The 55,291-nt window shown below is 72.4% G+C and carries 52 protein-coding genes; 25 read left to right on the plus strand and 27 right to left on the minus strand.

Going from position 1 to position 55,291, the window contains the following annotated elements; translation table 11 throughout:
* Positions 1-45: 45 nt before the first annotated feature.
* Complete coding sequence (gene pdxY / locus ACTJK8_RS10490) at positions 46-894, minus strand: pyridoxal kinase PdxY (protein ID WP_440761896.1); 849 nt, start codon at positions 892-894, stop codon at positions 46-48.
* A gap of 136 nt (positions 895-1,030) precedes the next feature.
* On the opposite strand from pdxY, the gene ACTJK8_RS10495 reads away from it, so the two are divergent.
* The 4 genes from ACTJK8_RS10495 to ACTJK8_RS10510 all read left to right on the plus strand — a co-directional run bounded on the left by ACTJK8_RS10495 (position 1,031) and on the right by ACTJK8_RS10510 (position 4,681).
* On the plus strand, positions 1,031-1,552 hold the full coding sequence (locus tag ACTJK8_RS10495; RefSeq protein WP_012318145.1) for a DedA family protein: 522 nt from the start codon (positions 1,031-1,033) through the stop codon (positions 1,550-1,552).
* Between the two features lie 16 nt (positions 1,553-1,568).
* Complete coding sequence (locus tag ACTJK8_RS10500) at positions 1,569-2,345, plus strand: cobalamin-binding protein (protein WP_440761897.1); 777 nt, start codon at positions 1,569-1,571, stop codon at positions 2,343-2,345.
* A 116-nt stretch (positions 2,346-2,461) separates the two neighbouring features.
* Positions 2,462-2,974 carry an MmcB family DNA repair protein gene (locus ACTJK8_RS10505; RefSeq protein ID WP_012318143.1) on the plus strand — a complete coding sequence of 171 codons (513 nt, stop codon included), beginning with the start codon at positions 2,462-2,464 and terminating at the stop codon, positions 2,972-2,974.
* Between the two features lie 102 nt (positions 2,975-3,076).
* Positions 3,077-4,681, plus strand: a complete 1,605-nt coding sequence (locus ACTJK8_RS10510; protein WP_440761898.1) for a Na+/H+ antiporter — start codon at positions 3,077-3,079, stop codon at positions 4,679-4,681.
* Between the two features lie 35 nt (positions 4,682-4,716).
* Here the strand turns inward: ACTJK8_RS10510 and ACTJK8_RS10515 are convergent, their stop codons facing one another.
* Positions 4,717-4,995, minus strand: a complete 279-nt coding sequence (locus ACTJK8_RS10515) for a hypothetical protein (protein ID WP_043073309.1) — start codon at positions 4,993-4,995, stop codon at positions 4,717-4,719.
* Between the two features lie 149 nt (positions 4,996-5,144).
* Positions 5,145-5,594: a GNAT family N-acetyltransferase gene (locus ACTJK8_RS10520; RefSeq protein WP_012318140.1), complete on the minus strand. Its 450-nt coding sequence runs from the start codon at positions 5,592-5,594 to the stop codon at positions 5,145-5,147.
* Between the two features lie 199 nt (positions 5,595-5,793).
* Between ACTJK8_RS10520 and ACTJK8_RS10525 the strand changes: the two genes are divergently transcribed.
* The 3 genes from ACTJK8_RS10525 (at position 5,794) to glyS (ending at position 9,369) form a co-directional block, all read left to right on the plus strand.
* Complete coding sequence (locus tag ACTJK8_RS10525) at positions 5,794-6,705, plus strand: glycine--tRNA ligase subunit alpha (RefSeq protein ID WP_012318139.1); 912 nt, start codon at positions 5,794-5,796, stop codon at positions 6,703-6,705.
* A gap of 68 nt (positions 6,706-6,773) precedes the next feature.
* Entirely contained in the window at positions 6,774-7,217 is a 444-nt protein-coding gene (locus tag ACTJK8_RS10530) for a hypothetical protein (RefSeq protein ID WP_024830717.1), read from the plus strand.
* Positions 7,218-7,269: 52 nt separating this feature from the next.
* Positions 7,270-9,369 (plus strand): glycine--tRNA ligase subunit beta, encoded by a 2,100-nt coding sequence (gene glyS, locus ACTJK8_RS10535; protein ID WP_440761899.1) that lies wholly within the window; start codon positions 7,270-7,272, stop codon positions 9,367-9,369.
* Positions 9,370-9,448: 79 nt separating this feature from the next.
* Here the strand turns inward: glyS and otnC are convergent, their stop codons facing one another.
* Positions 9,449-10,129, minus strand: coding sequence for a 3-oxo-tetronate 4-phosphate decarboxylase (gene otnC / locus ACTJK8_RS10540; RefSeq protein WP_043073305.1), 681 nt, complete (start codon positions 10,127-10,129; stop codon positions 9,449-9,451).
* Positions 10,126-11,133 (minus strand): LacI family DNA-binding transcriptional regulator, encoded by a 1,008-nt coding sequence (locus ACTJK8_RS10545; RefSeq protein WP_440761900.1) that lies wholly within the window; start codon positions 11,131-11,133, stop codon positions 10,126-10,128. Before ACTJK8_RS10545 ends, otnC begins: the two co-directional genes overlap by 4 nt.
* A 307-nt stretch (positions 11,134-11,440) precedes the next feature.
* Between ACTJK8_RS10545 and ACTJK8_RS10550 the strand changes: the two genes are divergently transcribed.
* The 5 genes from ACTJK8_RS10550 (at position 11,441) to denD (ending at position 16,865) form a co-directional block, all read left to right on the plus strand.
* Positions 11,441-12,763 (plus strand): MFS transporter, encoded by a 1,323-nt coding sequence (locus tag ACTJK8_RS10550; protein WP_012318134.1) that lies wholly within the window; start codon positions 11,441-11,443, stop codon positions 12,761-12,763.
* A gap of 106 nt (positions 12,764-12,869) precedes the next feature.
* Positions 12,870-13,778, plus strand: coding sequence for an L-threonate dehydrogenase (ltnD, locus tag ACTJK8_RS10555; RefSeq protein WP_012318133.1), 909 nt, complete (start codon positions 12,870-12,872; stop codon positions 13,776-13,778).
* Positions 13,779-13,807: 29 nt separating this feature from the next.
* Positions 13,808-14,590, plus strand: coding sequence for a 2-oxo-tetronate isomerase (otnI, locus tag ACTJK8_RS10560; RefSeq protein WP_440761901.1), 783 nt, complete (start codon positions 13,808-13,810; stop codon positions 14,588-14,590).
* Entirely contained in the window at positions 14,587-15,861 is a 1,275-nt protein-coding gene (gene otnK / locus ACTJK8_RS10565) for a 3-oxo-tetronate kinase (RefSeq protein WP_012318131.1), read from the plus strand. The genes otnI and otnK overlap by 4 nt, the downstream gene beginning before the upstream one ends.
* 26 nt (positions 15,862-15,887) lie before the next feature.
* Positions 15,888-16,865: a D-erythronate dehydrogenase gene (gene denD / locus ACTJK8_RS10570; RefSeq protein ID WP_012318130.1), complete on the plus strand. Its 978-nt coding sequence runs from the start codon at positions 15,888-15,890 to the stop codon at positions 16,863-16,865.
* Positions 16,866-16,868: 3 nt separating this feature from the next.
* Here the strand turns inward: denD and ACTJK8_RS10575 are convergent, their stop codons facing one another.
* Together ACTJK8_RS10575 and ACTJK8_RS10580 are read right to left on the minus strand one after the other, a co-directional pair.
* A complete protein-coding gene (locus tag ACTJK8_RS10575; protein WP_440761902.1) occupies positions 16,869-17,270 on the minus strand; it encodes a type II toxin-antitoxin system VapC family toxin in 402 nt (133 codons plus the stop codon).
* Complete coding sequence (locus ACTJK8_RS10580; RefSeq protein ID WP_043073300.1) at positions 17,270-17,506, minus strand: type II toxin-antitoxin system VapB family antitoxin; 237 nt, start codon at positions 17,504-17,506, stop codon at positions 17,270-17,272. The genes ACTJK8_RS10575 and ACTJK8_RS10580 overlap by 1 nt, the downstream gene beginning before the upstream one ends.
* Positions 17,507-17,589: 83 nt before the next feature.
* Here ACTJK8_RS10580 and recQ point away from each other — a divergent pair, with 83 nt between their 5' ends.
* The 5 genes from recQ (at position 17,590) to grxD (ending at position 22,970) form a co-directional block, all read left to right on the plus strand.
* Positions 17,590-19,431, plus strand: a complete 1,842-nt coding sequence (gene recQ / locus ACTJK8_RS10585) for a DNA helicase RecQ (protein ID WP_070998757.1) — start codon at positions 17,590-17,592, stop codon at positions 19,429-19,431.
* A 154-nt stretch (positions 19,432-19,585) separates the two neighbouring features.
* A complete protein-coding gene (purL, locus tag ACTJK8_RS10590) occupies positions 19,586-21,811 on the plus strand; it encodes a phosphoribosylformylglycinamidine synthase subunit PurL (protein WP_440761903.1) in 2,226 nt (741 codons plus the stop codon).
* 26 nt (positions 21,812-21,837) lie between these two features.
* Positions 21,838-22,074: a BolA family protein gene (locus ACTJK8_RS10595; RefSeq protein ID WP_007568343.1), complete on the plus strand. Its 237-nt coding sequence runs from the start codon at positions 21,838-21,840 to the stop codon at positions 22,072-22,074.
* A 23-nt stretch (positions 22,075-22,097) separates the two neighbouring features.
* A complete protein-coding gene (locus tag ACTJK8_RS10600) occupies positions 22,098-22,592 on the plus strand; it encodes a DUF29 domain-containing protein (RefSeq protein ID WP_012318125.1) in 495 nt (164 codons plus the stop codon).
* A 39-nt stretch (positions 22,593-22,631) separates the two neighbouring features.
* Positions 22,632-22,970 (plus strand): Grx4 family monothiol glutaredoxin, encoded by a 339-nt coding sequence (grxD, locus tag ACTJK8_RS10605; protein ID WP_012318124.1) that lies wholly within the window; start codon positions 22,632-22,634, stop codon positions 22,968-22,970.
* Positions 22,971-23,049: 79 nt separating this feature from the next.
* On the opposite strand, the gene ACTJK8_RS10610 is transcribed toward grxD, so the two are convergent.
* Entirely contained in the window at positions 23,050-23,706 is a 657-nt protein-coding gene (locus tag ACTJK8_RS10610; RefSeq protein ID WP_440761904.1) for a class I SAM-dependent methyltransferase, read from the minus strand.
* A gap of 98 nt (positions 23,707-23,804) precedes the next feature.
* Here ACTJK8_RS10610 and rlmN point away from each other — a divergent pair, with 98 nt between their 5' ends.
* Positions 23,805-25,079: a 23S rRNA (adenine(2503)-C(2))-methyltransferase RlmN gene (gene rlmN / locus ACTJK8_RS10615; RefSeq protein ID WP_070998752.1), complete on the plus strand. Its 1,275-nt coding sequence runs from the start codon at positions 23,805-23,807 to the stop codon at positions 25,077-25,079.
* A gap of 82 nt (positions 25,080-25,161) precedes the next feature.
* Here the strand turns inward: rlmN and ACTJK8_RS10620 are convergent, their stop codons facing one another.
* From ACTJK8_RS10620 to ACTJK8_RS10635, 4 genes are all read right to left on the minus strand, one after another.
* A complete protein-coding gene (locus ACTJK8_RS10620) occupies positions 25,162-26,286 on the minus strand; it encodes a mechanosensitive ion channel family protein (RefSeq protein WP_063111033.1) in 1,125 nt (374 codons plus the stop codon).
* 292 nt (positions 26,287-26,578) lie between these two features.
* Positions 26,579-31,879 (minus strand): alpha-2-macroglobulin family protein, encoded by a 5,301-nt coding sequence (locus ACTJK8_RS10625; protein WP_440761905.1) that lies wholly within the window; start codon positions 31,877-31,879, stop codon positions 26,579-26,581.
* Between the two features lie 129 nt (positions 31,880-32,008).
* On the minus strand, positions 32,009-32,308 hold the full coding sequence (locus ACTJK8_RS10630) for an antibiotic biosynthesis monooxygenase family protein (protein ID WP_010685588.1): 300 nt from the start codon (positions 32,306-32,308) through the stop codon (positions 32,009-32,011).
* Positions 32,309-32,324: 16 nt separating this feature from the next.
* Complete coding sequence (locus ACTJK8_RS10635; protein ID WP_440761931.1) at positions 32,325-33,185, minus strand: Kdo hydroxylase family protein; 861 nt, start codon at positions 33,183-33,185, stop codon at positions 32,325-32,327.
* Positions 33,186-33,391: 206 nt separating this feature from the next.
* On the opposite strand from ACTJK8_RS10635, the gene ACTJK8_RS10640 reads away from it, so the two are divergent.
* Positions 33,392-33,841, plus strand: a complete 450-nt coding sequence (locus ACTJK8_RS10640) for an RNA polymerase subunit sigma-70 (RefSeq protein WP_440761906.1) — start codon at positions 33,392-33,394, stop codon at positions 33,839-33,841.
* A 143-nt stretch (positions 33,842-33,984) separates the two neighbouring features.
* Here ACTJK8_RS10640 and ACTJK8_RS10645 read toward each other — a convergent pair whose 3' ends face one another.
* Both ACTJK8_RS10645 and ACTJK8_RS10650 read right to left on the minus strand, forming a co-directional pair.
* Entirely contained in the window at positions 33,985-34,983 is a 999-nt protein-coding gene (locus tag ACTJK8_RS10645; RefSeq protein ID WP_043073317.1) for a GNAT family N-acetyltransferase, read from the minus strand.
* 171 nt (positions 34,984-35,154) lie between these two features.
* Positions 35,155-35,637 carry an Hsp20 family protein gene (locus ACTJK8_RS10650; RefSeq protein WP_012318116.1) on the minus strand — a complete coding sequence of 161 codons (483 nt, stop codon included), beginning with the start codon at positions 35,635-35,637 and terminating at the stop codon, positions 35,155-35,157.
* A 217-nt stretch (positions 35,638-35,854) separates the two neighbouring features.
* On the opposite strand from ACTJK8_RS10650, the gene ACTJK8_RS10655 reads away from it, so the two are divergent.
* A complete protein-coding gene (locus ACTJK8_RS10655) occupies positions 35,855-36,889 on the plus strand; it encodes an alpha/beta fold hydrolase (protein ID WP_024830778.1) in 1,035 nt (344 codons plus the stop codon).
* 4 nt (positions 36,890-36,893) lie between these two features.
* Here the strand turns inward: ACTJK8_RS10655 and ACTJK8_RS10660 are convergent, their stop codons facing one another.
* On the minus strand, positions 36,894-37,418 hold the full coding sequence (locus ACTJK8_RS10660) for a SixA phosphatase family protein (protein ID WP_440761907.1): 525 nt from the start codon (positions 37,416-37,418) through the stop codon (positions 36,894-36,896).
* Positions 37,419-37,631: 213 nt separating this feature from the next.
* Between ACTJK8_RS10660 and ACTJK8_RS10665 the strand changes: the two genes are divergently transcribed.
* A complete protein-coding gene (locus tag ACTJK8_RS10665) occupies positions 37,632-38,555 on the plus strand; it encodes a class I fructose-bisphosphate aldolase (RefSeq protein WP_024830779.1) in 924 nt (307 codons plus the stop codon).
* A gap of 13 nt (positions 38,556-38,568) precedes the next feature.
* Here ACTJK8_RS10665 and ACTJK8_RS10670 read toward each other — a convergent pair whose 3' ends face one another.
* The 4 genes from ACTJK8_RS10670 to ACTJK8_RS10685 all read right to left on the minus strand — a co-directional run bounded on the left by ACTJK8_RS10670 (position 38,569) and on the right by ACTJK8_RS10685 (position 44,473).
* Positions 38,569-39,489, minus strand: a complete 921-nt coding sequence (locus tag ACTJK8_RS10670; protein WP_070998749.1) for an NAD-dependent epimerase/dehydratase family protein — start codon at positions 39,487-39,489, stop codon at positions 38,569-38,571.
* Positions 39,490-39,505: 16 nt separating this feature from the next.
* The gene (locus tag ACTJK8_RS10675) at positions 39,506-40,567 is read right to left on the minus strand and encodes an MraY family glycosyltransferase (protein WP_440761908.1); all 1,062 of its coding nucleotides are present in this window, start codon (positions 40,565-40,567) and stop codon (positions 39,506-39,508) included.
* 67 nt (positions 40,568-40,634) lie between these two features.
* A complete protein-coding gene (locus ACTJK8_RS10680) occupies positions 40,635-42,320 on the minus strand; it encodes a methyl-accepting chemotaxis protein (RefSeq protein ID WP_440761909.1) in 1,686 nt (561 codons plus the stop codon).
* Positions 42,321-42,430: 110 nt separating this feature from the next.
* Entirely contained in the window at positions 42,431-44,473 is a 2,043-nt protein-coding gene (locus ACTJK8_RS10685; RefSeq protein ID WP_440761910.1) for a protein meaA, read from the minus strand.
* 612 nt (positions 44,474-45,085) lie between these two features.
* Between ACTJK8_RS10685 and ccrA the strand changes: the two genes are divergently transcribed.
* Entirely contained in the window at positions 45,086-46,372 is a 1,287-nt protein-coding gene (ccrA, locus tag ACTJK8_RS10690) for a crotonyl-CoA carboxylase/reductase (protein WP_012318106.1), read from the plus strand.
* A gap of 170 nt (positions 46,373-46,542) precedes the next feature.
* The gene (locus ACTJK8_RS10695; RefSeq protein WP_440761911.1) at positions 46,543-46,842 is read left to right on the plus strand and encodes an alkylphosphonate utilization protein; all 300 of its coding nucleotides are present in this window, start codon (positions 46,543-46,545) and stop codon (positions 46,840-46,842) included.
* A gap of 52 nt (positions 46,843-46,894) precedes the next feature.
* On the opposite strand, the gene ACTJK8_RS10700 is transcribed toward ACTJK8_RS10695, so the two are convergent.
* Positions 46,895-47,071, minus strand: a complete 177-nt coding sequence (locus ACTJK8_RS10700) for a hypothetical protein (protein ID WP_012318104.1) — start codon at positions 47,069-47,071, stop codon at positions 46,895-46,897.
* 193 nt (positions 47,072-47,264) lie between these two features.
* Here ACTJK8_RS10700 and ACTJK8_RS10705 point away from each other — a divergent pair, with 193 nt between their 5' ends.
* On the plus strand, positions 47,265-48,737 hold the full coding sequence (locus ACTJK8_RS10705) for a serine protease (protein ID WP_440761912.1): 1,473 nt from the start codon (positions 47,265-47,267) through the stop codon (positions 48,735-48,737).
* Positions 48,738-48,839: 102 nt separating this feature from the next.
* On the opposite strand, the gene ACTJK8_RS10710 is transcribed toward ACTJK8_RS10705, so the two are convergent.
* From ACTJK8_RS10710 to ACTJK8_RS10740, 7 genes are all read right to left on the minus strand, one after another.
* Complete coding sequence (locus ACTJK8_RS10710) at positions 48,840-48,995, minus strand: hypothetical protein (RefSeq protein ID WP_007563230.1); 156 nt, start codon at positions 48,993-48,995, stop codon at positions 48,840-48,842.
* Between the two features lie 121 nt (positions 48,996-49,116).
* Entirely contained in the window at positions 49,117-50,166 is a 1,050-nt protein-coding gene (locus ACTJK8_RS10715) for a cysteine synthase A (RefSeq protein WP_440761913.1), read from the minus strand.
* A 39-nt stretch (positions 50,167-50,205) separates the two neighbouring features.
* Positions 50,206-51,189, minus strand: coding sequence for a sulfate/molybdate ABC transporter ATP-binding protein (locus tag ACTJK8_RS10720; RefSeq protein WP_012318101.1), 984 nt, complete (start codon positions 51,187-51,189; stop codon positions 50,206-50,208).
* A gap of 58 nt (positions 51,190-51,247) precedes the next feature.
* Positions 51,248-52,129, minus strand: coding sequence for a sulfate ABC transporter permease subunit CysW (gene cysW, locus ACTJK8_RS10725; protein ID WP_012318100.1), 882 nt, complete (start codon positions 52,127-52,129; stop codon positions 51,248-51,250).
* Entirely contained in the window at positions 52,122-52,976 is an 855-nt protein-coding gene (cysT, locus tag ACTJK8_RS10730) for a sulfate ABC transporter permease subunit CysT (RefSeq protein ID WP_012318099.1), read from the minus strand. Before cysT ends, cysW begins: the two co-directional genes overlap by 8 nt.
* A gap of 11 nt (positions 52,977-52,987) precedes the next feature.
* Positions 52,988-53,998, minus strand: a complete 1,011-nt coding sequence (locus tag ACTJK8_RS10735) for a sulfate ABC transporter substrate-binding protein (RefSeq protein WP_012318098.1) — start codon at positions 53,996-53,998, stop codon at positions 52,988-52,990.
* 422 nt (positions 53,999-54,420) lie between these two features.
* On the minus strand, positions 54,421-54,606 hold the full coding sequence (locus ACTJK8_RS10740) for a hypothetical protein (protein WP_012318097.1): 186 nt from the start codon (positions 54,604-54,606) through the stop codon (positions 54,421-54,423).
* 193 nt (positions 54,607-54,799) lie between these two features.
* Here ACTJK8_RS10740 and ACTJK8_RS10745 point away from each other — a divergent pair, with 193 nt between their 5' ends.
* On the plus strand, positions 54,800-55,141 hold the full coding sequence (locus tag ACTJK8_RS10745) for a hypothetical protein (RefSeq protein WP_012318096.1): 342 nt from the start codon (positions 54,800-54,802) through the stop codon (positions 55,139-55,141).
* Positions 55,142-55,291 lie beyond the last annotated feature (150 nt).

Raw genomic sequence — 55,291 nt, forward strand, 5'->3', positions numbered from 1 at the left:
TGCTGCTCTCTGCGGACTTGGACGGAGCGGTTTGCCGGGGGCGCCTCAGACCGCCTCGACCGGAAACCGCGCGCTTGGGTTCACGTACTCCTCCTGCGCGGCCACCGTCAGGATCTCCCGCGACCCCGCCTCGGCGGTGCGCTTGAGCAGCCCGTAGATCGAGGCGGCCGCCGCGCCGAGCGCCGCCTCGGCCGAGCCGGTCCGGGCGTAGTGCACCAGGAACAGCGCCGCGATGCAGTCGCCGGCCCCGTTCACCGCGATGGCGAGCCGCGGCGTCCGGACCCGGAACACCCGCCCCTCCGCGCCCGCGAGCAGGTCGATGCTGTCGGCCGGCGTGTCGGCGCAGAGCGCCGAGGTGACCAGGACCACCCGCGGCCCGCGCGCCTGGAGCGCCGCGATCGCGGCCCCGGCCTCCGCCAGGGTGCCGCTCGGCAGGCCGGTGAGCAGGCCGAGCTCGAACTGGTTGGGGGTGAGGATGTCGGCGGCCGGGACCGCGCGCTCGCGCAGGAACGCCTCGATGCCGGGCCGCACGTAGACGCCCTCCTCGACGTCGCCGATCACCGGGTCGCAGCAGTAGAGTGCCCGCGGGTTCGCCGCCCGCACGGCGTCCACCGCCTCCAGGATCGCGGCGCCGATCTCGGCCGAGCCCATGTAGCCCGACAGGACCGCGTCGCAGCCGCCCAGGACCCCGCGCTCGCCGATGCCGCGCACCACCTCGCGGATCATCGCCGCGTCGAAGACGGGGCCGCGCCACGCCCCGTAGCCGGTGTGGTTGGAGAACTGCACCGTGTGGACCGGCCAGACCTCGACCCCGAGCCGCTGCATCGGGAACACCGCCGAGGCGTTGCCGACATGGCCGTAGGCGACGTGGGACTGGATCGACAGGACGTTCAACGCGGGACTCGCTCGTTGTCCCGCTACGGTTAGCCGGTTCCCGCGCCGGCCGCACCCCTGTCCCTTGCCGCCCTCCCCCGCGCGCCTCAGATGGGACCGACCCTCCCCCTGCCCCCTGAGCCCCGTTCGGAGCCCCATGGACATCGAAGCCCTGCGCACCTCGACCCTCGCCTTCGTGGAGGCGCACAAGGCCTGGACGCCCCTCATCGCCGGCGGCCTCGCCTTCTGCGAATCGATCGCGATCCTGTCGCTGTTCGTCCCGGCGACCGTGATCCTGGTCGGCATCGGGGCCCTCGTCGGCGGCGCCGACATCCCGTTCTGGCCGGTGGTGATCGCCGCGGCGCTGGGGGCCGCCCTCGGCGACTGGATCTCCTACGAGGCCGGGCGCTGGTTCGGGCCGGGGGCGAAGACCAAGTGGCCGCTGCGGCGCTATCCCGAGCTCATGGCCAAGGCCGAGGCCTTCATCGGCCGCTGGGGCATCGCCGCGGTGGCTCTGGGACGCTTCTTCGGGCCGGCCCGCGCCCTGGTCCCGCTCTTCGCCGGGATCCTCGGCCTGGCGCGGCTGCCGTTCCAGCTGGCCAACGTCGCCTCCGCTCTGGTCTGGGCCTTCGTGCTGCTGGCCCCCGGGGCCGGGCTGCTGACGTGGCTCGACCGATGATCCGGCGCGGCCGCTGATGCGCTGCTTCCCGCCCGAGCGGATCGTCTGCCTCACCGAGGAGACGGTCGAGACCCTGTACCTCCTGGGCGCGGAGGACAGGATCGTCGGCGTCTCGGGCTACGCGGTGCGCCCGCCCCGGGTCCGCCGGGAGAAGCCGCGCGTCTCCGCCTTCACCAGCGCGGACATCCCGAAGATCCTGGCGCTGGCGCCGGACCTCGTCCTGGCCTTCTCGGACCTCCAGGCCGGCATCGTCGCCGACCTCGCCCGCGCGGGCGTGGCGGTCCACCTGTTCAACCAGCGCGACGTGGCGGGCTGCCTCGCGATGGTGCGCACGCTCGGCGCCCTCGTGGGCCTGCCGGAGCGGGCCGAGACCCTGGCGGCGGGCTTCGAGGCGCGGCTGGCCGCGGCCGCCGCGGAGGTGCGGGACCGGCCGCCCCCGCGCGTCTACTTCGAGGAGTGGGACGCGCCGATGATCTCCGGCATCGGCTGGGTCTCGGACCTGATCGGCCTCGCGGGCGGCCGGGACGTCTTTCCGGAGTTGAGCCGCCAGCCGGCCGCGAGGGACCGGATCGTCACCGCCGAGCAGGTGATCGCGGCCGCGCCCGACGTGATCCTCGCCTCGTGGTGCGGCAAGCGGGTCAACGCCGAGCGCATCCGGTCCCGGCCCGGCTGGGCGGCGATCCCGGCGGTGCGCGACGGGCGCATCTACGAGATCAAGTCGCCGCTGATCCTGCAGCCCGGCCCGGCCGCGCTCACCGACGGGTTCGACGCGATCCGGGCCTGCCTCGGGTGATCGCCGCTGGGCGATGCCGTGGGGCGATGCCGCGCCGCAGGTGACGGACCGGGCGCGACTTGGCAGGATGTCCCGATTCGGTACAGACGCACCCGCAGACGCATCCCCCGAGCTCGATGTCCGCCACCCTCGGCCTTCCCGATTCCGCGCCCCCGTCCGTCGAGGCGCTGCTGCCGCCCGACCGGCGGCAATCGCCCACGGCCCTGCGCATCCAGCGCGGCGTGCGCCGGCTGTTCTCCGAGATGGGCTGCGTCACCCTGCCGGAATTCTCCCTCGTCAACGGACGCCGCGCCGACGTGATCGCGCTCTGCGGCGCCGGCAAGCTCACCATCGTGGAGATCAAGTCGAGCGTGGCCGATTTCCGCGCCGACCGGAAATGGCCGGATTACCGCGACTTCTGCGACCGGTTCTTCTTCGCCATCCCCGAGGACGTGCCCGAGTCGCTGATCCCGGAGGAGTGCGGCCTGATCGTCGCCGACGCCTACGGGGCCGGGATCCTGCGGGAGCCGCCGGAGCACCCGCTGAGCGGCGCCCGCCGCAAGGCCGTGACGCTGCGCTTCGCCCACAGCGCCGCGCGCATCCTGCACGCGCTGGCCGACCCGGGGGCCGTGCGGGAAGGGGCGCTGTAGGGCGCGGCCCGCACCGCGACCCTGGGCGGCTCGGTATTCATCCGACCCGGAAACGTCCTAGAACGGCCGCGCTTGCCGGAGTTCCGGCGCCGAGACCGATCGATGACATCCGTCGCCCTGTTCGAGCTGATCCTCGGCCTCCTCGGCGCGGCCCTGCTGCTGTCGCTGGCCGCCGGGCGCCTGGGCTTCCCGCCGGCCGCCGCCCTCGTCGTCGGCGGCATGGCGCTGGCGGTGGCGCCGGGCCTGCCGGCCTTCGATCTCGACCCGGACCTGATCATGGTCCTGTTCCTGCCGCCGCTCCTGCTCGAATCCGCCTACTTCACCGTCTGGCGCGACTTCCGGGCGAGCCTCGGCCCGATCCTGTCGCTGTCCCTCGGCGCGGTCCTGTTCACGACCCTCGCGGTCGGGCTCGTCGCCCACGCGGTGGTGCCGTCCCTGCCCTGGGCCGCCTGCTTCGCCCTCGGCGCCATCGTGTCGCCGCCGGACGCGGTGGCCGCCAAGGCGGTGCTGGCCCGCGTCGCCCTGCCCCGCCGGATGATCACGGTCCTGGAGGGCGAGAGCCTCGTGAACGACGCCTCGGGCCTCGTGCTCTACCGCTTCGCGGTGGCGGCGGCCCTGACCGGCAGCTTCAGCGCCGCCGCGGCACTCGGCAGCTTCGCGTGGCTCGCGGTGGCGGGCGTCGCGGTCGGGATCGCCTGCGGGGTGGCGGTGACGCTCGTGGTGCGGCGGATGCACGACGCCAACGCCATCACGGTGCTGAGCTTCCTCGCCGCCTACGTCGCCTACCTCGCGGCCGAGGAGATCCACGCCTCCGGCGTCCTGGCCGTGGTGGCCTGCGGCCTGATGATGGGCGGCCGGGAGCACGAGACCTTCGACGCGCATGCCCGCCGCCATTCCGTGGCGGTGTGGGAATTCGTCGTGTTCGTTCTGGAGGCCCTGGTCTTCGTGCTGATCGGGCTGGCGCTCCGCGGCGTGCTGGCCCGGACCGGCGGCCAGCCGGGGGCGCTCTCGGCCGAGATGCCGCTGGCCCTCGCGGTCACCGCGACCTGCGTCGTCGCCCGCCTGCTCTGGGTGTTCCCCGCCGTCTACCTGCGGCGGCTCCTGTCGCCGCGGTTCCGCGCGCAGGAGCCCTCCCCGAGTCCGGCCGTGCCGCTGATCGTCGGCTGGGCCGGCATGCGCGGGGTCGTGACCCTGGCGGCCGCCCTGGCCCTGCCGGTGGACTTTCCCGGCCGCGACGCGATCCTGGTGGCGGCCTTCGCGGTGATCCTGTTCACCGTGCTGGTGCAGGGCACGACCCTGGGGCCGCTGATCCGCAGCCTCCGCCTCGACCCCGCGGCGCACCTCCCCGACGGCCATCTCGACGCGCCCATGGCACGCGTGGTCGTGAATGAGGCCGGACTCGCCGCCCTCGAGGGTTTGGTGTTCCCCGAGACCGGGGCGCTGCAGCACCCGCGCCTCGTCGAGGAGTATCGCCGCCGGGTGCGGGCGTCCTCGCGGGACCGCGATGAGCGGACGGCGCTGGAGGCCGAGAAGACCGAGCACTTCGCCGCCGCGCTGCTCGCCGTGCGCTCAGGCCGGTCGGCCCTGATCGACCTGCACCGGCAGGATCGGATCCACAGCTCGGTGCTGCGGCAGCTGGAGACGGAGATCGACCTGGAGGAACTCCATCTCAAGCGTCTCGCCGGGACCGCACCGGCCCACGGATAGGCGAGGTCGGCGCGGCCGCGGCCGTCGACGGGCCGTCAGTGGGCGGCGCAGCCGTCCGCCGGCTGGCCGTAGCCGCTGTAGACGACCCGCACCTTGTGCCGGCAGGTCGGCTCGGCCTTCGGAGCGGCCGCCACGGGGGCGACCTCCACCGGCTCGACCCGCAGGGTCGCGGCCACCGGCTGGTCCTCGGAGGTGGCCAGCGCGCGGCTGGCGCTCATCACGAACGGCGTGGCGGCCAGCGACGAGATGGCGAGCGCGGCGAAGACGGCGATGTTCTTGCGGCCGAAGGTGTTGCGGGTGCGAGCATTGAACATGACGAGTGGTCCGACGTCTTGTGTTCGGCAGCGCTGAGGTGCCGAGATCCCCTGTTGCGCTGATAACTTGGCCGTCAGCTCGGCGGTTCCGGTTTATTGCCCAAAAACCGCCACGCTTGGGTGTCCCGGCGCACGCGGGGCGCCGGCGCTCAGAGGATCCTGCGGTACTGCACGAAGCCCGACTTCTCGGCGATCCGGTCGTAGAGCTGCATCGCGTCCGCGTTGGTCTCGTGCGTCAGCCAGTGGACGCGGGAGCAGCCGGCGGCCTGCGCGGCCGCGTAGACGTGCTCGATCAGCCGGCGGCCGATCCCGAGCCCGCGGGTGCCGTCCGCCACGAACAGGTCCTGGAGGTAGCAGTAGTCGCCGATCGTCCAGGCCGAGCGGTGGCGGATGTGGTGGACGAGGCCGACCGCCTCGGCGCCGCGCCAGGCCAGGGCGCCGTCCACCGGCTCGGCCGGATCGTTGAGGCGCTGCCAGGTCGTGTCCGTGACGGCCTCCGACAGGTCGACCTTGTAGAAGGCTTGGTAGCCCCGCCAGAGCGGCAGCCACGCATCCCGGTCGCCGGGGCCGATCGGGCGAATCGCGACGCTGCTGTCCATGATTGTCTCCGGCTGTCTCCGCGGGTCCGGGGCGATCGGACCATTATCCGGGCCGGGCAGGCAACCCGGGCCGCCGGCGCCGCAGATCCCGGGCGTCGCCTCGCGCCCGATACCCGCCGCCTTGCACCCCCGGCCGCCCGCACCTAAACCGGCCCGCCGGCGGCCCCAGCCGCCGCGCGATCCCGAGCCGCCGAGACCGATGTCCCAGAAAAAATCCTTCCAGGGTCTGATCCTGACGCTTCAGGAATTCTGGGCGGCGCAGGGCTGCGTGATCCTCCAGCCCTACGACATGGAGGTCGGCGCCGGCACGTTCCACCCGGCCACGACCCTGCGGGCGCTCGGCCCGAAGCCCTGGAAGGCGGCCTACGTCCAGCCGTCGCGCCGGCCCAAGGACGGCCGCTACGGCGAGAACCCGAACCGGCTCCAGCACTATTACCAGTTCCAGGTGATCCTGAAGCCGAACCCGCCGAACCTGCAGGAGCTCTACCTCGCGTCGCTCGCCGCCATCGGCGTCGACCTCAAGCTCCACGACATCCGCTTCGTCGAGGACGATTGGGAGAGCCCGACGCTGGGCGCCTGGGGCCTCGGCTGGGAGTGCTGGTGCGACGGGATGGAGGTCAGCCAGTTCACCTATTTCCAGCAGGTCGCGGGCTTCGAGTGCGCGCCGGTGGCGGGCGAGCTGACCTACGGGCTGGAGCGGCTCGCCATGTACGTCCAGGGTGTCGAGAACGTCTACGACCTCGACTTCAACGGCGCCGAGGGGCCGGACCGCATCACCTACGGGGACGTGTTCCTGCAGGCCGAGCAGGAATATTCCCGCCACAACTTCGAGGCGGCCGACACGGCGATGCTGTTCCGCCAGTTCACCGACGCGGAGGCCGCCTGCCGGTCCTACCTCGCGGCGGGCGCGCCGGACGCGGAGGGCGCGCGCCACCGCATGGCGCAGCCGGCCTACGACCAGTGCATCAAGGCGAGCCACGTCTTCAACCTGCTCGACGCGCGCGGCGTGATCTCGGTGACGGAGCGCCAGAGCTACATCCTGCGCGTGCGCGAGCTGGCCAAGGCCTGCGGTGCGGCGTGGCTGAAGACGGCGGCCGGCGGAGCCCCTTGAGCCCTCGCGCGTTGCAACCCCCGCCAACCGGCGCGCCTCGGCGCGTCCGCAGACGCGGGAACCTCGTGATGAAGAAGACGATCCTCGCCCTCAGCCTCCTGGGATTCGGCCTCGCCCCCGCGCTGGCGGCCGATCCCGGTCCCGAGGCCACGGTGAAGAAGCTCTACGCCGAGCCGCACCCGAATCACTCCTCCGTGTACTCGAAGCGCCTGCAGGGCCTATTCGACGCCGACGCGAAGCAGGCCAACGGCGCCACCGGCAACCTCGATTTCGACTACCGCCTGAACGGCGAGCCCCTGAAGCCCGACACGGTGAAGAACCTGACCTTCAAGGAGGCCACCGAGGGCAAGGACCAGGCGAAGGTCACCGTCGAGCGCAAGGGCGGCAACGGCGCCAACGTCATCGTGTACGATCTCGTGCGCGAGGATGGCGGCTGGCGGGTCTCGGACGCCCACGCGATCGGCGACCGCAAGTGGCAGCTCTCGACCATCCTCAAGGGCGAGTCGCGCTGAGCCCCGCGCGCCGACCCTCGACAGGGGTGCGGCGCGGCGATATGGCCGCCGCATGCCCGACCTCCTGCTCGAACTCCGCTCGGAAGAGATCCCCGCCCGCATGCAGCGGCGCGCGGCGGAGGATCTCAAGAAGCTCGTCACCGACGCCCTCGTGGCGCGCGGCTTCCTGTACGAGGGCGCCCGGGCGTTCTCGACGCCCCGCCGCTTGGCGCTGCACATCGCCGGCCTGCCCGCCCGGGGCGAGGCCGTGCGCGAGGAGCGCCGCGGCCCGCGGGTCGGCGCCCCCGAGGCGGCCGTCCAGGGCTTCCTGAAGGGCGCGGGGCTCGCGAGCCTCGATCAGGCCACGACCGTCACCGACCCGAAGAAGGGCGAGTTCTACCTCGCGGTGATCGAGCGGCCCGGCCGCGAGACACTCGACGTCCTGGCCGAGCTCCTGCCCGAGATCGTCAGAAGCTTCCCCTGGCCGAAATCCATGCGCTGGGGCGCGGCCTCGGCCGAGCCGGGATCCTTGCGCTGGGTGCGCCCGCTGCAGTCGATCGTCGCCACCTTCGGGCCGGAGACCGAGACGCCGGAGGTGGTCCCCGTCTCGGTCGGCGGGATCGCGGCCGGCACGGTGACCTACGGCCACCGCTTCCTCGCCCCCGAGGCGATCGAGGTGCGCCGGTTCGACGACTACATCCAGGCGCTGGAGCGCGCGAAGGTCGTCCTCGACGCCGACCGGCGCAAGGACGTGATCCTGCACGACGCCCGCGACCTCGCCTTCGCCCGCGGCCTCGACCTCGTGGAGGACGAGGGCCTGCTGGAGGAGGTGTCGGGCCTCGTGGAGTGGCCGGTGGTGCTGATGGGCTCGTTCGACGAGTCCTTCCTCGACATCCCCGCCGAGGCGATCCGCGCGACCATCCGGGCGAACCAGAAGTGCTTCGTGCTGCGCAAGGGCGGCTCCGAGGACCTGGCGCCGGCCTTCATCCTGGTCTCGAACCTCGTGGCCACCGACGGCGGCCAAGCGATCACCGCCGGCAACGAGCGGGTGGTCCGGGCGCGGCTCTCGGACGCGAAATTCTTCTGGGAGACCGACAAGGCGACCCGCCTGGAAGACCGGCTGCCCAAGCTCGACGCCATCGTCTTCCACGAGAAGCTCGGGACGCAGGGCGAGCGCATCACCCGCATCGCCGCCCTGGCGAAGGACCTCGCGCCGCGCGTGGGCGCCGACCCGGCGCTCGCGGAGCGCGCCGCCCGCCTCGCCAAGGCCGACCTCGTCACCGAGATGGTCGGCGAGTTCCCCGAGCTCCAGGGCCTGATGGGCCGGAAATACGCGGCGCTCCAGGGCGAGCACGACAGCGTCTGCGCCGCCATCGAGGAGCACTACAAGCCGCTCGGCCCCTCCGACCGGGTGCCGACCGATCCGGTCTCGATCGCGGTGGCACTCGCCGACAAGCTCGACACGCTGGCGGGCTTCTGGGCGATCGACGAGAAGCCCACGGGCAGCAAGGACCCGTTCGCCCTGCGCCGGGCGGCGCTGGGCGTGATCCGGCTGATCCTCGACCGCGGCCTGCGCCTGCGCCTGCTGGAGCAGGTCGGCGCGGCGGATTGCGGCCTCGCCGGGCGGGCGGGCGCCGACGCGCGGGACCTCCTCGGCTTCTTCGCGGACCGCCTGAAGGTCTATCTCCGCGACCAGGGCGCCCGCCACGACCTGATCGACGCCGTCTTCGCCCTGCCCGGCCAGGACGACCTGCTCATGGTCGTGCGCCGCGTCGAGGCGCTCGCCGCCTTCCTCGACACCGAGGACGGGAAGAACCTGCTCGCGGGCTACAAGCGCGCGGCCAACATCCTGCGGATCGAGGAGAAGAAGGACGGCCGCGCCTACGATGCCGCGCCCGACGCCGCCCTCGCCGCCGCGGGCGAGCCGGCCGAGCGGGCGCTGGCCGAGGCCCTGGCCAAGGCGCGGGAGACCGCCTCGGCGGCCGTCGCCCGCGAGGATTTCTCAGGCGCCATGCAGGCGCTCTCGACGCTGCGCGCGCCGGTGGACGCGTTCTTCCAGGACGTGACCGTCAATGCGCCCGACCCGAAGCTCCGCGAGAACCGCTTGGCTCTGCTCAACGCGCTGCGCGCCGCGACGCGGGAAGTGGCGGAGTTCGCGAAGATCGAGGGGTGAGCGTCGGCGCACCGAGCGCAGGATCTCGCGCAAGTCTCCCTAGAGGGGACTTGCGCCTCGTACCGACCCTTGAGGCCCCTCACCCGTGATCGTGCCCGGCATGGTCGTCCGGCTCGGGCAGGGTCAGGCCGAAATGGCTCACCAGATCGGCCACCTGCCCGGGGCTCAGCTGACGCGGGTTGAGGTTGCGCAGGAGTAGGTAGAGCTTGGCGGTCTCCTCCAACTCCTCGGTGGCGAAGACCGCGCCCTCCAGGCTGTCGCCCGCCACCACCGGTCCGTGATTGGCGAGCAGCACCGAGCTGTACTTCCCGGCCAAGCCCCGGATCGCGTCCGCCACGGCCGGGTCGCCCGGGCGGTGATACGGCACGAGCGCCGTGCCGCCGGTCCGCATCAGGTAGTAGGGCGTCAGCGGCGGCAGCACCTGCCGCGGGTCGATCTCCGGCAGCATCGACACCGCCACCGCGTGGGTCGAGTGCAGGTGGACGATAGCCTTCGCCGCGCTCCGGCTCTCGTAGAGCGCGCTGTGCAGCGGGATCTCCTTGGTGGGCTTGTCGCCGGAGACGAGGCGCCCCGCATCGTCGAGCCGCGAGATCCGCGCCGGGTCGAGGAAGCCGAGCGACGCGTTGGTCGGCGTCACCAGCCAGCCGCCGTCGGGCAGGCGCAGCGAGATGTTGCCGGACGAGCCCGGCGTCAGCCCGCGCTCGAACAGCGAGCGGCCGTAGCGGCAGATCTCCTCGCGCAGCCGGCTCTCGTCGCTCATGCGGTCGCTCCCTCGATCAGCTCGAATCCGAGATCGATTGTTTTCGGGCCTTCGCCGGTCAGGCAGGCGGCGGCCCGCCGACCGATCTCCAGGCGCGGCGTGCGCACCGTCGACAGGGGCTGGGGCATCGCCGCCGCGAAGTCGAGCCCGTTGAAGCCGAACAGCGCGATCCGCCCCGGCACCGCCAGCCCCGCCGACAGGCAGGCGAAGTAGCCGCCGAGCGCCATGTCGTCGTTGGAGAAGTAGACCGCGTCGAGGTCGGGCACGCGCGCCAGCAGCGCCTCCAGGCCGGCCCGGCCCGAGGCCGGCGAGGACGGCCCCGGCCGGATTTCCCTGCCCCAGAGCGCCAGCCCCGCCTCCTCCAGCGCGGCCTCGAACCCGGCGAGCCGCTTGCCCGCGCGCAGGTCGACGCGCAGGTCGTGGCCGAGATAGCCGATCCGCCGGTAGCCGCGCGCGACGAGGTGGCGGGCGCTCGCCGCCCCCACGGCCCGGTTGGAGAAGCCGACCACGGCGTCGATCCCCTCCCCGTCCGTGTCGATCATCTCGACCACGCGCACGCCCCCGGCCCTCGCCAGGGCCACCGTCCCGGGATTGTGCTCGAGCCCGGTGAGCAGCAGCGCCGCCGGCCGCCAGGACAGGAGCGCGGCCACGAGCGCCTCCTCCCGGTCCGGATCGTAGTCGCTCACCCCGATCACGCAGGGGATGCCCTCGGCATCGAGGGCCGCGGTCAGGCCACGCAGCAGGTCGGGGAAGACCACGTTGGCGAGCGACGGGATGACGACGCCCACGAGCCGCGCGCTCGCCCCCTGGCCGGCGAGGCTGCCGGCGAGGCGGTTCGGCACGTAGCCGAGCCGGGCCACCGCCTCCGCCACCCGCTCGCCGGCGCGCTTGGAGTAGGAGCCGTGGTTGCGCAGGACCCGCGAGACCGTGCTCTCGCCGACCCCGGCCTCGCGGGCGACGTCGGTGAGGGTGACGAGCCGCCCCGGCGGCTGGATGTCGTCCATGGCCCCGCTCTCCCGGCGCGGTTTTTTTTCACGACGCCCGTCGAACCTCCCGGCCTGCTTCCCTCATCCTGAGGCGACCCGAGGCGAGGCCCGAAGCAGGCCTCCGCCGCGCTGCGGCGCCTCGGGATAAGGCAGGGGATGGGAAGACCGTCCGCGTCGATCCGCGACTGACATAGCCGCCTGCATTATCTCGCACAACCGGATTGGCAGCGCTGCCAAAAGGCGATATGGCACCGCCCCAGCGCCGCCCGACGAGCGGTGAAGACCAATGTCCGGCGGCCGTGCGGCCCGGACCAGGGAGTACGCCATGCCGGTCCAAGCTGCCCCGCTGGGGGGCGCCTCCGCAGCCGCGGACCAGAAATCCTTCGCCGACCGCACCTACGCGAAGGTGTTCTGGCGCCTCGTGCCGTTCCTGATGCTCTGCTACGTGGTGGCGTATCTCGACCGGGTGAATGTCGGCTTCGCCAAGCTCCAGATGTCCCAGGAGCTGAAGTTCTCCGAGACGGTCTACGGCCTCGGCGCCGGCATCTTCTTCCTCGGCTACTTCCTGTTCGAGGTGCCCTCGAACGTGATCCTGCACCGGGTCGGCGCCCGGGTGTGGATCGCCCGGATCATGATCACCTGGGGGGTGATCTCCGGGGCGTTCCTGTTCGTGAACTCCGAGTGGAGCTTCTACGGGATGCGCTTCCTCCTCGGACTCGCCGAGGCCGGGTTCTACCCGGGCGTCATCCTCTACACGACCTCGTGGTTCCCGGCCCATCGGCGGGCCCGGGTGATCGCGGTGTTCATGGCCGCGATCCCGATCTCCGGCATCTTCGGCAACCCGCTCTCCGGCTGGATCATGGACGCGTTCAACGGCGCCCACGGCCTGTCCGGCTGGCAGTGGATGTTCCTGATCGAGGCGGTCCCGGCGGTGCTGATCGGCCTCGCGGTGTTCTTCTACCTCGACAACCGCCCCGCCGAGGCCACGTGGCTGACCGACGCCGAGAAGCAGCTCCTCGAGCGCGACATCGCGGCCGACAACCAGGGCAAGGAGTCGAGCCCGCACTCCATCGCCACCGTGTTCCGCAACGGCCGCGTGTGGTTCATGAGCCTGATCTACTTCGCCTTCGTCACCGGCCAGTACGGGCTGACCTTCTGGATGCCGACGATCGTCAAGGCGTCGGGCGTGCAGGGCAACTTCAACATCGGCCTGATCAGCGCGATCCCCTTCGTCTGCGCGGCGATCGTGATGGTCCTGCTCGGCCGCTCCGCCGACCGGATGCGCGAGCGCCGCTGGCACCTGATCATCCCGGCGCTGATCGGCGCGGTCGCCTTCGTGGTCTCGGCCAATGCCGGCTCGACGACGCTCGCCATCGCGGCGCTGTCGGTGGCGGCGGCCGGCGTGCTGACCTGCTCGCCCCTGTTCTGGTCGCTGCCCACGGCGTTCCTCAGCGGCGCCGGCGCGGCGGCCGGCATCGCGCTGATCAACTCGGTGGGGAACCTCGCGGGCTTCGTCAGCCCCTACGTGATCGGCGCGCTGCGCGACGCCACCGGCAGCACCGCCACCGGCCTCTACGCGCTGGCCGCCATGCTGGTGGTCGGTTCGGTCTGCGTGTTCGTCACGCCCGCCCGGATGGTCAACCGCTGACGCGCCGGATCCCGGCACGACCCGCCCCTCTCCCGCACGGGAGAGGGGACTTGCGTCTCACGCGGTGATGCGGAGGCGCCCTCCCCTTCATGCAGGAGCCGCCCCGATGACCAACGCAACACACCGCGCCGCGGTGATCGGCCTGGGCTCCATGGGCTCCGGCATGGCCGGCTCGCTCCTGCGCGCGGGCTTCTCGGTCGCCGCCTGCGACGTGAACCCGGAGGCGGTGGCGCGCTTCGCGGCCGCCGGCGGGCGCGCCGCCGCGAACCCCGCCGAGGCGGCGCGCGACGCCGACGTGGTGGTGAGCGTGGTGGTCAACGCGGCCCAGACCGAGGCGGTGCTGTTCGGCGAGAACGGCGCCGCCGCCGCGATGCCGGAGGGCGCGGTGTTCGTCTCCTCCGCCACCATGGATCCGGCCGTCGCCCGGGCGCTGGCGGCGCGGCTGGAGGCCACCGGCCGCCACTATCTCGACGCCCCGATGAGCGGCGGCGCCGCCCGCGCGGCAGAGGGCGGCCTGACCTTCCTGGCCTCGGGCTCGACGGCGGCCTTCGCCAAGGCGCGACCCGCCCTCGATGCCATGGCCGGCACGCTCTACGAGCTCGGCGACGCGGCCGGCCAGGGCGCGGCCTTCAAGATGATCAACCAGCTGCTCGCGGGCGTGCACATCGCCGCCGCCGCCGAGTCCATGGCCTTCGCGGCCAAGCAGGGGCTCGACCTCCGGCGCGTCTACGAGGTGATCACCAAGTCGGCCGGCAATTCCTGGATGTTCGAGAACCGGGTGCCGCACATCCTCGACGCCGACTACAGCCCGAAGAGCGCGGTCGACATCTTCGTCAAGGATCTCGGCATCGTGCAGGACATGGCCCGGGCCGAGAAGTACCCGGTCCCGGTGGCGGCGGCGGCCCTGCAGATGTTCCTGATGGCGTCCGGCGCCGGTATGGGCCGGGACGACGACGCCTCGGTGGCGCGGCTCTACGCGCAGGTCTCGGGCGCGAAGCTGCCGGGCCAGAAGTAGCCGGATCGAGCGCAGGGAGTTCGAAGACAATGCCGCGCTTTGCCGCAAACCTGAGCCTCATGTTCAACGAGGTGCCCTTCCTCGACCGGTTCGAGGCCGCGGCCCGCGCCGGGTTCGACGCCGTCGAGTTCCTGTTCCCCTACGAGCACCCGCCGGAGGCCATCGGCGAGCGGCTCCGGGCCAACGGCCTGACCCAGGCCCTGTTCAACCTGCCGCCGGGGTACTTCGCCAAGGGCGAGCGCGGGATCGCGGCTTTCCCCGAGCGCTTCGACGAGCTGAAGGCCGGTGTCGAGACGGCACTCCGCTACGCCGAGGCGACCGGCGTCGGGCGGCTCCACCTGATGGCGGGCCTCGCGCCCTGGGACGACGCCGCGGCGGCCGAGTCCTACCGCCGGGCCGTCACCTGGACGGCCGAGCGGCTGGCGTCGGCCGGCCTCGACCTCGTCCTGGAGCCGATCAACGGCCGGAACATGCCGGGCTACTTCCTCAACGATTTCGGCCGGGCCGCGGACCTGATCCGCGACCTCGCCCTGCCGAACCTGAAGCTGCAGTTCGACCTCTACCACTGCCAGATCCTGCACGGCGACGTGACCATGCGGCTGCGCGCCCTGATGCCGCTCATCGGCCACGTCCAGACCGCGAGCGTGCCCGAGCGGCACGAGCCCGGCACCGGCGAAATGGCCGACTTCTTCCTGTTCGACGAGCTGGATCGGCTCGGCTACCGCGGCTTCGTCGGCTGCGAGTACATTCCGGCCGCCGACACCGTCGCGGGCCTCGGCTGGCTCGCCGCCTACAAGGGGAGCGCCCGATGAGCCTCGCGCTGGGATGCGTCGCCGACGACTACACGGGCGCCTCGGACCTCGCCAACACGTTGACCAAGGCGGGCCTGCGCACGATCCAGACCATCGGCGTGCCTGAGGCGGGCCGGGCGCTGCCGGAGGCCGACGCGGTGGTGGTGGCCCTCAAGAGCCGCTCGATCCCCGCCGATCAGGCCGTGGCGCGCTCCCGCGAGGCCGAGCGCTGGCTGCGGGCGCGGGGCGCGGCCCACGTGATGTTCAAGGTCTGCTCGACCTTCGACTCCACCGATGCGGGCAATATCGGCCCGGTCATGGACGCCCTGCGGGCCGACGCTGGCGAGACCGTGGCGCTCGTGACGCCGGCCTTCCCGGAGACGGGGCGGAGCGTCTACCAGGGCAACCTGTTCGTCGGTTCGGTGCCGCTGAACGAGAGCCCGCTCAAGGACCACCCGCTCAACCCGATGCGCGACGCCAACCTCGTGCGCGTGCTCGGGCGCCAGAGCCGGAGTCCGGTCGGCCTGATCGACACCGCCACGGTCGCCCGGGGCGCGGAGGCCGTGGCCGCCCGCCTCGACGCCCTCGCGCAGGAGGGCAAGGGCGCCGCCATCGCGGACGCGATCTTCGACAGCGACCTCGAAGTGCTCGGCCGGGCGATCCTCGACCGCAAATTCTCGGTGGGGGCCTCCGGTCTCGGCCTCGGCCTCGCGCGGGCGCTGGCCGCCGACGGGCGCGGCACCAGGGACGCCGCCGGCGCGGCCGTGGGCGAGCCGGTGGGCGGCGCCTCGGCCTGCCTCGCCGGCAGCTGCTCGCAGGCGACCCTCCAGCAGGTCGCCGCCGCGGAGGCGATCATGCCGGTGCTGCGCCTCGACCCGGCGCGGCTGCTCGCGGGCGACGACGTGGTGGCGGAGGCCCTGGCCTTCGCGGAGGAGCGCCTGGCCTCCGGCCCGGTGCTGATCGCCACCTCGGCCCCGCCCGAGGCGGTGCGCGCGCTCCAGGCCGCCCACGGAGTCGACGCGGCCGGCCACGCCATCGAGGCGGCGCTGGCTGCGATCGCCGAGGGCCTCGTCGCCCGCGGGGTGCGCCGGCTCGTGGTCGCCGGCGGCGAGACCTCCGGCGCGGTGGTCGACCGGCTGGGGCTGACCGCCTTCCTGCTCGGGCCGGAGATCGCGGCGGGCGTGCCGGTGCTGCGCACGGCGGGCCGGCCCGAGCCGATGCTGCTCGCCCTCAAATCCGGCAATTTCGGCGGCGCCGACTTCTTCGGCCGCGCCCTCGACATGATGGCCTGACGCCACAACCCGACGGGAGGTTTTCCATGCACGCCCTGATTCTTGGCGCCGCCGGCATGATCGGCCGCCGCCTCGTGGACGCCCTGGTGAGGGACGGCCGGGTCGGCGGTGAGCCGCTCACCGCCCTCACGCTCCTCGACGTGGTGCCGCCCTCGCCGCCCGAGGGCTTCTCCGGCCCGGTGCGGGCCGAGGCCGCCGATCTCACGGCGCCGGGCGCCGCCGAGGCCGCCATCGCCGAGCGGCCGGGGGTGATCTTCCACCTCGCCGCCGTGGTCTCGGGCGAGGCCGAGGCCAACCTCGAACTCGGCTACCGGGTCAATCTCGACGGCACCCGCCTGCTCCTCGACGCGATCCGGGCGGCCAATGCGGCGGACGGCTACCGGCCGAAGCTCGTCTTCACCTCCTCCCTCGCGGTGTTCGGGCCGCCCTTCCCGAAGGTCATCCCGGACGACCACATCCTGCGCCCGGCCTCGTCGTACGGCGTGCAGAAGGCCATGGGCGAGCTGATGCTCGCCGACTACGCGCGCCGCGGCTTCCTCGACGGGATCGGCCTGCGCCTGCCGACGATCTGCGTGCGGCCGGGCAAGCCCAACAAGGCGGCTTCGGGCTTCTTCTCGGGGATCATCCGCGAGCCGCTGGCCGGCCAGGAGGCGATCCTGCCGGTGCCCGACACCGTCCGGCACTGGTTCGCCAGCCCCGCCGCGGCGGTGGGCTTCCTGGTCCACGCCGCCGGGCTCGACCTCGCGGCGATCGGCCCGCGGATCAGCCTGACCATGCCGGGCGTCTCGGCGACGGTGGCGGAGGAGATCGAGGCCCTGCGCCGCGCGGCGGGCGACAAGGCCGTGGCGCTGATCCGGCGCGCGCCCGACGCCACCATCGCGCGGATCGTCGGCTCCTGGCCGGAGGCGTTCGAGCCGGAGGCCGCCCTGGCCCTGGGCTTCCGGGCGGACGCGTCCTTCGACGCCATCGTGGCTCAGCACGTGGCCGAGTTCCACGGCGGCTGAGGCTCAGCCGAGGGCCGAGCGGATGTCGGTCTGCGAGAAATCGTCGCCGACGTAGAGCAGCGGCACGCCGTGCACCCGCGCGCAGGCATAGGCAAAGCAATCGCCGAGGTTCAGCCGCGCCGGGTGGCGGCCCTTGCCGTAGCGGGCATGGGCCGCGAGGGCCAGGGCGGTCTCGGCCTCGGCGACGGGGACGATTCGCAGACCTACGACGCGGATGAATTCCGCGACCTGCGCCTCGGCGTCGGCTACGGACATCGCCGTCTTGCGGGCCACCGCGACCGCCGTTTCGAAGACGGCGAGGCCTGAGGTCAGAGGGTCCACCGCACCGTCGAGGCGGCTCAGCAGAGTGGAACGCTCCGCTCCCGCGGTCAGGATCGCCACGAGGGCCGAGGCGTCGACGAACATCACTCGTCGTTCAGGCTGTCGTAGAATGCCTTGTCGGCCTCGAGGCCCGTGCGCGGCACGGCATCCATCCTGTCGAGGAGGGGCTTCAGCCGTTCTGCAAGGGACAGGCACGACTCCCGGCGCGCCAGCTCGTTCGCGAGCGCGAGTCGCACCGCCTCGGTCTTGCTCACGCCGGCCCGCGATGCCAGCTTCTCGGCCAGCTGATTCACCTCTTCGCTGCGGATGTTGAGCGGCATGGCGGCTCCCGTGTAGACACGTGGAGGCTAGTGTCTACACACCCCTGCCGCAAGGGCGGCCAGAACCCCGACCAAGGATCCCGATGACCCGCCTCGACGAGGCCCGCGCCGCGCTGAAGAAGACGTTCGGCTACGAGGATTTCCGCCCCGGCCAGGACGAGGTGATCGGCGCCGTGCTCGACGGGACCGACGTGTTCGCCGTGATGCCCACGGGTTCGGGCAAGTCGATGACCTACCAGCTCCCGGCCCTGGTCGACCCGGGGCTGACCGTGGTGGTCTCGCCGCTGATCGCGCTGATGCACGATCAGGTCCAGCAGATGCGCAGCGTCGGCATCCAAGCCGCGACCCTGAACTCGACGGTCGGGGAATCCGAGTCCCGCGAGACGTGGCGCGCCCTGCGCTCCGGCGACCTGCGGCTGCTGTTCGTCTCCCCCGAGCGCCTGCTGATGGACGGCTGCATGGACGCCCTGCGCGGGGCCGGCGTCCGGCGGCTGGCCGTCGACGAGGCCCACTGCGTCTCGCAGTGGGGGCACGATTTCCGGCCCGAGTACCGGGAGATCGCCCGCGCCCGGACGGCGCTGGGCAACGTCCAGACCCTGGCGCTCACCGCCACCGCCGACGCCGCGACCCGCGCCGAGATCGCCGAGCGGCTGTTCCCGCAGGACCGGCCGCCGAAGATCTTCGTCCATTCCTTCGACCGGCCGAACATCCGGCTGACCTTCCAGCCGAAGGACAACCCGGCCCGGCAGATCGAGCGGTTCCTGAAGCACCGGCGATCGGAGAGCGGGATCATCTACTGCTCGTCGCGCAAGCGCACCGAGCAGCTGGCCGAGACCCTCCGGAAGGACGGGTTCGACGCCCTGCCCTACCATGCCGGCCTCGACCAGGCGACGCGGATGGCGAACCAGGACCGGTTCCTGCAGGAGGACGGGGTGGTGATGACCGCCACCGTCGCCTTCGGCATGGGCATCAACAAGCCGGACGTGCGCTTCGTCTGCCACGCCGACATGCCCAACAACGTCGAGGGCTACTACCAGGAGATCGGCCGCGCCGGCCGCGACGGGCTGCCCGCCGACACGCTGACCCTGTACGGCCTCGACGACATGGCGCTCCGCCGCCGCCAGATCGACGAGAAGGAGATCTCGGACGACCGCCGCCGGGTCGAGCGGCGCAAGCTCGAGGCGATGATCACCCTGTGCGAGGGCGCGACATGCCGCCGCCAGTCGCTGCTCGCCTATTTCGGCGAGTCGAGCGGCGCTTGCGGCCGCTGCGACCTGTGCCGCGGCGGCGTGACCCTCGTCGACGGGACCGTACCGGCCCAGAAGATCCTCTCGGCGATCGTGCGCACCGGCCAGCGCTTCGGCGCGGCCTATATCTGCGACGTGGTCCACGGGAAGGAGAGCGACCAGATCCGCCGCAACGGCCACGCGAGCCTCAAGACCTTCGGGGTCGGGGCGGACAAGCCGGTGGCGGCCTGGCGGGCGATCCTGCGCCAGCTCTTCGCGGCCGGGGCGATCGCCGAGAACGCCGACGGCTACGGCGGCCTGTCCATGACCGAGAAGGGCGAGGCGATCCTGTTCGGCCGGGAGCCGGTCCAGCTCCGCCCCGACCCGGAGCCGAAGGCCGAATCCCGCGAGCGCCGCCGGGCCGCCGCCCGCGAGGACGGCGAGATCGCCCTCTCGGAGGCCGACGAGGCGCTGTTCCAGCACCTGCGGGGCCTGCGCGCCACGCTGGCCCGGGCCGAGGGCATCGCGGCCTTCATGGTCTTCCCGGACCGCACCCTCATCGAGATGGCCCGCCAGAAGCCCGTCGACCTCTGGGCGCTGCGCACCGTGCACGGCGTCGGCGAGCGCAAGCGCGAGGCCTACGGCGACAAGTTCGTGGCGGCGATCGCCGATTTTCTGGCCCATCCGCCGGCGGCGTGAGCGGCACCCATACACGGCCAGCAGGGCCGGCGTATTGCAACGCGGTGGCGGAACGCACTAATCCGTCACCGTCGCCGCGCGCGGCCCGGTTCGGGTCGCGCATCGGGTCGAGGGCCCTGCCGGGGCTCCCGGACCGCCCTCGTCGAGACCGCCCATGTTCCGCAACGACGTTCCGATCACCCCCGAGCTCGTGGCCCAGCACGGCCTGACGCCGGACGAGTACGAGCGCTTCCGCGGCCTGATCGGGCGCGACCCGACGCTGACCGAGCTCGGCATCGTCTCGGCGATGTGGAACGAGCACTGTTCCTACAAATCCTCCCGCAAGCACCTGCGCGGGCTGCCGACCTCGGCGCCGTGGGTAATCCAGGGGCCGGGCGAGAACGCGGGCGTCATCGACATCGGCGACGGCCACGCCTGCGTCTTCAAGATGGAGAGCCACAACCACCCGAGCTACATCGAGCCCTACCAGGGCGCGGCGACGGGGGTCGGCGGCATCCTGCGCGATGTCTTTACCATGGGCGCGCGGCCGATCGCGGCGCTCAACGCCCTGCGCTTCGGCTCCCCCGACCACCCGCGCACGCGCAGCCTCGTCTCCGGTGTGGTCGCGGGCGTCGGCGGCTACGGCAATTCCTTCGGCGTGCCGACCGTCGGCGGCCTGACCGGCTTCCACCGGCGCTACGACGGCAACATCCTGGTCAATGCCATGGCGGTGGGGCTCGCCCGCACCGACGGCATCTTCTACGCGGCCGCCGCCGGCGTCGGGAACCCGATCGTCTATCTCGGCTCCAAGACCGGCCGCGACGGCATCCACGGCGCCACCATGGCGTCGGCCGAGTTCGACGAGGAATCCGAGTCGAAGCGCCCGACCGTGCAGGTCGGCGACCCCTTCGCCGAGAAGCTGCTGCTGGAAGCCTGCCTGGAGCTGATGGCCTCCGGCGCGGTCATCGCCATCCAGGACATGGGCGCGGCCGGCCTCACCTGTTCGGCGGTGGAGATGGGCGCCAAGGGCGACCTCGGCGTCGAGCTCGACATCGACAAGGTGCCGGCCCGCGAGGAGGGCATGACGCCCTACGAGATGATGCTCTCGGAGAGCCAGGAGCGCATGCTCATGGTGCTCAAGCCCGGCATGGAGGCCGAGGCCGAGGCGATCTTCGTGAAGTGGGGCCTCGATTTCGCGGTGATCGGCCGGACCACCGACACGCTGCGCTTCGTCATCAAGTGGCACGGCGAGACCGTGGCCGACCTGCCGATCAAGGAGCTCGGCGACGAGGCCCCGCTTTACGACCGGCCGCATCTGGCCAACACGCACCAGCCGGTGATCGCGGCCGCCGATGTCCCGGCGCCGGCCTCGCTCACCGACGCGCTGAAGCGCCTCGTCGGCTCCCCCGACCTCGCCTCGAAGCGCTGGGTGTTCGAGCAGTACGACCACTTCATCTTGGGCAACACCGTCCAGAAGCCCGGCGGCGACGCCGCCATCGTGCGGGTCGAGGACGGGCCGAAGGGCTTGGCGCTGACCTGCGACGTCACCCCGCGCTACTGCGAGGCCGACCCGGTCGAGGGCGGCCGGCAGGCCGTTGCTGAGGCGTGGCGCAACATCACGGCGGTCGGCGCCAAGCCGCTCGCCATCACGGACAACCTCAACTTCGGCAACCCCGAGAAGCCCGAGGTGATGGGCCAGCTCGTCGGCTGCCTCCAGGGCATCGGCGAGGCCTGCCGGGCGCTCGACTTCCCGGTCGTGTCGGGCAACGTCTCGCTCTACAACGAGACCAACGGCGTCGGCATCCTGCCGACCCCGACCATCGGCGGCGTCGGCGTGCTCGACGACGTCGCGCGTCACGCGACGATCGCCCTCAAGCGCGAGGGCGACGTGCTGGTGCTGATCGGGGCGAGCGAGGGCTGGCTCGGCCAGTCGGCCTACCTGTCGGTGATCGAGGGCCGCGAGGAGGGCGCGCCGCCGCCCGTCGACCTCGCGCTGGAGCGCCGCAACGGCGACTTCGTCCGCGGCCTGATCCAGGCGGGCACCGTCGACACGGTCCACGACCTCGCAGATGGCGGCCTCGCCGTCGCGCTCGCCGAGATGGCCATGGCGGGCCGCCTCGGCGCGGCGCTCTCCGACGTGCCGGTTGACCTGCCGCCCCACGCCTACCTGTTCGGCGAGGATCAGGGCCGCTACCTGCTGGCGGTGCGGCCGGAGGCGGCCACCGACCTCCTCTCGGCCGCCGCGGCCCAGGGTGTGGCGGCGGCCTCGGTCGGCGTCGCCGGCTCCGATCGTTTGACCCTGCCGGGCGGCGAGACCATATCGCTCGCCGACCTGTCCGCGGCGCACGAGGGCTGGCTGCCCGACTACATGGCGAGCCAGCCGGCCGCGCCGGCCGCCTGAGCCCCGTTCTGACGAGGAGTTTCCCGATGCCGATGGATGCGGGCGAGATCGAGCGCATGATCCGCGAGGCTCTGCCGGACGCGCAGGTGGAGATCCGCGACCTCGCGGGCGACGGCGATCACTACGCCGCCACCGTCCTGTCGGCGGCCTTCAAGGGCAAGACCCGGGTGGCGCAGCACCAGATGGTCTACGGCGCCCTCCAGGGTCGGATGGGCGGCGTGCTCCACGCCCTTGCGCTGACCACGGGTGTCCCGCAGGATTGAGCCTTCTGGCGGGAGCGCTCCCGATGGACCGACCGAGCCTCTACGACGACGATATCGTGACCTGGGCCGAGGAGCAGGCGGCGGCTCTGCGCGCGCTGGCCGAACGGCCCGAGCTGTCGAACGCGGTCGATTGGGAGAACGTTGCCCAGGAGATCGAGAGCGTGGGGCGTTCGCATCTCCGGGCCGTCGAGGGGCTATTGATCCAGACGCTTGCCCACCTCCTCAAGCGCGCGTCCGCCCCCCTCGCGCCGGCCAGCTTGCACTGGCGGGAGGAGATCGCGACCTTCCAGATCACCGCCTGGAACGCCTACGAAGCGTCGATGCGGCAAAGGCTGAACTGGAGCAGGATCTGGAAATCGGCCGTCACGGCTGCGGAGGCTGGTCTCGGTGCCTATGGGAACGCGCTGCTCCCGGGACTGCCGGAAGCCTGCCCGATCCGTCCTGAGGATCTGCTGACCGAGACTTTCGATATCGAGCGCGCCCTTCGCACGATCGCTGCATCGGTTGCGCGCCGCTGACTCAGACCTCACATACGACCGACGAACAAGGACAGAGCGATGACCGACGTCAACACGACCATCCAGAATGAGATCGCCTCCCAGGACGTTGTGGTGTTCATGAAGGGCACGCCGCAGATGCCGCAATGCGGCTTCTCGGGGCAGGTGGTGCAGATCCTCAACTACCTTGGCGTGCCGTTCAAGGGCGTGAACGTCCTGGCCGACCAGGAGATCCGCGAGGGCATCAAGGCCTTCTCGAACTGGCCGACCATCCCGCAGATCTACGTGAAGGGCGAGTTCGTCGGCGGCTGCGACATCACCCGCGAGATGTTCCAGTCGGGCGAGCTGCAGACCTTCCTGTCCGAGAAGGGCGTGCCGGTGAAGACCGCCGCCGCCTGACTCTTTTGAGACTCGGCACGTTGGATGAGGGCGCCTGCGGGCGCCCTTTTTCGTTGCGCTCGCAACGACGGCGACCGATTCAGCGCGGCTCGCGCGCCACGAACAGCGCGACACAGCCGACCACCGTGATCTCCACCGACCGGAAGCGCCGGTCCAGCGCCGCGCGCAGGGCCGGCAGCGTGTCGGCGGCGTTCGAGAACACCCCCTTTCGGTTGTAGACCCGCATCAGCGCCCGCGCCGCACCCGTGGTCGGGATGCCGCCCGACAGGATCGTGGCGCCGAACACCACGCCGTCGTCGGCCAGGCACGGCCGCACCGTGTCAAAGGCCTTCGCCTTCGCGGCGATGTCGCCCGGCAGGCAGTGCAGCAGGTAGGTCATCCCGATCGAGGCGAACGGCGCGATGCCGGTGGCCGGGGCGCCGAGCACGTCGAACCGGTAGGTCTCGGGCCGGTAGCGCGCGATCCGGTCGGCCGCGAAGGCGAGGCTGTCGGCGTTGAGGTCCATCAGGCCGATGCGCGGTGTGGCGGACGGGAATCGGCACCGGTCGAGGTACCAGCCGGTCCCGACCCCGACATCGAGATGCGAGGCGCCCGCGTGCTGATCGTAGAGGGCGAGGATCCGCGCGGTCGGGCAGCGCCAGATCAGCGGGTTCGACAGGCGCAGCACGACGAGGTCGTAGAGCCGCAGCGTCCGCGGATTGTAGATCGCCTGTCCGGCTCGGGTGTCGGTCGCCATGGCTCTCCGTCAGGGCCCCTGTGGGCGGTGCGCATTCGCATTTGCCGCCGCGATCGCCTATATCAGACCCTTTCCAACGTATGGATCGTTTGAACGCCATGGCGACGCCGTCGCTCGACAGCGCCCGCGCGGCCGATGCCGCGATCGAGAAGGCGCCGGATCTCCTCCCCGAGGCGCTGCCCGGCCGTCGCCCGTCGCTGGTCGGCCTGACCCGCGAGGCCCTCAAGGCGCAGCTCGTCGGCATGGGCGTGCCCGAGCGCGAGAGCCGGATGCGCGCCGGCCAAGTCTGGCACTGGGTCAATTTCCGCGGGGCGTCCGACTTCGCCGAGATGACCAATGTCGGCAAGGCGCTAAAGGCGCAGCTCGCCGAGCACTTCACCCTGGAGCGGCCCGAGGTGGCGAGCCGGCAGGTCTCCCGCGACGGCACCCGCAAGTGGCTGCTGCGCATGGCCCCGACCAACCGGCAGGAGCACAACCGCGGCGCCGAGATCGAGTGCGTCTACATTCCCGGTCCGGACCGGGGCACGCTCTGCGTGTCCTCCCAGGTCGGCTGCACCCTGACCTGCTCGTTCTGCCACACCGGCACGCAGCGCCTCGTGCGCAACCTGTCGGCGGCCGAGATCGTCCAGCAGCTGGTCACCGCCCGGGACGAGCTCGGCGACTGGCCCGGCCAGATGCCGAGTCGCGACGCCGGCGGCTCCGGCGAGGTCGGCCGGCTTGTGACCAACATCGTGTTCATGGGCATGGGCGAGCCCCTCTACAACCTCGACGCCGTGGTCGACGCGGTCGGGGTGATGTCGGACCAGGAGGGTCTCGGCCTGTCCCGCCGCCGGATCACGGTCTCGACCTCGGGGGTCGTGCCGCAGATCCCCCGCCTCGGCGAGCAGGCCAACGCCATGCTGGCGATCTCGCTCCACGCCGTGCGCGACGACCTGCGCAACGAGCTGGTGCCGCTCAACCGGAAATACCCGATCGCCGAGCTGCTCGCCGCCTGCCGGGCCTATCCGGGCCTGAGCAACGCCCGCCGGATCACCTTCGAGTACGTGATGCTCAAGGGCGTCAACGATTCGGACGCGGACGCGCGGGAGCTGGTCCGGCTGCTCAAGGGCATTCCGGCCAAGATCAACCTGATCCCGTTCAACCCCTGGCCGGGCAGCCGCTACGAGTGCTCGGACTGGGACCGGATCGAGCGCTTCTCCGAGATCGTGTTCAACGCCGGCTACGCCTCGCCGGTGCGCACGCCCCGCGGCCGGGACATCCTGGCGGCCTGCGGCCAGCTCAAGAGCGAGACGGAGAAGCTGCGCGCCCGCGCCCGGTTGATGCAGGAGGAGGGCATCGGCGTGGAGAGTTTCTACGCCGGCGCCGACGACTGAGCGACGATCGAACGGAAGACGTCGAACCCGCGCTTCAGGATGAGGGCGTGGCTGGGGAATCCGGAACACGGAATGGTGTCGCTCACGCCGCGAACCGCCGCGCCTCCGCCCGGCGCAGCGCCGGTTCCTCGGCGCCGACCCATTCCGTCCGGTGCCGCGGCAGGGCCTCCGGGTGCTCGGCCTGGAGCCACGTGATCATCGCCTCGCGGACCACGCAGCGCAGGTCCCAGGCCTGGGGCGCGTTGCGGGCGCTCACCAGCATCCGGATCTCGATCGTTGATTCCTTCGCGTCCGAGACCTGGAGGTTGACCACCTTGCCGTCCCACAGGGGCGTGGCCCTGGCGATCTCGGCGAGCTTCTCGCGCATCGCCGCGACCGGCGCCCGATGGTCGACGTAGAGGAAGACGCTGCCGATCAGCGAGGCGCCGTCGCGGGTCCAGTTCTGGAACGGCTTCTGGATGAAGTAGGTCAGCGGCAGGACCAGCCGGCGCCAGTCCCAGAGGCGGACCACCACGTATGTCGCGGTGATCTCCTCCACCCAGCCCCACTCGTTCTCGACGATGATCGCATCCTCGATCCGGATCGGCTGCGTGATGGCGATCTGGATGCCGGCCACGAGGTTCGACAGGACCGGCTGCATGGCCAGCCCGAGGACGAGGCCCGCCGCGCCGGCCGAGGCCAGCAGGCTGACGCCGTACTGGCGCACCGGCTCGAAGGTCATCAGCGCCACCGCGAGGGTGATCAGCGCCACCAGCGTCACGCCGGCCCGCTCGAGGATGCGCATCTGCGTGAAGTGCTTGCGCGCCAGGAGGTTGTCCTCGGCGTCGAGCTTGAACCGCCGCAGGTAGATCACCGTGGCGATGTGGAGCGCGGTGGCGCAGCACCAGCCGGTCAGCGTCACGAAGGCCACCAGCAGGATCTGATTGAGGGCGATCCGCACCTCCCAGGACAGGTGCACCGTGGTGGAGGCGAGGCTGATCGTCACCACGATCAGGCCGAGGCGGCTCGGCCCGTGGGTCCGCGACACCAGCGAGCGCCAGAACAGGCTCTTGCCCGCGACCGCCCGCTTCATCGCCCGGTAGACGACCCCATGCAGGGGCATCACCACGGCGCAGCAGGCGACGATGAGGATCAGGCTCTCGGCCCACCACGGCAGGTAGGCCAGCGCGCGGGCTGCGGAGCCGGCGAGCGCGTCGAGGTCCGGCATCGGGCATCGCCTCCACGGGTTCCGAACGGGACCTGTGGCAATGGGTGGGCGCTGGCGGGAGTTCCGCAGCGCACCATGTGCTCGCCGCAACGCAGCGGCCCGGCGCAGCGGGTTGCGCCTTCGCGTCCGAGGCGGGGGCCGGACGATGGCGTCAGCACCGCGTCTCTGCGAGCGCAGCGAAGCAATCCAGGGAAGCGGCAAGCTCACCGATGGCACGCTGCCCTGGGTCGCTTCGCTGCGCTCGCGATGACGCGAGGTCGACGTCGAGCGCAGCGCTCGAACGCCGGCCGCCCTACTTCGCCGCCCCGACCGTCACGCTGCCCGAGGCGGTCCGGCCGAACCGCGCCGGCCGGTACATGTCCTCCACGGTGGCGCCCGGATGGACGTAGGTCCCGGGCGAGACCGCCCGCACCGTGTAGGCCACCGTGAAGAACGCCGACTGGCTCGGGTCACGGTCGTAGGCCGCCACGAACCGGTCGTCGCGGAACTCGGTGTGGACCGGCTGCACGTCGGACTTGGCGAAGGCGAGCCCCTGGAGCGCGTCGGCGTCGAGGAGCTTCGGATTGTCGATCTCCAGCCCCGCCGGCAGCGGATCGACCAGCAGGAGCCGCGCCGCCTCCGCCTTGGCCTCCGTGACCTTGAGCACCACCACCAGCCGGTCGTTCTGGCGCAGGCCGCTCGCCGGGTCGACGGTGCTGCCGTCGAGGCGGCGGAAGCTGCGCTCGATCGTGTAGCCCTGCTGCGCCGCCGGCTCCGGCACCAGGGGGCTGCCGTTGACGGTCACGGCCACCTGCACAGGGTTGCGGCCGGTATTGGTGAGCTGAACGCCCCGCTCGCCGAGGGCTGCCTCCCGGTAGACCCGGGCGAGCGTCCCGGTCTGCGGCGCGCCGTCCAGGGTGAATGACAGGCCGCCCGCTTCGTTCGAGAGGCTCTCGGCAGCGAGCACCATCCAGGCATTCTCCTGCGTGCTCGTCGCCCGGTCGGCCTGCTGCTCCTCGCCGAGCACAGAAGCCGCGGGGCCCAGCGCCCCCTGCGCCAGCCCGCTCTCGGCGGCCAGGGTGATCAGCCCGGCCCCGTCGCGCAGGCGGGAACCGTAATCGGCGCGGTACTGGCCCTTGTCGCGGTCGGTCCGCAGCACGGTCAGCGCCGACTCCATCGCCTTGGCGGCCCGGCCGCGGTCGCCCAGCAGCGCCAGGGCGGCGGCGAGCTGCGCCCGACCGAGGGCGGAGGAGAAATCGCCGATCTTGGTGTCGGCGAGGTAGCGCAGGTCGCCCATCACCGGCCGGCCGTTCCGGGCGAGCACGTAGGCCGCGTAGGCGAGGTCGGCGCCGCCGTTGCGCACCTCCGTGGCGTTGGCCACGGCGTTGCGCAGGTAGTCGAGGGCCTGGGCGAAGGCCTTCTGCGGCACCGCGAAACCGCGCTCCCGGGCGCGGGTCAGGAAGTCGGTCACGTAGGCGTCGAGCCAGAGGTCGCTCGACCCCTGCGCCGACCACAGGCCGAAATCGCCGCTCGAATCCTGGCGGGCGAGCAGGCGCTCGATCGACTCGCGCACCCGCTCGTCCGCGCCCGCGTCGAGGGCGAGCTTCTCCAGGGCCGCGAGCTTGTTGACGTAGAGCAGCGGCATCGCCCGGCTCACCACCTGCTCGGAGCAGCCGTAGGGGTAGCGGTCGAGCGCCCGGAGCAGGGCCGCCACGTCGACCCCCGGCAGTGCCGTGGCCGAGAGCGAGACGCTGCCGGTGCCGGGCTGCAGGTCGGCGAGGAGGTCCGAGGTCAGCGTCAGGCCCCCCCCGGGGGCGAGGCTGCGCACCGAGCGGCGCAGCAGGGCGCCGGTCCCCGGCGTGATCCCCAGGGCGAAGCTCTGGTTCAGGGCGGCCGGGAGACCGGGTCCCAACAAAGCGAGGTCGAGGCGGGCCGTGCCCGGCCCGGCGGCGGTGAGCGGGATCGCGAACTGGCCCTTGGCGCCGGCCTCCAGCCGCAGCGTCTGGCGCAGCGCGCTGGCGCCGACCACGACCGGGCCGGTCGGGCTCAGGTCGACCGTGTAGTCGCCCGCCTGCCCCTCGACATTGTCGAGGGCCACGAACAAGCGCGAGCGGTCGCCGGTGTCGAGGAAGCGCGGCAGCGTGGCGCTGAGCACGACCGGGTCGCGGATGATCACGTCGGCCTGCGCCTGCCCGACCCGGTCGCCGCTCCAGGCGGTGACCATCACGCGGCCGGTGCCGTTGAAGGCCGGGATCGGGAAGGTGACGCTGGCCGCGCCGTCCGGCCCCGCGGTCACGACGCCGGAATAGAGCGCCAGCGGCGCCTGGGTCGGCGGGGAATCGGCGAGCTCGCCGCCGCCCGCGTCGCCGCCGGAGCGGATCGCCCCGGCCGAGCCCTGCATGCCGTCGATCAGATAGCCGTAGAGGTCGCGGACCTCCGGCCCGAGCGCCCGCTGGCCGAGGAAGTACTGGGTCGGGTCCGGCGCCGCGTAGCGGGTCAGGTTGAGGATGCCGACATCGACCAGCGCCACGGTGATCCGCGCCGGCTCGCCGGCCTTGAGCCCGGTGAGCTGGACCGGCAGGGTCAGGTCCTGGCGCGGACGCGCCCGCTCCGGCGCCTTCACGGCGACGCCGAGGCTGCGCCGCTCCCGGTCCACCGAGAACCACGCCAGGCCGAGCGCCCGGCCCGGCAGGCGCTTGGCCGCTTGGTCGAGGGGTCGGTAGGCGGTGGCCACCAGGTAGGCGCCTGCGCCCCACTCGGCCTTCACCGGGAGGCTGACCGTGGTGCCGCCCTCCGGCACGCTGACCTCAAGCGTCTGGTGCACGCGGTCGCTGACGACCATCAGGCTGGCCTGACCCCTGAACTTCGGGCTGAGCTTGGCCCGCAGGGTGTCGCCGGCCGCGTAGGCGGCTTTGTCGAGGGTCAGGTCGAGGAGGTCGGGCGCCTCCGCGGTCTCGGAGCCGCCCCAGCCGACCTCGAAGCCGAGGCTCGCACTCGCCTCCGGGGCGCCCGCGGCCGAGACCTCCAGCCGGTAGCGGCCGAGGCCGACCGGCGCCTCGATCCGGCTCGGACCGGCGGCCGTGAGGTCGACGGTGCCGCTGGCGACGCGCCGGGCGGACTTCACCGCCTCGAACGACCAGCGCCCGTCCGCCCGGTACCACTGGTAGGAGGAGTCGATCCGCGACAGGGTCCAGCTCACGCCCGGCCGGGCGAGGAGCGCCCCGTCGGGGCTCGCGAACACCGCGTCGAAGCCCGCGATCCCGCCCTCCTTCAGGTCGGTGAAGCCCTTGCGCAGGGCGAGGACCGGGCCGGCCGGGAGGATCGGCAGGGTCAGGCTGCGCGACAGCGCCCGGCCGCCGGGCTCGCCGACCGCCAGCGTGATCTTCGCCTCCAGCGCCCGCGGGGCCACGACCTGCGGCACCGGCACCGTGACGGTGGCGCCGCCCTGCGCGTTCGTGGTGGCGTGGTCCTGCAGTTCCTGGGTCGCCGGCTCGACCGCCTCGTCGTCGAGACCGATGGAATAGGTCTCCAGCCCCTTGATGCCGCTGGTGGCCGCCGCCTGCACGGTCACGCTGCCCGACACGTCGAGATCGGCGCCCGGGGCGCCGTAGAGGTAGCGGGCGGCGACGTCGACCTGGGCGGCCTCGCCCCTGTTCAGGGCCGCCTGACGGGCCTTGAGGGTCACTTCCAGCCGCTCGGGGACGTAATCCTCCACCAGGAAGCTGGTCTCGCCGATCGCGGGCGCCTTCGGGTCCGTGTAGGCGGAGACCCGCCACGTGCCGTGCATCGCCCCCGACAGGAGCGGCAGCGGCAGGGCCCGGCCGCCGAGCCCCTGGTCGGGCACCGAGACGCGCCGGTACTCGACGCCGTCCGGCCGCTTGACCACCAGGGTCAGGGGCAGGTCCGGCACGGCGGCGCCGCGGGGATCGCGCAGCAGGGCGGTGAGCTGGACGGTCTCGCCCGTCCGGTAGACCCCCCGCTCCGGGAACAGGTAGGCGTCGAGGCCGCCGGTCTCGGGGCGGCCCTTCACGCCGCGGTCGGTGAGGTCGAAGGCGCCGAGGTTGAGGTCGAGGAAGCCGTAATCGCCGCCCGCCTGGGCGACCACGAGGCTCGGCGCGAGGCCGCCCTCCCCGCGGGCGAGCCCCGGATCGAAGGCGACGTGCCCCTGCGCGTCCGTGGTCCGCGTGCCCAGCACCTCGTTGTTGCGGGCGATCAGCCGGATCTCGGCGCCCGGCATCACCTGCGCGGAGGCGAGCGAGCGCAGGACCACGTGGACCCCGTCCCGCCCCTTGGTGGCGGTGAGTCCCAGGTCGGAGACCACGAACCATTGCGTGGCCTGGGTGTCGTACTCTTCGTCGGAAGCCGCCGTGCCGGAGGGGCGGGCCAGCATCACGTAGAGGCCCGGCTCCAGCTTGCCCACGGCCTGGAGGACCGGGAAGGCGGTGACGGCCTCCTGGTTCACCTCCGCCTTGGTGGTGTCGAGGGTGCCCTTCCAGACGCGCTGGCCCTTCTCGGACGCGATCGTCCGGGCGGTGGCGCCGCTGAGCTGGCCCAGGAAATCCTCCGACCGCAAGGTCGGCAGCAGGCCGCGGTCGCCGATGCGCAGCACCTCGACGTCGAGCTTCGGCGCGTTCACCGAGACGAGGGGCACGCCCGCCTGCCCGGTCCGCGGCAGGACGTAGTTGCGCCCGGTGAAGCGCACCTGCGGGGCGCGGTCGCGAACGTAGATCTCGTAATCGGCGGCCTTGAGCAGGCTCTCGCCGACGGCCGAGGGCAGGCCCTGGCGGACCACGATGGCGTAGCGGCCGCCGTGCTTGAGTCCGTCGACGCAGACCTGGGAGCCCTCCCCGGTCACGGCGGCCGCGCTGCTGCCCGACACGGCGACGAAGGGCGCGTAGTCGGTCTTGGGCCTGATCGCCTCCGAGAAGGTGAAGCAGGCCCGCGGGGCGGCGGCGTCGGAATCGACCTTGTAGTCGAGGATGCGGAATCCGTGCTCGGTCCGCAGGGTCTCGTAGGTCTCTCGGACCGGGCCGGTCTCGGCCAGGGCGAGGCTCGCCGCGTAGCCGTCGAGCGCCGGGCGCCAGGATTCCTGCTCGGCCTCCGCGGCGCCGAGCGCGGCCAGCGCTGCCGCGGCGTCGGCGGCCGTCCCGGCGCGCTCGTAGGCGCGGTAGGCGGCGGCCGTCACCCGCCCGCGCAGCCGCGACCGCCCCTGGTAGTCGTTGTCCTCCAGCGCGCCCAGGGCCGCGGCGGCCCCGCGGGCATAGGCCTGCCAGTTGCGCCCGTCGGTCGGGTCGGCCGCCACCGCGGCGGTGAGCGGCGCCAGCGCCTCGTCCGGCTTGTCGGCGGCGAGCAGGGCCAGCCCGGCGGCGCGGGACTGGCCGGCCGGCCGCAGCGGGCCTCCGGCCTCCGCCTTGAGCGCGGTCTCCAGGCGGACCGCCGCGCTGGCGAGGTCGGGCCGGACGAAGGTCCTGGCGAACGGCGCGGCGATGGCCGGCCGGGGCGCGGTGCGGGCCGCAGGCGGGGATTGCGCGAGCGGGGACTGGGCGAGAGCCGGAACGCCCGCGATTCCTCCGAGGAGCGCCAGGGCACCCGCGAGCCGTCCGAGCCGCGCCATCAGCCTGTTCTCCACCCGCCGCGACCCCGATGATTCGCCTCGGGTCCGGTCGCGCGGGAGCCTAGCACCGGCGGTCGGTGTCGCAACGCTTCGGGCCGCCGGAGGCTCTGCCCGGACCCGCGCCGAGGCTCAGAACGCCTTCAGCACCTGCTCGGCATGCTCGACGGCCACCGGGCCGGCGAAGCAGTGGGAGACCAGCGCGCGGTAATCCTGCCAGGGCTGCGAGCCGGTGAAGTCCTTCGTGTGGGCCTCCAGCGTGTCCCAGTGGATCAGCAGCCGGTAGCGCTGCGGATGCTCGATGGAGCGCCGGACCTCGAAGTGCCGGCAGCCCTTGGCCTGCTTGAAGATCGCCGAGGCCTCGGTGATGCCCTTCTCGAACTCGGCCTCCAGGCCGGGCTTGATCTCGATCTGCGCGATTTCGAGGATCATCGGTGACGTCCCTGTCTCAGGTGCGAAGGGCGCGGCCGAGCTTGGCCGCGAGGATGCGCTGCGGGCTCAGGGCCGGGTCGGCCTGGGCGGCGACCGGCAGGTAGGCGGTCTGCTCCAGCATGTAGCGGCCGCCCATGGCCCCGTGCATCACGAGGTCGGAGAAGGTCACCCAGGTCTCGCCCGGGCGGAATTCCACGTCGGCCTGGGGAGCCTCGGCCTGATAGGCCTCGTCCTGCTTGAGGGCGTCGTGCAGGTGCAGCATCAGGTGGTCGTATTCCGAGCGCTTCGCCTTGGTGATGCGCAGAGCCGCGAGCAGGCGCGCCGAGAGCGGCGAGTAGCCCGGCAGCCGCGGCAGGAACTTCTGCGCCATCGACCCGAAATCCTCGCCGACCCGCCAGCGGCGCGGCTCGCCCGCCGGGTTGACGTTGCGGAACACCCGCAGGATCCGCTTCTCTCCGATCGGGTTCGACGGGAACGCGTCGACGTGCAGGCGCGTGTCGTCGCGCCGCCAGCTCAGCTTGCGCCGGTCGACGTCGAAGGGCCGGTAGGAGGTGCCGGCGAGGCTCACCCGGTCGCGGTACTCGGGCAGATAGGTGCCGATCAGCTCGCGGGCGAAGGCGCGGTAGCGGATCAGCAGCTGGCGCAGGGCTTCCTGCTCCTCCGGCGTGCCGGCCGCCCCGCGCAGCTCGGCGGCCTCGCCGCGGATGTTGACGTTCTTGGCCTTGCCGTCCGCGAAGGGCCGCTCGGTGAACCGGCGCTCGAAGGCGCTGAACGGAAACGGCAGGTCCGGGAACAGCAGCACCGCCCCGGCCTCCAGCTCCCGCGCCAGGGAGCCGGGCGTCTCGCCGGGGGCAATTCTGCGGATCGGGCTGATCATCGTCTGCGCGCTGGCTGCCGTCACGGTGCGGCCCCCTGTAGCGGAGCCGCCGGGGGGAGGCCAGCGCCGCGCATTTCCGGTGGACGACGGGTGTCATCCACCGGCCCGGCGGAGGGCGCCCGCCCGATCGGCTTGCGCAACCGCTTCGTTCCCGGCACGTTCCTCGGCCAGCACCCGGCCCGAGAGCCCGGCGGAGGATGGCGCCGATGGCGACGTTGAAGGAATTCGAGGAAGCCCTGCGCGAGCACGGCATGAACATGGCGCTGGCGCTGCTGGAGCGCCTGCGCGAGCGCGACCGCGCGACCCGGACGGTGAAGCCCGCCCGGCGGCTGACCGGACAGAAGATGACCCCGGAACTCGCCCGGGCGATCCTGGACCTGCACGCCACGACCGGCATGACCCAGCAGGAGATCGCCTTCAAGGTCGGGGTCAATCAGGGCCGCGTGAACGAGGTGATCAAGCGCGGCAAGTGGCTGACCGACGACCCGAGCGCCCCGGAGGCCGTGGCCCGCGACAAGGCGGTGGCCCGGATGCGCGGCGACCCGAAGCCCAAGAGGCCGCCCGCCGCCCGCCCCGCCTCCGGGCGGGCCAAGGAGCGCAAGGCCGCGCCGCCGAAGGCGCGCAACCAGGGTCAGCTGGCATTGGGGGATCTTTAAGGGCCTGCAGCACCCTCGTCCTGGCGAGCGGAGCGAAGCGAGTGAGGGCAGCGCGATCCCGCGAAGCGCGGCGCTCCCGGGTTGCCTCGCTCCGCGCGCGAGGACGCTGAGCTACGAACCCTCCGGGTTCCCGGAGCGGCCGCTCACCCCGCCGGCGCGAAATGGCCCCGGTAGCGCGCGCCGATCACCTCGACCGGCAGCGTGACGAACACGTCCGTCGTGCCGAACTGGCGGTCGATCACCGCGCCATCGCCGAAGGTCGCGCCGAGGCGCAGGTAGCCCTTGATCAGCGGCGGCAGGGCCTGCAGGGCGGCCTTGGCATCCACCGCCTCGCGCGGCATCCGGTCCATCGCCACCGCCCGCTCCGGCAGCGCCCGAGCCCGCCAGCCCTCCGGCGCGCGGGCATGGTGGTGCAGGAAGGCGAGCGGAAGGGCCAACCGGTCCGGATCGGTACCCTCCAGGCTCGCGCAGCCGATCAGCGCGTCGATCCGGTGGTGCAGGACGTAGGCGTAGATCCCCTGCCACAGCAGCTCGACGGTCCGCTTGCTCCGGTAGGGCTTGAGCACGCAGGAGCGGCCGAGTTCCAGGAGCCGCCGGTGCCCCTGCGCGGCGAGCAGCGGCGCGAGGTCGTACTCGCTCTCGGAATAGAAGCCGGTGTGCCGCTCGGCCACCTCGCCGCGCAGCAGCCGGTAGGTGCCGACGACCTTCGGGCGCGGCTCGACGAACGGCTTCTTCCGCCTCGGCACCGCGTGGTCGAGAACGAGCAGGTGGTCGCAGACCGCGTCGTAGCCGTCGACGTCGCGGCGGGACAGCGCGGCGAGCCCGGAGGGCACCGCCGACATCTCCTCGTAGAAGACCTTGTAGCGCAGCCGCTGGGCCCGCCGAATCTCGGATTTCCGCGTCGCCAGCCGGACCTCGAGGCTGCCGATGCGGCCGAGGCTGCGGCCCTCGAACGGCTCGGGCAGGCGGATCGCCCGCTCGGCCGAGAGCACGTCGTCGATTCCGCCCGCGCCCGCGACGCCCGGCAGCGGGACTGCCCGGCGGCGCAGCTTGGCGATCGGCGCGCCGACGCCCCACTGCACGCCCTTGTGCCAGCCGGCTCCGAGCGCGCTGTAGGCTCCGCGGGCGAGATTGGCGACCATGGTCGGGTTCACTCCGGGTGCGCGTCCGTGCACCGTCGAATCCGACAGAGAGCACGACGGCCACACGCCATTATGACAGCCGCCACGAGAAAGCGCCCCGGCCGGGGCCGGGGCGCTCCGAGAGCCTGATCGGGGCCCGATCAGAACCTGACGGTTCCGCCTCGGGCGGGATCAGGCGGCCTGCTGGACCGCGTCCTTGCGGACGTCGCCCTCGATCACCGGGGCGCTGGGGCGCGCCGCCGAGGCGATCTCGATGCGACGGGGCTTCTTCGCCTCCGGGACCTCGCGGACGAGGTCGATGTGGAGGAGGCCGTTCTCCAGCGCCGCGCCCGTCACCTGGACGTGGTCGGCGAGCTGGAACCGGCGCTCGAAGGCGCGGGCCGCGATGCCCTGGTGCAGGAACTCCGCCTTGCCCTCGGCCTTGCGCTCGCCCTTCAGCGTGAGCGCGTTCTCCCGCACCTCGATCGACAGGTCGGACTCGGTGAAGCCGGCGACCGCGACGGTGATGCGGTAGGCGTTCTCGCCGGTCCGCTCGATGTTGTAGGGCGGGTAGGTCGGGGCCGCCTCGGCGCTCGCGAACTGGTCGAGGGCGGAGAACAGGCGATCGAAGCCGACGGTGGAGCGGTACAGGGGAGCGAGATCGAACTGACGCATGACATATCCTCGTCTGAGCAACATGCAATTCCGGTCCGCCCGATGGGCCGGACCCGTCTCTCGTGCCGCCTGACGGCCGGCACAGACGAGATATCGGAGGGGGAAAATCGCGCTTCAAGACCCCCGGCGATGGCGGGAAACGAGATTTTTTCGCTACGGTCGCACAGTGCATCGGAGGGTGCAGCGACCGGTGCGCGGAGGCGCTGAGGTGAGGCCAGTGAGACGCTTCGACGGTGATACCGGGCGCGAGCCGCCGCTCCTGACCCTGCGCAGCACGCCCGACAACCCGGTCCCGCCGGGCGGCACGCTGATCGCCGTCGGCACGCGCGACGACTGCACCCTGCGGGCGGCCTACTGGCAGACGACGGCGCGCACCTGCCGGGGCACCGTCTGCCTGCTCCAGGGCCGGGCCGAGTTCATCGAGAAGTACTACGAGACGATCCACGAGCTGCGCGCCCGGGGCTTCGCGGTCGTCGCCTTCGACTGGCGCGGCCAGGGCGAATCGGACCGGCGGGTGGACGATCCACACAAGGGCCACGTCGCCCGATTCGACGATTACCGCCTCGACCTGCGGGCCGTGGCCGAGACGATCCTGGTGCCGCTGATGCCCGAGCCCCATGTCGGCCTCGCCCATTCCATGGGCGGATGCGTCGCCCTCCTCGCGGCCCTCGACGGCGCGCTGCCGTTCCGGCGGCTGGTGACCCTGGCGCCGATGCTGTCGATCCGGATGATTCGCTGGCCGGCCGGCGCCGCGATCCTGTCGCGGGGGCTGCAGCGGCTCGGCCTCGGGAGCCGCTACATCCCGTTCGGCAAGCCGGTCTCGATCGCCACCAACCCGTACGCCGGCAACCGCCTGTCGCGCGATCCCGTCCGCTACGCCCGCAACGCCGCGGCGGCCCGACAGGTCGGCGCCGGCGCGGTCGGCGACCCGACGATCGCGTGGCTCGCCGAGGCGTTCCGCGCGATGGCGCGGCTGCGCGACCCGCGGGCGGCGCCGCGGATCGGGCTGCCGACCCTGATCGTCGCGGCGGGCGCCGACCCGGTCTGCGGCACGGCGGACACCGAGCGCTTCGCCGCCCGGCTGAAGGCCGGCCACATCCTGGTCCTGCCGGATTCCCGGCACGAGATCCTGACCGAGCGCGACGCGATCCGGCAGGATTTCTGGGCGGCCTTCGAGGCCTTCGTGCCGGGCTCGCCCCTGCCGACCCACGCGGAGGTCGAGGCGCACGCCGTCGCGGTGCCGGTCGCCTGAGGCGTCAGCCGCCGAGATCCGGGTCGATGTCCCGGGGGCGCACGAACCGGTCGAGGCGCCCGCGTCCCGGCGCGATCTCCGCCCAGTGGTCGCCGTCGAAGTCGATCACCGCGCAGGCCGCCGTCGGGAATTCCAGGGCCAGCCGGTCCCGGGCCGCCCGCGGTCCCGACCCGGCGAGCGCCGCCGCGAGGTCGCCGAGGCCCGGGTTGTGGCCGACCACGATCAGCGTGGCGGCCGCGTCGGGCGCCTGCCGGATCACCCCGAGGATCCGATCCGCCGGCGCCTCGTAGATCTCGGAGTGCCAGCGCGTCTCGGGGCTGCCGAGGGCGGCCTCCACCGCGGCCCAGGTCTCGCGGGTCCGCGCGGCGGTGGAGACCAGGGCGAGATCCGGGCACAGGCCCTCCCGCGCGAGGTGGGCGCCCACCGCCGGGGCGGCGCGTCGCCCGCGCTCGTTGAGCGGGCGCTCGTGGTCGGCCACGCCCGGCGGACGGTCGGACTTGGCGTGCCGCAGCAGGATCAGCCTGCGCATGAGCGAACCTCTGACGCGAATCGTGGGCCGGCCTCGGGGCTCCTGGTTCCGGCGCGCGCGCCCAGACCGGGCGGCGCCCGCTCACCTCCGGTTAGCCGAAAGCGCCCCGTGCGGGAACCTCGGCTTTGCCCTCATCGTTCCGACCGCGAGCCGTCCGCGCACGACCCGCGGCCCGATCCGCGGCGCGACGGTCTCTGGCCAGGAGGCTGCCCGATGGACCGATCCGCCCGCGTCACCGAGATCCTGTCGTGGTACGGGGCCGACAGCCCCGGGACCCTCACCAACCTCGCCCGGATGCTGGAGCACGGGAAGCTCGGCGGCACCGGCAAGATGCTGATCCTGCCCGTCGACCAGGGCTTCGAGCACGGGCCCGCGCGCAGCTTCGGCCCGAACCCGCCGGCCTACGACCCGCACTACCATTTCGAGTTGGCCCTGGCGGCCGGCTGCAACGCCTACGCGGCGCCGCTCGGCTTCCTGGAAGCGGGCGCGCGCGACTATGCCGGGCGCATCCCGCTCATCCTGAAGCTCAACGACCACGACCTCCTCGCCGACGAGGAGGATCCCGAGCAGGCGATCACCGGCTCGGTGGCGGACGCCCTGCGCCTCGGCGCCTGCGCGATCGGCTTCACGATCTACCCGGGCTCGGCCCACCGCAACGCCATGTACGGGCAGATCCGCGAGATCGCCGAGGAGGCCAAGAGCGTCGGCCTCGCCGTGGTGATCTGGTCCTACGCCCGCGGCTCTGCCCTCTCGAAGGAGGGCGAGACCGCCATCGACGTGATCGGCTACGCGGCCCAGATCGCCGCGCAGCTCGGCGCCCACATCATCAAGGTCAAGCTGCCCTCGGCCCATATCGAGCAGCCGGCGGCCAGGAAGGTCTACGAGTCGACCGGCATCCCGATCGGCACGGCGGCCGAGCGCGTCCGCCACGTGGTGCAATGCGCCTTCAACGGGCGGCGGATCGTGATCTTCTCCGGCGGGGCCCATGCCGAGGAGGCGACGTTCCTCGACGAGATCCGCGCCATCCAGGCGGGCGGCGGGTTCGGCTCGATCGTCGGCCGCAACGCCTTCCAGCGCTCGAAGGCGGACGCCCTGTCGCTGCTCGGCAAGATCACCGACATCTACGCGGGCCGCTGAGGCGGGCCGCGCCTCAGCCGCCGCCGCGGGCCAGTCGGGCGAGCCCGTCGCGGGTCGACCCGGCCGGCCGCCAGCCGAGGGACGCGAGCCCGTCGGCGCGGGCGACGAGCCCCTCGGCGACGCGGGCGAACTGCGCGTCCCGGCCGGTCAGCCGGCAGGCCAGCCGGAGGAGCCCGGCCGGCACCGGGACGAGGCCCGGGCCGCGCCCGAGGCCCTGGCGCAGGGACGCGATCATCTCGGGCAGGCTGAGCGGGTCCGGGTCGGCCGCGACGAGGGCCCGGTTCAGGGGGGCGGGCGCCGCCAGCACCGCGTCCACGGCGCCCGACAGGCTCTCCAGCGAGATCAGCGAGCGCCGCGCCGCGAGGCCGCCCAGCGGCAGCGGGTAGGGGCTGCGCGCCAGCCGCAGGAGCGCGGCCATGTTGCCCTTCACGCCGGCCCCGTAGACGAGGACGGGGCGCAGCGCGACCCAGTCCAGGCCGATCTCGGCGAGCGCCGCCTCGGCCTCCAGCTTGGAGCGGCCGTAGGCGTCGGTGGGCCGGGGCGGATCGCCCTCCCCGACCACGCCCGGCGCGCTCGCCCCGACCTGCGCGCGGATCGACGACAGGAACACGAAGCGACGCACCTTCGCGCGCGCCGCGGCCTCCGCCAGCCGGCGCGTCGCCTCGGTGTTGAGCGTGCGGTAGTCGTCCTCCGGTGCCCCCGACATGGCATGGGCGAGGCCGGCCGAATGCACCACCGCGTCGACGCCGCTGAGGGCCGCGGCCATGTTGATCGGGCGGGTCAGGTCGCCCACGACCGCGCTCGCCGCGCCCTCCGGCACGGTCGTGGGCCGGCGCAGCAGCACGCGGACCCGGTAGCCCCGCGCGGTGAGGTCGGCGAGCAGGTGGCGGCCGATGAAGCCGGTCGCCCCGGTGAGCGCGATGAGTCCGGTCACGGCTGGGCGGCACCTTTCACGGCTGGGCGGCACCTTCGGCTGGGCCCGGTGCCGGGGCGCGGGCGAAGCGGCGGAGCAGGGCGGCGACCAGGGCGAGCCCGGCAGCCGATGCGGCGAGCGTGACCGTCCAGGACGGCCAAAACAAGGTCGCGGCGGCGAGCGCCGCCAGGGCGAGATTGACCGCGAACACCCGCCCGACCACGCCGGGCACGCCGAGCCCGTTGACGGTGGCCCGCTGGTAGTAGTGCCCGCGATGGGCCTCCCAGACCCGCTCGCCCCGCGCCGCCCGGGCGGCGAGGGTCAGGCTGGCATCGGCGAGGTAGACGAGCGGCAGCAGCAGGGCGGCGGCGAAGCCGCCCGCCAGGGCGAGCTGGCACAGCAGCCACGCGGTGACGAGCCCGACCGGCAGCGAGCCGACATCCCCGAGGAAGAGCCGCGCGACCGGCCGGTTGAACGGCGCGAAGCCCAGCACCGCCCCCAGGAGGCTCGCCGCCACCAGGGTCGGCAGCGGCGGCAGGTGCCCGACGAGGCCGATGAGCAGGAGCGCGCCCGCCACCGGGACGATCTCCGCGACCGTCATCCAGTCGAGCCCGTCCATGAAGTTCGTCAGGTTGACGAACCAAAGGCCCGCCAGCAGCGCGAGGCCGCGCTCCAGCCAGAGCGGCAGGCCCGGCAGCAGGCGCCCGTCGAGGTGCCAGACCAGCAGGCCGACCACGACGGCCTGCACGGCGAGCCGCAGGGCGGCCGGCAGCGGCCGGACGTCGTCCACGGCGCCGAGGAGCGCCAGGGCCAGGGCGCCGCCCGCGAGCCAGATCCAGTCCGGCCGGCCGCCGATCTCCGGCGCCGCGATCAGCAGGCCCGAGATCGTGACCAGGGCCGTCACCACGGCGATCCCGCCCCCCTGCGGGGTCGGCACGGTGTGGCTGGAGCGGGCGTTCGGCCGGGCCAGGGCGTAGCGCTGCAGCAGCGGGCGCAGGCGCAGGATCAGGCCCGCCGAGAGGGCGGCGGCGAGGGGTACCGCCAGGAGCAGGATCGTGGTCAGTGCGGGCGGCAAGTTGGGCGGCAAGTTGGGCGGCATGTCGGGCGGCAGGGCGGGCGGTATGGTGCCGTCCTACGCGATCTGCCGCCCGACCGTGAGGGGCTCCCTACGCGGCCCGCACCGTGGCGAGGAAGCGCGCGACCTCCGCCCCGAGATGCTCGGACTGGCGCGACATCTCGGTCGCGGCGCCGAGCACCTGGGCGGCGGCGGTGCCGGTCTCCTCGGCGGACTGGGCGAGGCTCGCGATGGTGCCGGTCACCGCGCCGGTGCCGGCGGCCGCCTCGGCGACGTTGCGGACGATCTCCTGGGTGGCCGCGCCCTGCTGCTCCACGGCGGCCGCGATGCTGGCGGCCACGCCGTCGATCTCGCGGATGCGCCGGCCGATCCCGTCGATCGCCGACGCGGCCTGCCCGGTGGAGGACTGGATCCGGCCGATCTGGCCGGTGATCTCCTCGGTGGCCCGGGCGGTCTGCTCGGCGAGCGCCTTGACCTCCGAGGCGACGACCGCGAAGCCGCGGCCCGCGGCGCCGGCGCGCGCCGCCTCGATCGTGGCGTTGAGCGCCAGCAGGTTGGTCTGGGCGGCGATCCCGGAGATCAGCGCCACCACGTCGCCGACCTTCGCGGCCGCGCTGCTCAGGTCCTGGACCAGCGCCACCGTGTTGGTCGCCTCCGCGACGGCGACCCGCGCGAGCTCCGCCGAGCCGCTGACCTGCCGGCCGATCTCCTGCACGGAGGAGCCCAGCTCCTCGGCGGCGGCCGCGACGGTGTTGACGTTGGCGGCGGCGTCGCTCGCCGCGCTCGTGACGGTGCCGGACTGCCCGGCCGCGTCCGCCGCGCTGCCGGTGAGGGACCGCGCGGTCGCCTCCAGCTCGGTCGCCGCCGCCGACACGCCGCCGACGATGCCGCCCACCGCCTGCTCGAAGGCGTCGGCCATGGCCCGGGTCGCGGCGCGGCGCTGCGTCTCGGCGTCCGCGCGGGCCAGCGCCGTCTCGGCTTCCAGGGCGCGCGCGCGGACGAGGTTGTCGCGGAACACCACCACGGAGCCCGCCAGAGCCCCGATCTCGTCGCGGCGCTCCTGCCCGGGGATGGCCACCTCGGCGTCGCCCGCCGCGAGGCGCTGCGTCACCGCGCTGATGGTCCGGAGCGGCCGGCTGACGCCGCGGGTCACCAGCACGAACGCCCCGAGCGCCACCGCCAGGGCGAGGCCGGCGAGCGCCAGCACGTTCCGCTTGGCGGCGTCGTAGGTCTGCGCGATCAGCGTGCCGCTCGCCTGCGACCCGTCGCCGTTCAGGGCGACGAGCTTCTCCCAGTCGGCCATGATGGCGCGGATGCTGTCCGACATCGTCGTGTTGTAGATCCGCTGACCGCCGGCGACGTCGCCCGCCTCGGCCTTGGCCACCGCCTCCCGCTGCTGCTCGGCGTAGGTGGCCACGTGCTGGCGGAAGGCCGCGTAGGCCTCGCGCTCGGGCTGGGTCAGCGGCAGGGCCTCGTATCGGGCGTACTGGGCGGCGAGCAGCGCGTCGCGCTTGGCGATCTGGTCGGCGACCTCGGCCCGCAGCTCGGGCGTGTCGGCGGTGATCAGGCGGACGGCGTTGACCCGCTGCCGCATGAAGTTGATCCCGATCCGGCCGAGGGCATCGGTGGCCGGGATGCGGGTGTCGCGCAGCTGCGCGGCGGCGGATTCGATGCGGCCGAGCTCGGCCAGCGAGAGGCCGCTCGTCGCGGCGATCAGCAGCACCAGGGCTGCGAGGCACAGGCCGAGCTTGGCCGCGATGGAGATACCGGCGCGCATAGGATTCGTCCCCGGTCCCGCAGGTGGGACCGGGGCCTATGCTTGTCTGAGAAATATTAAGGTTGTTTGGTCCTGCCCGGACCGCGCGCGGTCCGGGCAGGCTCGGTCCGCTAGTAGACCTGAGCCTCTGCGCGCGGCTGGTTCGACGGGCCGTCCCGGCGCTCCAGGCCCCTCTCCACCACCTTGGCGAGCCCGACCATGATCTGGTCGATGGCGTAGTCCTTCGGCGTGTAGACGGCGCGCACGCCCATGTTCTTGAGGACCAGCTCGTCCTCCGGCGAGATGATGCCGCCGACCACCACCGGGATGTGGTCGAGCCCCGCCTCCCGCATCTTGGCGCGGACCTCCCGCACCAGCGGCACGTGGGATCCGGACAGGATCGACAGGCCGACCACGTGGGCGCCGGTCTCCTTGGCCTTCGCGACGATCTCGGCCGGCGTCTGGCGGATGCCGTCGTAGGTGACGTCGAAGCCGACGTCCCGGGCGCGGAGCGCGATCTGCTCGGCGCCGTTGGAATGGCCGTCGAGGCCGGGCTTGCCGACCACGAGCTTCGGCGTCTCGCCGAGCCGCTCGCCGAGATCGGCGATCAGGAGCTTGGCCTCCTCGGCCGCGCCGCTGGAGACCGTCTCGACCGTCACGCCGGTGGGGGCCCGGTACTCGCCGAACACCGCGCGCAGGCGCGCGCCCCACTCGCCCGTCGTGACGCCGGCCTTGGCGGCCTCGATCGAGGGCGGCATGATGTTGGTGCCGGAGCGCGCCGCCTGCTCCAGGGCGTCGAGGGCTTGGCCGACGGCGTTCTCGTCGCGGCGGCCGCGCCACTCGCGGATCCGGCTCTGCGCCTCCATCTCGACGGTCTCGGAGACGGAGAAGATCGCCCCCTCCCCGGCCGTGAGCGGCGACGGCTCGCCCTGCTGCCACTTGTTGACGCCGACGACGATCTGCTCGCCGGCCTCGATGGCCGAGATCCGGCGGGCGTTCGACTCCACCAGCGCGCGCTTGAGCGCGCCGGTCTCCACCGCCGCGACCGCGCCGCCGATGCCGCCGATCCGCTCCAGCTCGGCGCGGGTCTGCGCCTTCAGCTCCTCGACCTTGGCCTCGATCACGTGGCTGCCGTCGAAGATGTCGTCGTATTCCAGCAGGTCGGTCTCGAAGGCCAGGATCTGCTGCATGCGCATGGACCATTGCTGGTCCCAGGGCCGCGGCAGGCCGAGCGCCTCGTTCCAGGCCGGGAGCTGCACCGCGCGGGCGCGGGCGCGCTTGGACAGCGTCACCGCCAGCATCTCGATCAGGATGCGGTGGACGTTGTTCTCCGGCTGCTGCTCGGTGAGCCCCAGAGAGTTCACCTGCACGCCGTAGCGGAAGATGCGCTTCTTCGGGTCGTCGATGCCGTAGCGCTCCCGGGCGATCTCGTCCCAGAGCTCCGAGAACGCCCGCATCTTGCAGATCTCGGTGACGAACCGCAGGCCCGCGTTCACGAAGAACGAGATCCGGCCGAACACCTCCGGGAAGCTCGCGGCGTCGAATTCGGGGTCCTCGCGCACGGTGTCGAGCACCGCGATGGCGATGGCGAGCGCGTAGGAGAGCTCCTGGACCGGCGTCGCCCCCGCCTCCTGAAGGTGGTAGGAGCAGACGTTCATCGGGTTCCACTTCGGCACGTTCCGGGTCGTGAACAGGATCACGTCCTTGGTGAGCCGGAGGGACGGCGCGGGCGGGAACACGTAGGTGCCGCGCGACAGGTACTCCTTGATGATGTCGTTCTGGGTCGTGCCCTGGAGCGCGGCGATCGGCGCGCCCTGCTCCTCGGCCACCGCGAGGTAGAGCGCCAGCAGCCACGGGGCCGTGGCGTTGATCGTCATCGAGGTGTTCATCTGGGCGAGCGGGATGTCCTGGAACAGGGTCCGCATGTCGCCGAGATGCGCGATCGAGACGCCGACCTTGCCGACCTCGCCGCGGGACAGCTCGTGGTCGGGGTCGTAGCCGGTCTGGGTCGGCAGGTCGAAGGCGACCGACAGGCCGGTCTGGCCCTTGGCGAGGTTGCCCCGATAGAGCTTGTTGGACTCCGCCGCGGTCGAGTGCCCCGCGTAGGTGCGGATGATCCAGGGCTTGTCGCGGCTCGACTTGTCGCTCCTGGTCTCGGCGACGCTCGCGCCCATTCCTCGCCTCCGTGTGATCTTTGTATCCGCGCGGGGCGCGGCCTTGCGGTCACCGTAGCGAAGGGTTGGGCACGCGTCATCCGGGACGGAAGTGCAAGACGCCCGACCGGGCTTTCCCGGCTCATGAAAAAACTTGCCCGCCGGAACAGCGGGATTTGAAGGCGCCGCGGCGCGCGGCCGCCCGCACGCCGTCCGCGACCGCCGCCCGGACGGACCCCGCCGACGGTCGCGGACGGCTTTGTCAGTGCTGGTATAAAGTCCACCTGATCTGTTCTTCGCGGGACCTGCCGCTGTTCAGGCGCGAGAGAGCACGTCTTACCAAGGACTTAGAGCTGCATGTGCTCGCCGGGCGTCCGGGAGCAGCTCAGGTTCGCGGCGGCGGGGTCGGGGAAGGTCTCGGCACCGGGGCGGTCAAGGCCAGCGCCGAATAATACTTGATCTGCCGGAAAGCCGATTTTGAATACGTGGCTGCGCGCCCTGTGCTCGCGCTTTTTTCATGTCGGAAACCGTCGGCTTTCGACTTTCGGCCCACTTGGACGCCTCCGGCATCGCCGTTATAGCGCGATGGAGAACCGCGGCCGTGAGCAACACGCGGGACGAGAGGAGAGCGAGATGGCGGCGAGCGCTGCGATCAGTCCGACGGGCGGGGAGGTCAAGGACCTCTACGAGATGGGTGAAATCCCGCCGCTGGGTCATGTGCCGGCCAAGATGTATGCCTGGGCGATCCGGCGCGAGCGGCACGGACCCCCGGAGCAGTCCCACCAGCTCGAGGTGCTGCCGGTCTGGGAGATCGGCGACGACGAGGTGCTGGTCTACGTCATGGCGGCGGGCGTCAACTACAACGGCGTCTGGGCGGGCCTCGGCGAGCCGATCTCGCCCTTCGACGTCCACAAGGGCGAGTACCACATCGCGGGCTCCGACGCCTCCGGCATCGTCTGGAAGGTCGGCTCCAAGGTGAAGCGCTGGAAGGTCGGCGACGAGGTCATCGTCCACTGTAACCGGGACGACGGCGACGACGAGGAGTGCAACGGCGGCGACCCGATGCTGTCGCCCTCGCAGCGCATCTGGGGCTACGAGACCGGCGACGGCTCCTTCGCGCAGTTTTGCCGGGTGCAGTCGCGTCAGCTCATGACGCGGCCCAAGCACCTCACCTGGGAGGAGGCCGCCTGCTACACGCTGACGCTCGCCACCGCCTACCGCATGCTGTTCGGCCACGCCCCGCACACGGTGAAGCCGGGCCAGAACGTGCTGATCTGGGGCGCCTCGGGCGGTCTCGGCGTGTTCGGCGTGCAGCTCTGCGCGGCCTCGGGCGCCAACGCCATCGCGGTGATCTCGGACGAGTCGAAGCGCGACTACGTGATGAGCCTCGGCGCCAAGGGCGTCATCAACCGCAAGGACTTCGACTGCTGGGGCCAGCTCCCGAAGGTCAACAGCCCCGAGTTCCACGCCTGGACCAAGGAGGCGCGGAAGTTCGGCAAGGCGATCTGGGACATCACCGGCAAGCAGGACGTCGACATCGTGTTCGAGCATCCCGGCGAGGCGACCTTCCCGGTCTCGGCGCTGGTGGTGAAGCGCGGCGGCATGGTGGTGTTCTGCGCCGGTACGACCGGCTTCAACATCACCTTCGACGCCCGCTACGTCTGGATGCGGCAGAAGCGCATCCAGGGCTCGCACTTCGCCCACCTCAAGCAGGCCTCGGCGGCGAACCAGTTCGTGCTCGACCAGCGGATCGACCCGTGCATGAGCGAGGTCTTCCCCTGGGACAAGATCCCCCAGGCCCACACCAAGATGTGGAAGAACCAGCACCCGCCGGGCAACATGGCCTGCCTCGTCAACTCACCGCGCGCCGGCCTGCGCACGGTCGAGGACGTGATCGAGGCCGGTCCGCTGAAGCGGTAGGGCGCTCGATCGGACCGGCCCCGCCGCGCTCGCGCGGGGCCGGTCCGATCGGCTAAGCTCGCGGCGTCCCGCGCCGACTCGCTGACCGGTTCGGTGTGCCGGGACGCGCGGATGACGGGCCCACGCGATCCTGACAGGACCCGGCCCCGATCCGAACAGGGGGCACGGATTTGACCGGCGACGACGAGGCTCACGTCTACGACGAGGCGACGGGCGAGTGGCTCCCGCCCGGGTCCGCCGCCACGCCCCCCGAGACGAGGGCCGTCCGCGACGCGGCCGGCAACGTCCTGGCCGACGGCGATTCGGTCACGCTGATCAAGGACCTCAAGGTCAAGGGTGCCAACCAGACCCTGAAGCAGGGCACGGTCATCCGGTCGATCCGGCTCACGGACGATCCGGACGAGATCGACTGCCGCCACGACACCATCAAGGGTTTGGTGCTGCGCACCGAATTCGTGCGCAAGCGCTGAGCGGACGGTCCGGTCGGGGCCTCGCGCTGCCGGCGCGACCCCGATCCTCGCGTCAGCGCCGCCGCGTCTCGTCCTGCGGCAGGTGGCGGCCGTAGGCCTCCTGCTTCTCCGCACGCTCCTGGATCAGGTCGGCGTAGGCCTGCCGCATCTCCGGCGACACGCTGATGCTCTTTCCCTTGGCGGCCTTGCGCTTGGGCGCCTTCTTGAAGGTGTTGTTCGTGTCGCTCATGCCGGGCTCCGCGTCGAACCGTGGCGGCATCGCGTAGCCGGACGAGCGATCCGGGATCCGGCCGCCGCCCAGGGCCGGGTATCCGCCCTGTAGCGCATCGCGGTTCCGGACGCACGGTCGCCGGGACCGGATTGACCTGGCCTGTCGCCGCGGCCTCTGCCAGGATCGGGACGTCGAGGGTCGGAGGGCGGGAATGGATTCGGGTGACGCGTCGCGGTGTCGGATCCCGGACGCCCCGCGCGGCCGCGCCCGGCGCGCGACGGCCCTCGCGATCCTGATCGCCCTCGGGACCGGGCCGGTCGCCGGCCAGGACCGGCCGGCCCCCGCGCGGGTCGCGCCGAGACCCGCGCCGGCGCCCGGAGCGCTGGCCGATCCCGCCTTCGAGGCGATGAGGGCGGGCTTCGAGGCCCTCCCGGAGGCCGACCGCAAGGCCGTCCAGGACGCCCTGGTCTGGACCGGCGACTTCAACGCCGTGGTGTCGGGGGCCTTCGGACGTCGGACCTTCGAGGCGCTCAACGCCTACGCGGCCCGGACAGGCGGGGCCGACCCCCTCGATTCGCGTGGCCGGGCGGCGCTGCTGGCCGCCGGCGCGGCGGCGCGGAACGCGGCGCGCTTCCGCGTCGCGGTCGATCCCAGGACCGGCGCCGTGATGGGCGTGCCCGAGAGGCTCCTGGCGAAACGGACCGCCCTGCCCTCCGGAACCCGCTGGCAGAGCCAGGACGGGCGCGTGACCCTCGAATCCCGCGCCTTCCCGCCGGGGACCGAGAGCCTGGACGCGCTGTTCGAGAAGGCGACCGCGCCGCTCCCCGGCCGCAAGGTGACCTACAAGCTGCGGCGGCCGGACACCGTGGTGGTCACCGCCGAGACCGGGCCGGGCTTGTCCTACATCCGCTACGCGTCCGGCCCCGAGGGCGTGCGCGGTTTCCTGCTCGGCTACGACCGCGCCCTCGCGCCGGAGGTCGACCGGCTCGTCATCGCCGTGGCGAACGCCTTCGTGCCGTTTCCGGACCCCGCCGCGGCGCCGGCCGCCCAGCTTTCGGCGGGCCCGGCGCCGGCGACCCGCGCCGCCGCAAACCCGGCGCCCTCGCCGCAGGCCGCCGCCCCCCTGAGGCCGGCGAGCCTCTCCCCCGCGCCGGCATCGGGCGCGGGTCTCGCGGTGGCGCCGGGACGCGTTCTGACCGCCTCCGCCGTGCTGGAGGGCTGCGCGCAGCCCCGCGTCGGCGCGACGCCGGTGCGGGTGCTCGCCACCGATCCGGCCGGCCTCGCCCTCCTCGATGTGCCCGGCGCCCCCGCCCCGCTCCGGGCCGCGATCCGGATCGAGCCCGTCGGTGCCGAAGAGAGCGTGATCGCCCTGGCGCCGGGCCCCGACGGGGTCCAGGCCGCCCCCGGCGAGGTGCGGGGCGGCGACGTGATCGCGGCGCTCCAGCCAGGTTCCGGCGGCGCGCCGGTGCTCGAACGGTCGGGGACCCTCGTCGGGCTCGTCGCCCGCTACCCCGCGGCGCCGCGCCGGGTCGCCGGGGTGGTGCCGCCGGCGCGCCTGCCGCTCGTGCCGGCGCGGGCGATCCACGCCTTCCTCTCCGCCCAGGGCGTCCCCCCGGCGCCGCCGCAGCCGGGTGGCGGGCCCGGCGCGGTCGCGCCCGCCGTGGTGGGGATCACCTGCCGCTAGGGTGCGCGCCGCGGGCGGATCCCCTGGCGCCCGGCGGCCGGCATCTGCGGCCGTCCGGGGACTTGGGCGGACGGTTCCTCCGCCCAGGCGACGGGCTGCGGCTCAGAGCCGCCCGGTGACCAGGAGCACGATCAGCACGATCAGCAGGATGCCGCCCAGACCGAAGCCGGGACCGCGATACGCGCCGCCGCCGAGGAAGCCGCCGCCGCCGAAGGCCAGGATGATCAGGATGATGAGCAGGATGGTGACAAGGGACATCGGTCGCGTTCTCCGGACGGTCGCGCTGGTGCGAGCGTGACCGTTCAAACGCTGCGACATTCCGTTCCGTTCAACGCCAAGCCACGCTTTTGTGAGGAAAATTCCGGATGAGGCTCGGGCCTCAAGCGTGCCAGTCGGGCAGGGCCTCCTGCGGCGCGTCGAGCCAGCCCGGAACCGGCAGGCCGCGCTCGGCGAGGAAGGCCGGGTTGAACAGCTTCGAGGCGTAGCGGGCCGCCCCGTCGCAGAGGATCGTCACGATGGTGTGACCGGGCCCGAGGTCCCGGGCCAGCCGGATCGCCCCGGCGACGTTGATGCCCGACGAGCCGCCCAGCGACAGCCCCTCCTCCCGCATCAGCCCGAAGACGATGTCGAGGGCCTCGCGGTCCGGGATCCGGAAGGCGCGGTCGGGGGTGAAGCCCTCGAGGTTGCGGGTGATCCGCCCCTGCCCGATCCCTTCGGTGATCGAGGAGCCCTCGGCCTTCAGTGTGCCGGTCGTGTAGTGGGCATAGAGGGCCGAGCCCTCGGGGTCCGACAGCGCGATCCGCACCTGCGGGTTGCGGGCGCGCAGGGCCTCGGCGGTGCCGGCCAGCGTGCCGCCGGTCCCGGCCGCGCAGACGAAGCCGTCGACACGGCCGCCGGTCTGCGCCCAGATCTCCGGGCCGGTGCCGTCGACATGGGCCTGCCGGTTGGCGACGTTGTCGAACTGGTCTGCGAAGAAGGCGCCCGCCGGCTCGGTGGCGGCGAGTCTGTCCGCGAGCCGCCGGGCCACGTGGACGTAGTTGTTCGGGTTGGCGAAGGGCACCGCCGGCACCTCCACCAGCCGGGCACCCGCGAGCCGCAGGGTCTGCTTCTTCTCCTCGGACTGGGTGGCCGGGATGACGATCAGCGTCCGGTAGCCGCGCACCGAGGCCACCAGGGCGAGGCCGATGCCGGTGTTGCCGGCGGTGCCTTCGACGATCGTGCCGCCCGGGCGGATCAGGCCCCGCGCCTCCGCGTCCCGAACGATGGACAGCGCCGCGCGGTCCTTCACCGACAGGCCGGGATTGAGGAACTCCGCCTTGCCGTAGATGGTGCAGCCGGTCTCCTCGGAGGCGCGGCGCAGGCGGATCAGCGGCGTCTGGCCGACGGCGGCCAGGATGTCGGGGGCGGGTTCGCGACTCGGTCCGGTCATGGTCGGGAGCCTAGGGTGCCGCGCGGCCGCTGGCGAGCCTCACCCGAACACGTGCCCGCCGTTGATCCGCAGGCCGACCGGGTGGCCGGCCGGGTAGCGCACGCCGTCGAAATCCTCCACGGCGAGGACGCGACCTTCGGGGTCGGCCACCTCGATCCGCTGGCGGCCCTGCGTCCGGTACGAGCTGCGCACCGTGCCGGACAGGTGCGCGGCCTCGGGCTCGGCGAGCTGCAACTGCCAGGGCCGGACGTAGAGCTTGACCGGACCGAACAGGCTGGCGGGCGCCGCCACCGGGGTCTCCCGGCCCCGGACCAGCACCCGGCCGCCCTCGGCGATCGCCTCGACCTCGACGGAATCGCCGAGGAACTTCATCACGGTGGCGGAGGCCGGGTTCTCCTGCACCTCGTCGGGCGTGCCGACCTGCTCCAGGCGGCCGCGGTCGAGCACGGCCACGCGGTCCGACAGCTCCAGCGCCTCGTCCTGGTCGTGGGTCACGAAGATCGTGGTCTGGCCGGTGCGGTCGTGGATCTCGCGCAGCCAGCGGCGCAGGTCCTTGCGGACCTGGGCGTCGAGCGCCCCGAACGGCTCGTCCAGCAGCAGCACCCGCGGCTCGACCGCGAGGGCCCGGGCGAGCGCCACCCGCTGGCGCTGGCCGCCGGAGAGCTGCGACGGGTAGCGGTCGCCGAAGCCGGAGAGCCGGATCAGGTCGAGCAGGTCGCCGACCCGGCGCTTGATCTCGGCCTTGGCCGGCCGGTCGGCGCGGCGCCGCGCGTTCAGCCCGTAGGCGATGTTGTCGGCCACGCTCATGTGCTTGAACAGGGCGTAGTGCTGGAACACGAAGCCCACCGCCCGCTCCTGCACGGCGAGGCCGGTGGCGTCGTCGTCCCCGAACAGGATCCGGCCCCGGTCCGGCGCGTCGAGCCCGGCGATGATGCGCAGCAGCGTCGTCTTGCCCGAGCCCGAGGGTCCGAGCAGCCCGATCAGCTCGCCCGCCCGCACGTCCAGCGACAGGTCGTGCAGCACCGCCGCCGTGTCGAACGTCTTCGAGACGTCCTCGACCCGGATCGCCGTGGAGGGGCGATCAGTGCGCCCGGCCGTGCGCGAGCTCGCCTGCGAAGCGCCACTCGAGGACGGATTTGAGGACGAGGGTGATGAGGGCAAGGACGGCGAGGAGCGAAGCGACGGCGAATGCGGCGACGAAGTTGTACTCATTGTAGAGGATCTCCACGTGGAGTGGGATAGTGTTGGTCAGGCCGCGGATGTGGCCCGACACCACCGACACCGCTCCGAACTCGCCCATCGCCCGGGCATTGCAGAGGAGCACGCTGTAGAGCAGGCCCCAGCGGATATTGGGCAGCGTCACCGTCCGGAACGCGTGCAGGCCCGAGGCGCCCAGCGTCAGCGCCGCCTCCTCCTCGGCGGTGCCCTGCTCCTGCATCAGCGGGATCAGCTCGCGGGCGACGAACGGGAAGGTGACGAACACCGTCGCCAGCACGATCCCCGGCAGGGCGAACAGGATCTGGATGCCGTGATCGATGAGCCAGGATCCGAACAGGCCCTGGGACCCGAACAGCAGCACGTAGATCATCCCCGAGACCACCGGCGAGACCGAGAACGGCAGGTCGATCAGGGTGATCAGCAGCGACTTGCCGGGAAACTCGAACTTGGCGATGGCCCAGGAGGCGGCCAGCCCGAACACGACGTTGAACGGCACCGCGATCGCCGCCACGGTCAGCGTCAGGCGGATCGCGCTCCAGGCATCGGGCTCCCGGAAGGCGTCCAGGAAGGCGTCGATCCCCTTCGAGAAGGCCTGGAGGAAGACCGCGAACAGCGGCAGCACCAGGAACAGCGCCAGGAACGCCACGGCGATGCCGATCAGGACCGCGCGGACGCCGGCCCCCTCCGACGCGACCGGGGCCGGCTTGGCGGCCGGCACGAAGGCGGGGGAGAAGATCTCAGACATAGCCGAACCGCCGCCGTGACCAGGCCTGGATGAGGTTGATGGCGAGCAGCGTCAGGAACGAGATCCCGAGCATGATCGTCGCGATGGCCGCCGCCCCGCCGTAGTCGAACTCGGAGAGCTTGATGACGATCAGGAGCGGCGCGATCTCCGACACGTAGGGCAGGTTGCCGGCGATGAAGATGATGGAGCCGTACTCGCCGACGCCCCGGGCGAAGGCGAGCGCGAAGCCGGTGAGCACCGCCGGGATCAGCGGCGGCAGCACCACCCGGGTGAGGGTGACGAGGCGCGTCGCCCCGAGGGTGGCCGAGGCCTCCTCGATCTCCTTGTCGATCTCGGCGATCAGCGGCTGCACGGTCCGCACCGCGAAGGGCAGGCCGATGAAGACCATGGCGATGAAGATGCCGACCGGCGTGTAGGCCGCCTGGATGCCGAGGCGCGCCAGCGGCGCGCCGAGCAGCCCGTCCGGCGCGTAGAGCGAGGCGAGCGCGATGCCGGCGACCGCGGTCGGCAGGGCGAAGGGCAGGTCGACGGCGGCGTCGACCAGCTTGCGGCCCGGGAAGCGGTAGCGGGTCAGGACCCAGGCCACCAGGAAGCCGAAGGCCGAGGCGACCAGCGCCGCGATGGCCGAGACGCCGAAGCTGATCCGCAGGGCGCTGGCCACCCGCGGATCGGTGGCGACCTCCCAGATGCCCGACAGGCCGAGCCCCGAGGCCTTCACCACCAGCCCGGCCAGCGGCAGCAGGACGATCAGGCCGAGGCAGGTCAGCGTGTAGCCGAAGCTGATCCCGAAGCCCGGGATCACGCTCGGCCGTCGGAATGTCCGACGGGGACGGGGCGTCTGGACCATGGTCTGAAGCCTCAGCGGCCGGCCCGGCTCAGACGATCGAACAGACCGCCGGCGTCGAAGTTCCGCTTCTGGATCTCGTCCCAGGATCCCTGGAGATCCTCGATCTTGAACAGCTTGATGTCGGGCAGCTGGGCGAGGTCCGCCGGGGCGGCCGCCTCCCGGCGGATCGGCCGGTAATGGTGCTTGGCGAAGATCGCCTGGGCGCGGTCGCTGTAGAGGAAGTCGAGATAGGCCTGGGCCGCCTTGGTGGTGCCCTTCCGCTCGGCGTTGACCGCCACCAGGGCCACCGGCGGCTCGGCGTAGATCGAGGTCGGCGGCGAGACGATGTCGAACTTGTCGGCGCCGAACTCCTGGAGCACGAGGTAGGCCTCGTTCTCCCAGGTCGGCAGGACGTCGCCGAGGCCGCGCTGCGCGAAGGTCACCGTCGAGCCGCGGGCGCCGGTATCGAGCACCGGCACGTTCTTGTAGACCTGCCCGACGAAGGCGTCGGCCTTCGCGGCGTCCTTGTCCTTCCCGTAGGCGTAGCCCCAGGCGGCGAGGAAGTTCCAGCGCCCGCCCGCCGAAGTCTTCGGATTCGGCGTGATCACCTTCACGTCGGGCTTGACCAGGTCGTCCCAGTCCTTGACGCCCTTCGGGTTGCCCTTGCGGACGAGGAACACCACCGTCGAGGTGTAGGGCGTCCCCTGGTTCGGCAGCCTGCTGCGCCAATCCTCCGGAATCTTGCGGGTGAGCTTGGCGATCGCGTCGATGTCGGACGGGATGCCGAGGGTGACCACGTCGGCGTCGACGCCGTCGATCACCGTGCGCGCCTGCGCGCCCGAGCCGCCGTGCGAGGCCCGCACCGTGATGGCCTCGCCGGTCTTGGCCTTCCACGCCTCCGTGAAGGCGGCGTTGATCTCGCGGTAGAGCTCGCGGGTCGGATCGTACGAGACGTTGAGGAGCGCGGTCTCGGCGGCGGCCGGCAGCGCGCAGGCCAGCAGGCCGGCTCCGGCCAGAAGGGAGAGCCCGATCGCCCGAGCCATCCGACCCCGACCTGCAGCGTTCGTCATCACGTCCGATCCCCCAGCCATCCGCGGTTGCGACGCAGGGGACAGGCGTCCCCGAGACACCCGAAATCGTTCGTTTTATCGAACGAAGTCAAGTCTCGGATGCGGATCCGCGCGGTGGCGTAGCGCGCTCAAGATCGACGATCGGGCCGGAAAGGCAAGGGAAGTCAGGGCGGTAGGTCGGCAGAACGCATGGATCTTCTCTCCGACGACGCCCCTGGAGAAGAATCGGTGCGCGGAACCGGGTTTCTCAGAACGAACAATCTCAAGTGTTCTGGCGCACATCCGGTGGCGTCCGGCGCGTCGGCGGTGTCCTGCCGGTGCTGCGCACGGGACGTGGACCGCGCGGCGGCGATCCCGGTCGTCCCGGCAGACTGGCCGGTCGGCGCCGGTCCGCGTCAGCGCTTCGGCTTGCCGAGCCGGTCGATCAGCGCTTCCAGCCGCTGGTCGACCGGGGCCGAGAGCGTGTCGGTGAGGAGCGTGCGCAGGTTCTGGCCGAGATGGCGCCGGATGCCGGGGCTGAGCGGCGGCGCGTCGACGCTCCGCTCGGTCTCGGAGGGGCGCTCGGGATGCGGCTTCGACATGACCGGGAGATCCTCGCACCTATGGAGACGCACGGTTGCAAGGTTTGGTTAAGGAGCCGTCACCGCCGGCACTGGATCCCAACGCGATGCGGGCCCGTGATCCGGATGCCCGGTGCCGGGACGGTGTCGCAGCTCGGAACTGCGGCGGCGAAGGCTACGTTGCCCGGGCATTCCCCGCTGCCAGGAGCCCCCCGTGTCCCGCTCGATCCCCCTGATGATGTCGGTGCTCCTCTGCGCGGCGACGGCCGCCTCGCCCTGCCTCGCGCAGACGAAGCCGGGCGAGATCAAGGGCGTCGACGCGATGGGCGACAAATCCCGCAGCGCGCAGGACGGCTGGAGCCAGGCGCCGGTCCCGCGGGAGCAGTCGGCCGCCAAGGACGCGCCCGATCCGGGCGGCCGCTCGATCAAGGAGAACGCCGACCGTCCGGTCCCGCCGGCTCAGCCCGGCGGCTCCTCCGCCACCGAGCCGCAGGCGCCCCTGGAGCATCGCACCGCCAGCCCGTCGGGCTCGAACCCGGCAAATCCAAGCAAGTAAAAATAACCGTCTTCATGCAGGATGATGCCGGTGCGGAAAACGTGTTGCTTCGGCTGAGACATGGCGACTTGCTGTGTCACGCAACCGCACTTGCCTCGCGCACGCTTTTTTGGGACACCCTGGAATTATACCAGATCGCTTTTACGGAGC

Origin of the sequence: Methylobacterium sp. 22177, assembly GCF_052045615.1 — a bacterium.
In the GTDB taxonomy this organism is placed as follows: Bacteria; Pseudomonadota; Alphaproteobacteria; order Rhizobiales; family Beijerinckiaceae; genus Methylobacterium; species Methylobacterium radiotolerans.

Coding starts and splice junctions, on each gene's coding strand:
- ACTJK8_RS10495 (WP_012318145.1), top strand. CDS start 1,031: ATGGACATCGAAGCCCTGCGCACCTCGACCCTCGCCTTCGTGGAGGCG.
- ACTJK8_RS10500 (WP_440761897.1), top strand. CDS start 1,569: ATGCGCTGCTTCCCGCCCGAGCGGATCGTCTGCCTCACCGAGGAGACG.
- ACTJK8_RS10505 (WP_012318143.1), top strand. CDS start 2,462: ATGTCCGCCACCCTCGGCCTTCCCGATTCCGCGCCCCCGTCCGTCGAG.
- ACTJK8_RS10510 (WP_440761898.1), top strand. CDS start 3,077: ATGACATCCGTCGCCCTGTTCGAGCTGATCCTCGGCCTCCTCGGCGCG.
- ACTJK8_RS10515 (WP_043073309.1), bottom strand. CDS start 4,995: ATGTTCAATGCTCGCACCCGCAACACCTTCGGCCGCAAGAACATCGCC.
- ACTJK8_RS10520 (WP_012318140.1), bottom strand. CDS start 5,594: ATGGACAGCAGCGTCGCGATTCGCCCGATCGGCCCCGGCGACCGGGAT.
- ACTJK8_RS10525 (WP_012318139.1), top strand. CDS start 5,794: ATGTCCCAGAAAAAATCCTTCCAGGGTCTGATCCTGACGCTTCAGGAA.
- ACTJK8_RS10530 (WP_024830717.1), top strand. CDS start 6,774: ATGAAGAAGACGATCCTCGCCCTCAGCCTCCTGGGATTCGGCCTCGCC.
- glyS (WP_440761899.1), top strand. CDS start 7,270: ATGCCCGACCTCCTGCTCGAACTCCGCTCGGAAGAGATCCCCGCCCGC.
- otnC (WP_043073305.1), bottom strand. CDS start 10,129: ATGAGCGACGAGAGCCGGCTGCGCGAGGAGATCTGCCGCTACGGCCGC.
- ACTJK8_RS10545 (WP_440761900.1), bottom strand. CDS start 11,133: ATGGACGACATCCAGCCGCCGGGGCGGCTCGTCACCCTCACCGACGTC.
- ACTJK8_RS10550 (WP_012318134.1), top strand. CDS start 11,441: ATGCCGGTCCAAGCTGCCCCGCTGGGGGGCGCCTCCGCAGCCGCGGAC.
- ltnD (WP_012318133.1), top strand. CDS start 12,870: ATGACCAACGCAACACACCGCGCCGCGGTGATCGGCCTGGGCTCCATG.
- otnI (WP_440761901.1), top strand. CDS start 13,808: ATGCCGCGCTTTGCCGCAAACCTGAGCCTCATGTTCAACGAGGTGCCC.
- otnK (WP_012318131.1), top strand. CDS start 14,587: ATGAGCCTCGCGCTGGGATGCGTCGCCGACGACTACACGGGCGCCTCG.
- denD (WP_012318130.1), top strand. CDS start 15,888: ATGCACGCCCTGATTCTTGGCGCCGCCGGCATGATCGGCCGCCGCCTC.
- ACTJK8_RS10575 (WP_440761902.1), bottom strand. CDS start 17,270: ATGTTCGTCGACGCCTCGGCCCTCGTGGCGATCCTGACCGCGGGAGCG.
- ACTJK8_RS10580 (WP_043073300.1), bottom strand. CDS start 17,506: ATGCCGCTCAACATCCGCAGCGAAGAGGTGAATCAGCTGGCCGAGAAG.
- recQ (WP_070998757.1), top strand. CDS start 17,590: ATGACCCGCCTCGACGAGGCCCGCGCCGCGCTGAAGAAGACGTTCGGC.
- purL (WP_440761903.1), top strand. CDS start 19,586: ATGTTCCGCAACGACGTTCCGATCACCCCCGAGCTCGTGGCCCAGCAC.
- ACTJK8_RS10595 (WP_007568343.1), top strand. CDS start 21,838: ATGCCGATGGATGCGGGCGAGATCGAGCGCATGATCCGCGAGGCTCTG.
- ACTJK8_RS10600 (WP_012318125.1), top strand. CDS start 22,098: ATGGACCGACCGAGCCTCTACGACGACGATATCGTGACCTGGGCCGAG.
- grxD (WP_012318124.1), top strand. CDS start 22,632: ATGACCGACGTCAACACGACCATCCAGAATGAGATCGCCTCCCAGGAC.
- ACTJK8_RS10610 (WP_440761904.1), bottom strand. CDS start 23,706: ATGGCGACCGACACCCGAGCCGGACAGGCGATCTACAATCCGCGGACG.
- rlmN (WP_070998752.1), top strand. CDS start 23,805: ATGGCGACGCCGTCGCTCGACAGCGCCCGCGCGGCCGATGCCGCGATC.
- ACTJK8_RS10620 (WP_063111033.1), bottom strand. CDS start 26,286: ATGCCGGACCTCGACGCGCTCGCCGGCTCCGCAGCCCGCGCGCTGGCC.
- ACTJK8_RS10625 (WP_440761905.1), bottom strand. CDS start 31,879: ATGGCGCGGCTCGGACGGCTCGCGGGTGCCCTGGCGCTCCTCGGAGGA.
- ACTJK8_RS10630 (WP_010685588.1), bottom strand. CDS start 32,308: ATGATCCTCGAAATCGCGCAGATCGAGATCAAGCCCGGCCTGGAGGCC.
- ACTJK8_RS10635 (WP_440761931.1), bottom strand. CDS start 33,185: ATGATCAGCCCGATCCGCAGAATTGCCCCCGGCGAGACGCCCGGCTCC.
- ACTJK8_RS10640 (WP_440761906.1), top strand. CDS start 33,392: ATGGCGACGTTGAAGGAATTCGAGGAAGCCCTGCGCGAGCACGGCATG.
- ACTJK8_RS10645 (WP_043073317.1), bottom strand. CDS start 34,983: ATGGTCGCCAATCTCGCCCGCGGAGCCTACAGCGCGCTCGGAGCCGGC.
- ACTJK8_RS10650 (WP_012318116.1), bottom strand. CDS start 35,637: ATGCGTCAGTTCGATCTCGCTCCCCTGTACCGCTCCACCGTCGGCTTC.
- ACTJK8_RS10660 (WP_440761907.1), bottom strand. CDS start 37,418: ATGCGCAGGCTGATCCTGCTGCGGCACGCCAAGTCCGACCGTCCGCCG.
- ACTJK8_RS10665 (WP_024830779.1), top strand. CDS start 37,632: ATGGACCGATCCGCCCGCGTCACCGAGATCCTGTCGTGGTACGGGGCC.
- ACTJK8_RS10675 (WP_440761908.1), bottom strand. CDS start 40,567: ATGCCGCCCAACTTGCCGCCCAACTTGCCGCCCGCACTGACCACGATC.
- ACTJK8_RS10680 (WP_440761909.1), bottom strand. CDS start 42,320: ATGCGCGCCGGTATCTCCATCGCGGCCAAGCTCGGCCTGTGCCTCGCA.
- ACTJK8_RS10685 (WP_440761910.1), bottom strand. CDS start 44,473: ATGGGCGCGAGCGTCGCCGAGACCAGGAGCGACAAGTCGAGCCGCGAC.
- ccrA (WP_012318106.1), top strand. CDS start 45,086: ATGGCGGCGAGCGCTGCGATCAGTCCGACGGGCGGGGAGGTCAAGGAC.
- ACTJK8_RS10700 (WP_012318104.1), bottom strand. CDS start 47,071: ATGAGCGACACGAACAACACCTTCAAGAAGGCGCCCAAGCGCAAGGCC.
- ACTJK8_RS10705 (WP_440761912.1), top strand. CDS start 47,265: ATGGATTCGGGTGACGCGTCGCGGTGTCGGATCCCGGACGCCCCGCGC.
- ACTJK8_RS10710 (WP_007563230.1), bottom strand. CDS start 48,995: ATGTCCCTTGTCACCATCCTGCTCATCATCCTGATCATCCTGGCCTTC.
- ACTJK8_RS10715 (WP_440761913.1), bottom strand. CDS start 50,166: ATGACCGGACCGAGTCGCGAACCCGCCCCCGACATCCTGGCCGCCGTC.
- cysW (WP_012318100.1), bottom strand. CDS start 52,129: ATGTCTGAGATCTTCTCCCCCGCCTTCGTGCCGGCCGCCAAGCCGGCC.
- cysT (WP_012318099.1), bottom strand. CDS start 52,976: ATGGTCCAGACGCCCCGTCCCCGTCGGACATTCCGACGGCCGAGCGTG.
- ACTJK8_RS10735 (WP_012318098.1), bottom strand. CDS start 53,998: ATGGCTCGGGCGATCGGGCTCTCCCTTCTGGCCGGAGCCGGCCTGCTG.
- ACTJK8_RS10740 (WP_012318097.1), bottom strand. CDS start 54,606: ATGTCGAAGCCGCATCCCGAGCGCCCCTCCGAGACCGAGCGGAGCGTC.